50 protein-coding genes, 1 CRISPR repeat array and 1 riboswitch (1 of these 52 only partly in view) are annotated in these 56030 nt (G+C 68.8%); of the genes, 36 read left to right on the top strand and 14 right to left on the bottom strand.

The window, feature by feature from the left end:
* Positions 1–76, top strand: the end of a protein-coding gene (locus tag RTA_RS17705) for an AMP nucleosidase (protein ID WP_013902805.1). It extends 1439 nt beyond the left edge of the window; the window shows 76 of its 1515 coding nt (coding positions 1440–1515); the start codon falls outside the window, past its left edge; its stop codon occupies positions 74–76.
* Positions 77–93: 17 nt separating this feature from the next.
* Here RTA_RS17705 and RTA_RS21130 read toward each other — a convergent pair whose 3' ends face one another.
* Both RTA_RS21130 and asd read right to left on the bottom strand, forming a co-directional pair.
* Entirely contained in the window at positions 94–1227 is a 1134-nt protein-coding gene (locus tag RTA_RS21130; RefSeq protein WP_013902806.1) for a hypothetical protein, read from the bottom strand.
* 99 nt (positions 1228–1326) lie between these two features.
* Positions 1327–2190: an archaetidylserine decarboxylase gene (asd, locus tag RTA_RS17715; protein WP_013902807.1), complete on the bottom strand. Its 864-nt coding sequence runs from the start codon at positions 2188–2190 to the stop codon at positions 1327–1329.
* Between the two features lie 96 nt (positions 2191–2286).
* Between asd and RTA_RS17720 the strand changes: the two genes are divergently transcribed.
* The 12 genes from RTA_RS17720 to cas2 all read left to right on the top strand — a co-directional run bounded on the left by RTA_RS17720 (position 2287) and on the right by cas2 (position 13844).
* The gene (locus tag RTA_RS17720) at positions 2287–3228 is read left to right on the top strand and encodes an ATP-binding cassette domain-containing protein (RefSeq protein WP_013902808.1); all 942 of its coding nucleotides are present in this window, start codon (positions 2287–2289) and stop codon (positions 3226–3228) included.
* A gap of 1 nt (position 3229) precedes the next feature.
* Positions 3230–4027, top strand: coding sequence for an ABC transporter permease (locus RTA_RS17725; protein WP_013902809.1), 798 nt, complete (start codon positions 3230–3232; stop codon positions 4025–4027).
* Positions 4028–4111: 84 nt separating this feature from the next.
* Positions 4112–4582, top strand: coding sequence for a MarR family winged helix-turn-helix transcriptional regulator (locus tag RTA_RS17730; RefSeq protein WP_041675725.1), 471 nt, complete (start codon positions 4112–4114; stop codon positions 4580–4582).
* 56 nt (positions 4583–4638) lie between these two features.
* Positions 4639–5055 (top strand): organic hydroperoxide resistance protein, encoded by a 417-nt coding sequence (locus RTA_RS17735; RefSeq protein WP_013902811.1) that lies wholly within the window; start codon positions 4639–4641, stop codon positions 5053–5055.
* 23 nt (positions 5056–5078) lie between these two features.
* Positions 5079–6080, top strand: coding sequence for a serine/threonine protein kinase (locus tag RTA_RS17740; protein WP_013902812.1), 1002 nt, complete (start codon positions 5079–5081; stop codon positions 6078–6080).
* A gap of 45 nt (positions 6081–6125) precedes the next feature.
* Positions 6126–8414, top strand: coding sequence for a CRISPR-associated helicase/endonuclease Cas3 (locus RTA_RS17745; protein WP_013902813.1), 2289 nt, complete (start codon positions 6126–6128; stop codon positions 8412–8414).
* A 63-nt stretch (positions 8415–8477) separates the two neighbouring features.
* On the top strand, positions 8478–9152 hold the full coding sequence (gene cas5c, locus RTA_RS17750; RefSeq protein WP_013902814.1) for a type I-C CRISPR-associated protein Cas5c: 675 nt from the start codon (positions 8478–8480) through the stop codon (positions 9150–9152).
* A complete protein-coding gene (gene cas8c, locus RTA_RS17755) occupies positions 9149–10963 on the top strand; it encodes a type I-C CRISPR-associated protein Cas8c/Csd1 (protein ID WP_013902815.1) in 1815 nt (604 codons plus the stop codon). Before cas5c ends, cas8c begins: the two co-directional genes overlap by 4 nt.
* Entirely contained in the window at positions 10960–11841 is an 882-nt protein-coding gene (gene cas7c, locus RTA_RS17760; RefSeq protein ID WP_013902816.1) for a type I-C CRISPR-associated protein Cas7/Csd2, read from the top strand. Before cas8c ends, cas7c begins: the two co-directional genes overlap by 4 nt.
* Positions 11842–11863: 22 nt before the next feature.
* On the top strand, positions 11864–12493 hold the full coding sequence (gene cas4, locus RTA_RS17765; RefSeq protein ID WP_013902817.1) for a CRISPR-associated protein Cas4: 630 nt from the start codon (positions 11864–11866) through the stop codon (positions 12491–12493).
* A 10-nt stretch (positions 12494–12503) separates the two neighbouring features.
* Positions 12504–13544, top strand: coding sequence for a type I-C CRISPR-associated endonuclease Cas1c (gene cas1c, locus RTA_RS17770; RefSeq protein WP_013902818.1), 1041 nt, complete (start codon positions 12504–12506; stop codon positions 13542–13544).
* A 9-nt stretch (positions 13545–13553) separates the two neighbouring features.
* Positions 13554–13844: a CRISPR-associated endonuclease Cas2 gene (gene cas2, locus RTA_RS17775; RefSeq protein ID WP_013902819.1), complete on the top strand. Its 291-nt coding sequence runs from the start codon at positions 13554–13556 to the stop codon at positions 13842–13844.
* A 180-nt stretch (positions 13845–14024) separates the two neighbouring features.
* A CRISPR array of direct repeats spans positions 14025–18677; the repeat unit is 32 nt; unit sequence GTCGCGCCCCACGCGGGCGCGTGGGTTGAAAC.
* Positions 18678–19563: 886 nt separating this feature from the next.
* Here cas2 and RTA_RS17780 read toward each other — a convergent pair.
* Both RTA_RS17780 and RTA_RS17785 read right to left on the bottom strand, forming a co-directional pair.
* Positions 19564–19965 (bottom strand): hypothetical protein, encoded by a 402-nt coding sequence (locus tag RTA_RS17780; protein ID WP_013902820.1) that lies wholly within the window; start codon positions 19963–19965, stop codon positions 19564–19566.
* 71 nt (positions 19966–20036) lie between these two features.
* Positions 20037–20915: a fumarylacetoacetate hydrolase family protein gene (locus RTA_RS17785; RefSeq protein ID WP_013902821.1), complete on the bottom strand. Its 879-nt coding sequence runs from the start codon at positions 20913–20915 to the stop codon at positions 20037–20039.
* A gap of 93 nt (positions 20916–21008) precedes the next feature.
* On the opposite strand from RTA_RS17785, the gene RTA_RS17790 reads away from it, so the two are divergent.
* Genes RTA_RS17790 through RTA_RS17800 form a run of 3 tightly spaced genes read left to right on the top strand, consistent with a single transcriptional unit; the run spans position 21009 to position 23679 of the window.
* Positions 21009–21998, top strand: a complete 990-nt coding sequence (locus tag RTA_RS17790; RefSeq protein WP_013902822.1) for a tripartite tricarboxylate transporter substrate binding protein — start codon at positions 21009–21011, stop codon at positions 21996–21998.
* Positions 21999–22009: 11 nt separating this feature from the next.
* Entirely contained in the window at positions 22010–22978 is a 969-nt protein-coding gene (locus RTA_RS17795; RefSeq protein ID WP_013902823.1) for a tripartite tricarboxylate transporter substrate binding protein, read from the top strand.
* On the top strand, positions 22978–23679 hold the full coding sequence (locus tag RTA_RS17800; RefSeq protein WP_013902824.1) for a molybdate ABC transporter substrate-binding protein: 702 nt from the start codon (positions 22978–22980) through the stop codon (positions 23677–23679). The genes RTA_RS17795 and RTA_RS17800 overlap by 1 nt, the downstream gene beginning before the upstream one ends.
* A 16-nt stretch (positions 23680–23695) precedes the next feature.
* On the opposite strand, the gene htpG is transcribed toward RTA_RS17800, so the two are convergent.
* The 4 genes from htpG to RTA_RS17820 form a co-directional block, all read right to left on the bottom strand.
* A complete protein-coding gene (gene htpG, locus RTA_RS17805; protein ID WP_013902825.1) occupies positions 23696–25621 on the bottom strand; it encodes a molecular chaperone HtpG in 1926 nt (641 codons plus the stop codon).
* 115 nt (positions 25622–25736) lie between these two features.
* Positions 25737–26033 (bottom strand): DUF4148 domain-containing protein, encoded by a 297-nt coding sequence (locus RTA_RS17810; protein ID WP_041675726.1) that lies wholly within the window; start codon positions 26031–26033, stop codon positions 25737–25739.
* Positions 26034–26192: 159 nt separating this feature from the next.
* Positions 26193–27542, bottom strand: coding sequence for an ATP-binding protein (locus RTA_RS17815; RefSeq protein WP_013902827.1), 1350 nt, complete (start codon positions 27540–27542; stop codon positions 26193–26195).
* Entirely contained in the window at positions 27539–28225 is a 687-nt protein-coding gene (locus RTA_RS17820) for a response regulator (protein WP_013902828.1), read from the bottom strand. The genes RTA_RS17815 and RTA_RS17820 overlap by 4 nt, the downstream gene beginning before the upstream one ends.
* Positions 28226–28588: 363 nt before the next feature.
* Here RTA_RS17820 and RTA_RS17825 point away from each other — a divergent pair, with 363 nt between their 5' ends.
* From RTA_RS17825 to RTA_RS17850, 6 genes are all read left to right on the top strand, one after another.
* Positions 28589–29116 (top strand): Csu type fimbrial protein, encoded by a 528-nt coding sequence (locus RTA_RS17825; protein WP_013902829.1) that lies wholly within the window; start codon positions 28589–28591, stop codon positions 29114–29116.
* A 13-nt stretch (positions 29117–29129) separates the two neighbouring features.
* Positions 29130–29672, top strand: a complete 543-nt coding sequence (locus RTA_RS17830) for a hypothetical protein (protein WP_013902830.1) — start codon at positions 29130–29132, stop codon at positions 29670–29672.
* Positions 29673–29674: 2 nt separating this feature from the next.
* On the top strand, positions 29675–30409 hold the full coding sequence (locus RTA_RS17835; RefSeq protein WP_013902831.1) for a fimbrial biogenesis chaperone: 735 nt from the start codon (positions 29675–29677) through the stop codon (positions 30407–30409).
* A 68-nt stretch (positions 30410–30477) separates the two neighbouring features.
* Positions 30478–32817: a fimbria/pilus outer membrane usher protein gene (locus tag RTA_RS17840; protein ID WP_226986088.1), complete on the top strand. Its 2340-nt coding sequence runs from the start codon at positions 30478–30480 to the stop codon at positions 32815–32817.
* On the top strand, positions 32814–33734 hold the full coding sequence (locus RTA_RS17845; RefSeq protein ID WP_013902833.1) for a spore coat protein U domain-containing protein: 921 nt from the start codon (positions 32814–32816) through the stop codon (positions 33732–33734). The genes RTA_RS17840 and RTA_RS17845 overlap by 4 nt, the downstream gene beginning before the upstream one ends.
* Before the next feature lie 135 nt (positions 33735–33869).
* Positions 33870–34265 (top strand): hypothetical protein, encoded by a 396-nt coding sequence (locus RTA_RS17850; RefSeq protein WP_013902834.1) that lies wholly within the window; start codon positions 33870–33872, stop codon positions 34263–34265.
* 14 nt (positions 34266–34279) lie between these two features.
* Here the strand turns inward: RTA_RS17850 and RTA_RS17855 are convergent, their stop codons facing one another.
* Positions 34280–35065, bottom strand: a complete 786-nt coding sequence (locus RTA_RS17855) for a pseudouridine synthase (protein WP_013902835.1) — start codon at positions 35063–35065, stop codon at positions 34280–34282.
* Between the two features lie 11 nt (positions 35066–35076).
* Positions 35077–35877, bottom strand: a complete 801-nt coding sequence (locus RTA_RS17860) for a Crp/Fnr family transcriptional regulator (protein WP_081466316.1) — start codon at positions 35875–35877, stop codon at positions 35077–35079.
* A 115-nt stretch (positions 35878–35992) separates the two neighbouring features.
* Here RTA_RS17860 and RTA_RS17865 point away from each other — a divergent pair, with 115 nt between their 5' ends.
* From RTA_RS17865 to RTA_RS17905, 9 genes are all read left to right on the top strand, one after another.
* A complete protein-coding gene (locus tag RTA_RS17865; protein ID WP_013902837.1) occupies positions 35993–37939 on the top strand; it encodes an AMP-binding protein in 1947 nt (648 codons plus the stop codon).
* Positions 37940–37944: 5 nt separating this feature from the next.
* Positions 37945–38778, top strand: coding sequence for an ABC transporter ATP-binding protein (locus RTA_RS17870; protein WP_049871398.1), 834 nt, complete (start codon positions 37945–37947; stop codon positions 38776–38778).
* 13 nt (positions 38779–38791) lie between these two features.
* Positions 38792–39721 carry a branched-chain amino acid ABC transporter permease gene (locus RTA_RS17875; protein WP_013902839.1) on the top strand — a complete coding sequence of 310 codons (930 nt, stop codon included), beginning with the start codon at positions 38792–38794 and terminating at the stop codon, positions 39719–39721.
* Positions 39722–39732: 11 nt separating this feature from the next.
* Positions 39733–40809, top strand: coding sequence for a branched-chain amino acid ABC transporter permease (locus RTA_RS17880; RefSeq protein WP_013902840.1), 1077 nt, complete (start codon positions 39733–39735; stop codon positions 40807–40809).
* An 89-nt stretch (positions 40810–40898) separates the two neighbouring features.
* Positions 40899–42221, top strand: a complete 1323-nt coding sequence (locus RTA_RS17885) for an ABC transporter substrate-binding protein (RefSeq protein ID WP_013902841.1) — start codon at positions 40899–40901, stop codon at positions 42219–42221.
* Between the two features lie 49 nt (positions 42222–42270).
* The gene (locus tag RTA_RS17890) at positions 42271–43086 is read left to right on the top strand and encodes an ABC transporter ATP-binding protein (RefSeq protein ID WP_013902842.1); all 816 of its coding nucleotides are present in this window, start codon (positions 42271–42273) and stop codon (positions 43084–43086) included.
* Positions 43087–43105: 19 nt separating this feature from the next.
* Entirely contained in the window at positions 43106–44368 is a 1263-nt protein-coding gene (locus tag RTA_RS17895) for a phenylacetate--CoA ligase family protein (RefSeq protein WP_013902843.1), read from the top strand.
* A 168-nt stretch (positions 44369–44536) separates the two neighbouring features.
* Positions 44537–45532: a tripartite tricarboxylate transporter substrate-binding protein gene (locus RTA_RS17900; RefSeq protein WP_013902844.1), complete on the top strand. Its 996-nt coding sequence runs from the start codon at positions 44537–44539 to the stop codon at positions 45530–45532.
* Between the two features lie 81 nt (positions 45533–45613).
* A complete protein-coding gene (locus tag RTA_RS17905) occupies positions 45614–46624 on the top strand; it encodes a Bug family tripartite tricarboxylate transporter substrate binding protein (RefSeq protein WP_013902845.1) in 1011 nt (336 codons plus the stop codon).
* A 7-nt stretch (positions 46625–46631) separates the two neighbouring features.
* Here the strand turns inward: RTA_RS17905 and RTA_RS17910 are convergent, their stop codons facing one another.
* Positions 46632–46955 carry a DUF1840 domain-containing protein gene (locus tag RTA_RS17910; protein ID WP_041675727.1) on the bottom strand — a complete coding sequence of 108 codons (324 nt, stop codon included), beginning with the start codon at positions 46953–46955 and terminating at the stop codon, positions 46632–46634.
* Positions 46955–48220 carry a class I SAM-dependent methyltransferase gene (locus tag RTA_RS17915; RefSeq protein WP_041675728.1) on the bottom strand — a complete coding sequence of 422 codons (1266 nt, stop codon included), beginning with the start codon at positions 48218–48220 and terminating at the stop codon, positions 46955–46957. Before RTA_RS17915 ends, RTA_RS17910 begins: the two co-directional genes overlap by 1 nt.
* Positions 48221–48369: 149 nt before the next feature.
* On the opposite strand from RTA_RS17915, the gene RTA_RS17920 reads away from it, so the two are divergent.
* The 4 genes from RTA_RS17920 to RTA_RS17935 are packed head-to-tail and all read left to right on the top strand — an operon-like array spanning position 48370 to position 52644.
* Positions 48370–48846 carry a MarR family winged helix-turn-helix transcriptional regulator gene (locus RTA_RS17920; protein WP_041675730.1) on the top strand — a complete coding sequence of 159 codons (477 nt, stop codon included), beginning with the start codon at positions 48370–48372 and terminating at the stop codon, positions 48844–48846.
* A 20-nt stretch (positions 48847–48866) separates the two neighbouring features.
* Positions 48867–50477: an AMP-binding protein gene (locus RTA_RS17925; protein WP_013902849.1), complete on the top strand. Its 1611-nt coding sequence runs from the start codon at positions 48867–48869 to the stop codon at positions 50475–50477.
* A gap of 33 nt (positions 50478–50510) precedes the next feature.
* Positions 50511–51743 (top strand): type II secretion system inner membrane protein GspF, encoded by a 1233-nt coding sequence (gspF, locus tag RTA_RS17930; protein ID WP_041675731.1) that lies wholly within the window; start codon positions 50511–50513, stop codon positions 51741–51743.
* Between the two features lie 4 nt (positions 51744–51747).
* Positions 51748–52644: a 5'-nucleotidase gene (locus RTA_RS17935; RefSeq protein WP_013902851.1), complete on the top strand. Its 897-nt coding sequence runs from the start codon at positions 51748–51750 to the stop codon at positions 52642–52644.
* A gap of 191 nt (positions 52645–52835) precedes the next feature.
* On the opposite strand, the gene RTA_RS17940 is transcribed toward RTA_RS17935, so the two are convergent.
* The gene (locus RTA_RS17940; RefSeq protein ID WP_049871333.1) at positions 52836–53816 is read right to left on the bottom strand and encodes a DMT family transporter; all 981 of its coding nucleotides are present in this window, start codon (positions 53814–53816) and stop codon (positions 52836–52838) included.
* 36 nt (positions 53817–53852) lie between these two features.
* Positions 53853–54007: riboswitch (FMN riboswitch) on the top strand.
* 94 nt (positions 54008–54101) lie between these two features.
* Here RTA_RS17940 and ribB point away from each other — a divergent pair.
* Positions 54102–54767: a 3,4-dihydroxy-2-butanone-4-phosphate synthase gene (ribB, locus tag RTA_RS17945; RefSeq protein ID WP_013902853.1), complete on the top strand. Its 666-nt coding sequence runs from the start codon at positions 54102–54104 to the stop codon at positions 54765–54767.
* Positions 54768–54785: 18 nt separating this feature from the next.
* Here ribB and RTA_RS17950 read toward each other — a convergent pair whose 3' ends face one another.
* On the bottom strand, positions 54786–55751 hold the full coding sequence (locus RTA_RS17950) for a tripartite tricarboxylate transporter substrate binding protein (RefSeq protein WP_041675732.1): 966 nt from the start codon (positions 55749–55751) through the stop codon (positions 54786–54788).
* Positions 55752–56030 lie beyond the last annotated feature (279 nt).

Below are 56030 nucleotides of genomic sequence, written 5' to 3' on the forward strand. Positions count from 1 at the left end.
GATCCTGCGCGCCGGCGGCAGCCAGCGACTGCACAGCCGCAAGCTCAGAAGCTTCGACGAGGTGGCGTTCCAGTAGCAGCGGACGGCCGTAACCTACTGGCCGGCGTGGATGCCGGTGAGCTCCACCAATTCGTCGATGTGGAACCTGCCGGTTCCGGCATTGCCCGTGGTGCGGCTGTACGCTTCGAACTTCACGGGCCGGCGCAGCTCCGTGGAGAACCACAGGGTGGCACGGTACCGTGCGCGCGCGATGGCGTTGCCCTCCAACCGTTCGGCCCACCCCTCCAGGTCGATGCGGGACGCCCGGACAGGACCTGCTTTCGTTTGCACCGTGAACTCGCCCGCTGCCTGGGCCGTGAGGTCGTAACGCGTCCGCCGGCCATGGAAGGTATTGGTGAATTGCACCGGCCAGGCACCTCGCAGCATTTTGCCGCCGGGCATCCAGCCGCCGGGCGGCGTCACCGCATCGAGCTCACCCAGCAGCGGAGCCGACATGCTGACGATCTCGCCATTGCGCCGCTCCACGCGCACGCCGGAGTTGAACATCAGCTGTTCACCGTCCGCCCTGTCCACCCGCAGGATCACCGTTTCCGACCGCTGGGTGCTGCGGTCGGTCAGGCGGTAGTCGATGGCATTGCCGACGACAAGCTGCCGCGTCGCGCTGGCCGCGGGCGGGAGGGTGGCCGCAGCGGCGTTTGCGGCAGCGGCGGCGGGTTGCGCGCCGCTCGGCTTTGTGCCGTCGGCGTCCGAGCCTGCCGACGAGGACTGCACCCGCGAAGCAGTGCCGGGCAAGGCTGCGAGCACGGTTCCCTCGCGCTCGTCCTTCCGGTCGAGGATGGCGAACTCGCCAAACACCAGGCGCACCCAGCTGGGATAGGTATACGCCGCACCGGTGTTGTGGTCCACCAGGGCCCCGATGGCGCCGCCCACGAGGATGTTGCCCGCCAATGCCGCGTTGGCCCGCGAAACCAGGCGGGCACTGGCCTCCGGCTGGCCCGGGCTGGCGCACTTGATGTCCAGGTCCTTGCTGGACCGGCGCACGGGCGTTGACGACCCGGACCGCGCCATCACGACGCCATGGTCATTCGACAGCGTGCACTCCGCGTCGTCGATCACGACGCCCTTGGCCGTCTCGGTCTCTATGCGCAGCGCGTGGGTCGTGCCCTGCGTCACCGATGCGCAGCCTGCACACAGCAGCACTGCCAAGCCGCCTGCCAGTGATCTCATGTCCCCTCCTGTGTGGATGGAGACGATTATGGATGGGCTTGCCGCCGTGGCTACATGGCCGAGGCGGCTGTGGGATCACGCCAACAGCAGCCATGTTGCTCAGTGCGGGATTGCGCTCCCCGCGACGTCCGCCATCGCCTCCCCCAGCCGCACCGGCCGGGTGGGCGCCCAGTCCGGCGTGAAGGTGATCACGCCCTTGGGGAACAGCATGATCACGGTGGAGCCGAGCAGGAAGCGCCCCATCTCCTGGCCCTGGCGCAGCACGATGCGCTGGTCGTCGTAGCGCCACTGGCGCACGCCGCGGGTGCGCGGCGGGTTCACCACGCCGTGCCACACGGTGGCCACGCTGCCCACGATGGTGGCGCCCACCAGCACGTTGACGAAGGGGCCGTACGGGGTGTCAAACACGCAGACCACGCGCTCGTTGCGGGCGAACAGGCCGGGCACGTGGCGCGCCGTCAGCGGGTTGACCGAGAACAGCTCGCCGGGCACGTAGATCATGCGGCGCAGCCGGCCCTCGCAGGGCATGTGGATGCGGTGGTAGTCCTTGGGCGCCAGGTACAGCGTGGCGAAGTGGCCGTGGTCGAACAGGCGCGCCAGCGACTCGTCCCCGCCGACCAGGGCGGTGGTGGAGTAGCTGTGGCCCTTGGCCTGGAAGATCTGGTCGTGCTCGACCGGGCCGAACTGGCTGATGGCCGCGTCCACCGGGCAGACGAGGGGCGCGTCGGCGATCGGCCGCGCGCCCTCGCGCAGCGGCCGGGTGAAGAAATCGTTGAAGCTGGCGTAGCTCTCCACCCGCGGGTCGGCGGCCTCCTCCATGTTCACGCCGTAGTGCGCGATGAAGCGGCGGATCAGGGCGCGCGTCAGCGGCCCGCCGCGCAAGTCGGCGAGCCGGCCCGCCAGCTGCGTGAGCAGCCGCTTGGGCAGCAGGTACTGCTGCGAGATCGGAAGAGGAGGGAGCACGCGCGCCTTCTGCGGTGAGGACGAAACCGAAAATTCTACGGGCCCGTCCGCGTCCTACCGCGTAGGCGGCGCGCCTGCGACACAATAACCGCCCACATGCCCGACGCCGTCGCCATCGCCGAACCGCTGTTCCAGGTCCGCCAGCTCAGCAAGCACTTCGGCAGCACCCGGGTGGTGGACGATCTGTCCTTCCACATCGGCTCCGGCGAGTGCCTGGGGGTCATCGGCCCCAACGGCGCGGGCAAGACCACCACCATCCGCTTGTGCCTGGGCCTGACGGCGCCGGACCAGGGCAGCATCCGCGCGCTGGGCCTGGCCATGCCGCGCGACGCCATGGCCATCAAGAGCCAGCTGGGCGTGGTCAGCCAGTTCGACACCCTGGACCCGGACTTCACCTGCGCCGAGAACCTGATGGTCTACGGCCGCTACTTCGGCATGAAGACGGCGGTCATGCGCGAACGCATCCCGCGGCTGCTGGAATTCGCCGCGCTGTCGCACAAGGCCGATGCCAAGCCCGGCGAGCTGTCCGGCGGCATGCGGCGGCGCCTGTCGCTGGCGCGCGCCCTGATCAACGACCCGCGCCTGCTGCTGCTGGACGAGCCCACCACCGGGCTGGACCCGCAGGCGCGCCACCTGATGTGGGAGCGGCTGCAACTGCTGCTGCAGCAGGGCAAGTCCATCCTGCTGACCACGCATTTCATGGACGAGGCCGAACGCCTGTGCTCTCGCCTGCTGGTGCTGGACCACGGCCGCAAGATCGCCGAAGGCACGCCGCGTGAGCTGATCGCCCTGCACCTGGAGCCCGACGTGGTCGAGGCTTACGGCAATGGCGCGGTCCGGCTGGCCCAGTCGCCGGTGGCGCAGCTCGCCGCGCGCACCGAGGTCAGCGGCGAGACCGTGTTCTTCTACACGCAGGATGCGCGGGCGCTGCTGGACGCGCTGTCGGCGCATCCGGGGCTGCGCACCCTGCACCGCCCGGCCAACCTGGAGGACCTGTTCCTCAAGCTGACCGGCCGCCAGATCCGCGAGGGAGGCTGAGATGAACCCGTCACCCTGGCGCCCGCCCCAGCTGTCGCTGCGCTGGTGGCCCGTGTTCCAGCGCAACCTGCTGGTGTGGCGCAAGCTCGCGGTGCCCAGCCTGCTGGGCAACATCGCCGAGCCGCTGATGTGGCTGGTGGCCTTCGGCTACGGCATGGGCGCGCTGATCGGCCAGGTGCAGCTGGGCGGGCAGGCCGTGCCTTACATCCTGTTCCTGGCCAGCGGCTCCATCTGCATGAGCGCGATGAACGCGGCCTCGTTCGAGGCGCTGTACTCGGCCTTCTCGCGCATGCACGTGCAGAAGACCTGGGATGGCATCATGAACGCGCCAGTGACGCTGGACAACGTGGTGATGGCCGAGATGCTGTGGGCCGGCTTCAAGTCGGTGTTCACCGTCACGGCGATCATGGGCGTGATGCTGGCACTGGGCATCAGCCACAGCCCCAAGCTGGCGGTGGCCTGGCTGGTGCTGCTGGGGGCGGGCATCAGCTTCTCCTGCATCGCCCTGATCTTCAACGCCCTGGCCAAGGGCTACGACTTCTTCACCTACTACTTCACGCTGTTCCTCACGCCCATGATGTTCCTCTCGGGCGTGTTCTTCCCGCGCGATCAGCTGCCCGCCCCGGTGCGCGCCGTCTCGGAGTGGCTGCCGCTGACCAGCACCGTCGAGCTGGTGCGTCCCATGTTCCTGGACCGCTGGCCCGAGGCGCCGCTGCGCCACACGCTGGTGCTGCTGGCCTACGCCGTGGTCGGCTTCTGGGTCGCCCTGGCCCTCACCCGCAGGCGCTTTCGCGCCTGAGCATCTGCTGCGGCCGGCGCCATCCATCGCATCCGGCCGTCCATTCAATTGCACGCGATTGAATTTTGCGCTACATTCCCACTCATGACACGCTCCGCCACCGGGCTCGACACCGACCAGGCCCTGCTGCTGGACAACCAGCTGTGCTTCGCCCTGTACTCGGCCTCGCTGGCCATGACCAAGCTGTACAAGCCGCTGCTGGCCGAGCTGGGCCTGACCTACCCGCAGTACCTGGCCATGCTGGCCCTGTGGGAACGCGACGGCCTGACCGTGTCCGAACTGGGCGAGCGGCTGTCGCTGGACTCGGGCACGCTCACGCCCCTGCTCAAGCGGCTGGAGGCGGCCGGCCTGGTCGCCCGGCTGCGCGCGGTGGAGGACGAGCGCCGGGTCTACGTCACGCTCACGGCCGCCGGCCGCCGGCTCAAGGCGCGCGCCCGCAAAATCCCCGGCTGCATCCTGGCGGCCAGCCGGTGCTCGCTGCCCGAGCTGCGCCAGCTGGTCGGGCAGGTGCGCGGCCTGCGCGAGCAGCTGGCCGCGGCTTCGCCGCCCTCCTGATCCATCCGCGCTTCGACCCCGAAGCTTTCTCACCCTCAACCACAAGGAACCCCACCATGGCCCAGCTCGAAAAAGTCCTCTACACCGCCAAGGCCCACACCACGGGCGGGCGCGACGGCGCCGCGCGCACCGACGACGGCCGCCTGGACGTCAAGCTGTCCTCGCCCGGCACCTCGGGCACCGGCACCAACCCCGAGCAGCTGTTCGCCGCCGGCTATTCCGCCTGCTTCATCGGCGCGATGAAGGCGGTGGCGCCCAAGGTCGGCGTGACCGTGCCGCAGGACGCGTCCATCGATGCCGAGGTCGACCTGGGCCCGATCCCGAACGCGTACGGCATCGCCGCGCGCCTGAACGTGCGCCTGCCCGGCCTGGACCGCGCCCAGGCCCAGAAGCTGGTGGACGCCGCCCACCAGGTCTGCCCCTACTCCAACGCCACACGCGGCAACGTCGACGTCAAGATCAACCTGCTCTGACGACGCGCGGCGACAATCGCCGCATGGTCTCCCATCCCTACGAGGCGCTCACGCCCGACCGGGTCCAGGACGCGCTGGACCAGGTCGGCCTGCGCGGCGACGGCCGGCTGCTGGCGCTGAGCTCGTACGAGAACCGCGTCTACCTGGTCCACCTGGAAGAGGTGCACCAGGGCTGTGACGCGGTGGTCCTCAAGTTCTACCGGCCCGGGCGCTGGAGCGAGGACCAGATCCTGGAGGAGCATGCGCTCGCACGGGAGCTGGCCGCCGCCGAGGTGCCCATGGTGGCGCCGCTGGCGCTGGGCGGCGCGACGCTGCACCGCTTCGGCGGTTTCGATTTCAGCGTCAGCCCGCGCCGGGGCGGGCGGGCGCCCGAGCTGGACGATGCCGAGGTGCTCGAGTGGATCGGCCGGTTCCTGGCGCGTATCCACAGCGTTGGTGCGGCTCGGCCGTTCGATGTGCGGCCGGCGCTGGATGCGCAGACCTTCGCCATCGAGCCGCGCGACTGGCTGCTGGCGCACCGTGCCATCCCGCTGGATGTGGAGGCAGCGTGGCGCGACGCCTGCGAAGCCGCCATCGCCAAGATAGCCGAGCGCCTGGCCGCGGGTCCCGGCGGCTTCGCGTTCCAGCGCCTGCGGCTGCATGGCGACTGCCACCCCGGCAACATCCTGTGGACGCCCGACGCGGGCCCGCATTTCGTGGACCTGGACGACGCCCGCACCGGCCCGGCCGTGCAGGACCTGTGGATGCTGCTGTCGGGCGAGCGGGCGCAGCGCCAGCGCCAGCTGGGCGCGCTGCTGGACGGCTATGAGCAGTTCCGCGACTTCGACCGGCGCGAGCTGGCGCTGATCGAGCCCCTGCGCACCCTGCGCCTGATCCATTACAGCGCCTGGCTGGCGCGCCGCTGGGACGATCCCGCCTTTCCGCGCGCCTTTCCCTGGTTCGGCAGCAGCGACTACTGGAAGGGGCAGGTGCAGATGCTCGAAGAGCAGCTGGAGGCGATGGACGAGCCGGTGCTGATCGTGTGATTTCTGACAGTGGGCAACTTACGGCGGATAAGCTAGATTGGTCCGATGCCGCCCGATCACACCGACCACGCTTCTCCTGCCGGCAACTCTTCGGATTTCTTTGCGCACTCCTCGCCGGATGGTGACCGGTCGCGCTGGCAACCATTGGTCGAACACCTGCGAAGCGCAGGCGATCTTGCTGCGCAGCGCGCGACGATTTTTGGTGCGGAAGCAGCGGCGCGGGTGCAAGGTGAACTGCATGACCTGGGCAAGTACACGGATGCGTTCCAACGCCGGCTCGCTGGCGATGCCCGCAGCGTTGACCATTCCACCTGGGGAGCCAAAGTCGCTGTCGAGCGCTATAAGGCGGCCGGGCAGCTGCTGGCCTACGGTATCGCGGGGCACCACGCCGGCCTCGCCAACGGGCAAGGAGAAGGCGAGCGCACGGCACTGGCGACCCGATTGCTCGACAGTGAGTTGGAGCCGTTGCACCCTGTGTGGGAGCAGGAAATCCGCCTGCCGGCGGAGCTGGCGCTGCCTCGGCTGAAAGCCCATCCTCAACGTAAACAATTCCAGCATGCGTTCTTCACTCGCATGCTTTTCTCGTGTCTGGTTGACGCAGATTTCATCGACACCGAAAGGTATTACCTTGAACTCAGCGGCAAAGTGCCTGCACGGACCGGCGCCTATCCTTCATTAGAGACCCTGCGGGCTCAACTGAACGCCTATCTACAAGGCCTGCCTCGGGAAGGCGATGTCAATCCGGTCAGGACTCGCATTTTGGACCATGTCCGGTCCATGAGCGAATGCACTCCAGGCCTGTTCTCGCTGACGGTGCCCACGGGCGGTGGCAAGACGCTGGCTTCTCTCGCCTTCGCGCTGGACCATGCCATTCGCCACGGCTTGCGAAGGGTGATCTTCGTCATCCCCTTTACTAGTGTGGTGGAACAGAACGCCGCCGTATTTCGCCGCGCCCTCGGGACTTTGGGTGATATAGCCGTCCTCGAACATCACAGCGCATTCGTGGAGCAGCCCCCGCCGCGGGAGGACCCCGAGAAGTACCAGTCCTTCAAAAAGCTGCGGCTAGCCATGGAAAACTGGGACGCGCCGATTGTGGTGACTACCGCAGTGCAGTTCTTCGAGAGCTTGTTCGCCGCCCGGCCGTCACAGTGCCGAAAGCTGCACAACACCGCGGGCAGCGTGGTGGTCATCGACGAAGCGCAGACGATGCCGCTCAAGCTGCTGCGCCCCTGTGTGGCAGCCATTGACGAACTGGCGCGCAACTACCGTTCCAGCGTGGTGCTCTGCACCGCCACGCAGCCAGCGCTGGAAGCGCCTCGCTTCGAGGGCGGGCTCGATAACAACGAGGTACGCGAACTCGCGCCCGACCCGCCTAGACTCTATAAGGAACTGGAGCGTGTGCGCGTGCGCCACGTCGGGACACTGGACGACGCAGCATTGGCTGGCCATCTGCGCACGCGGGACCAGGTGCTGTGCATTGTCAACAACCGCCGTCATGCCCGGGCCATGTATCAGGCCATCATCGATCTTCCCGGCGCCAGACACCTGTCGACGCTGATGTGCGCAAAACACCGCAGTCAAGTGCTCGAAGAGATCCGGGGATTGCTTGAGGCTCGCCAGCCGTGCCGCCTCGTTGCGACGTCTTTGATCGAGGCGGGTGTGGACGTCGACTTTTCCACGGTGCTGCGCGCTGAGGCCGGCCTCGACTCCATTGCGCAGGCCGCAGGCCGCTGCAACCGCGAGGGGCGACGTTCATCGGAAACCAGCGAGGTGCTGGTGTTTGCAACGGCCAACGAGGACTGGGCGCCACCGGCGGAACTCAAGCAGTACGCCCAGGCGGCCCGCGAAGTGCTGCGCCGGCATGAACAGGACCCGCTGGGGCCGCAAGCCATTGCTGAGTACTTCCGACTGCTGTACTGGCAGCAAGGCAGCGACGCACTGGACGCTCACAACCTCATGGGCCTGCTGCGCGAAAGCCGCCTGGACAGCCTGCCGATGGAGACGCTGGCGACCAAGTTCCAGATGATCGACAACGTGCAGATGCCGGTAATCGTGCCCTACAACGACGAGGCGCGCGAAGCACTGGCCGCACTGCGGTTTGCTGAGCCGAAGGGCGGTATCGGCGGGCTCGCGCGAAAGCTGCAGCCTTACCTCGTCCAGCTACCCCGACAAGGGTTCCACGCGCTCAGAGACGCTGGCGCCGTTCAGCCCGTGGCCGCTCAGAAGTGGGGGGAGCAGTTCATGGAACTGGTGCACGAGGATTTGTATGACTTGAGGTTCGGATTAGATTGGAGAAATCCCAGTTTTGTGCAGGCGGATCGGCTGCATTGGTAAGCCCTTCAGGAAGTGATAAAAGGTCTCCCGAGCAACCGGTGAACCTCTAACACAGGGATCGAGATGGCATTTGGAATCAAGCTATATGTTTGGGGAGACCGCGCATGCTTCACCCGTCCAGAGATGAAGGTAGAACGCGTTTCCTATGACGTGATCACTCCGTCGGCGGCGCGCGGCATCCTTGATGCCATCCACTGGAAGCCGGCCATCCGGTGGCACGTGAATCGCATTCACGTCCTCAAGCCCATTCGGTTCGAGTCGATCCGGCGAAACGAAGTGGGCGGAAAGCTGTCGGCTGCCAGCGTGGCAAAGGCGATGAGCGCCGGGTCCACCGCAGGGCTGCCTAACTATGTGGACGAAGACCGGCAGCAACGTGCCGCCACCATCCTGCGCGATGTGGCCTACGTCATCGAGGCGCATTTCGAGCTGACAGCCAAGGCAGGACCAGACGACTCCGTCGGCAAGCACCTGGACATCTTCAACCGTCGAGCACGCAAGGGGCAGTGCTTCCAGATGCCTTGCTTGGGAGTTCGGGAGTTCCCGGGGCATTTCAAGCTGTTGGAGGAAGGCGAAGCCCTGCCTTCGTCACATGGCAGCCTCAAGGGCTCGCGCGACCTGGGCTGGATGCTGCACGACATCGACTTCGAGTACGGCGCAACCCCGCGCTTCTTCCGCGCCACCATGAATGATGGCGTCATTGACGTGCCGGCGTGGAGCAGCGAGGAGGTCAAGGCATGATCCTGCAGGCCCTTCACGGCTATTACCAACGCCTGCTGGAGCGCGGGGAGCCAGGGCTCTCGCCTTTCGGCTACAGCCCGGAAAAAATCAGCTATGCCATCCTGCTGGCGCCAGATGGCCGGCTGGTTGACGTGAGCAGCATCCGGGACCATTCAGGCAAGAAGCCAGTGCCTCGCCTGCTGAATGTCCCGCAGCCAGAGAAACGGACAGTGGGCATCAAGCCCAACTTCCTATGGGACAAGACGAGCTACGTGCTGGGGGTCAGCGCGACCAGCAAACGGGCCGACAAGGAGCACGAGGCCTTCAAGGCGTTGCACCTGCAAATCCTGGCCGGAACGGACGACCCAGCACTCAAGGCACTGCTGGCTTTTTTGTCCATCTGGAATCCTGAGCGTTTCAAGGCACCTCCCTTCAACGAAGAGATGCGCGATGCCAACCTGGTGTTCCGCCTCGACGGCGAGGCCATGTACCTGCACGAGCGCCCTGCCGCACAGCTCGCGCGGGCACGATTGCTGGCCGGGGCTGGTAACGAAGGCTCTGCCACTGGTGAGTGCCTTGTTACCGGTGAGCACCTGCCCTTGGCTCGCCTGCATCCTCCTATCAAGGGCGTGAACGGTGCACAGAGCTCCGGGGCATCCATCGTCTCCTTCAATCTCGAATCCTTCGGGTCCTACGGCAAAAGCCAGGGCGAGAACGCCCCGATTTCCGAGCAGGCGGCATTTGCCTACACCACAGTCCTGAACCACCTGCTACGGCGTGGCGAGCACAACCGGCAGCGGATACAGGTCGGAGACGCCACCGTGGTGTTCTGGGCCGAAGCTGCTGATGCCGACGAAGCCGCAACGGCCGAGTCACTGCTTGGCGACATGCTCAACGCGCCGCCTGACGACAGCCAAGAGGCAGGGCGGGTGCGTGAGGCACTGGAGAAAGCAAGCAAGGGCAGGCCGCTGCGCGACATCGACCCGAAGCTCCATGACGAAACGCGCATGTATGTGCTGGGTCTGGCGCCCAACGCCTCTCGCATTTCCATCCGCTTCTGGCAGACCGGCACGTTGGGCGATCTCGCGCAGCGTCTGGCCCAGCATGAGGCAGACATGCGCATCGAGCCAGTTCCCTGGAAAACTGCGCCTGCCGCGCGCCGCCTGGTCCTGGCCACGGTCCCCAACCGCGAAGGGGCCATGCCGAAGATGGACGACGCCTTCAATAACCTGGCCGGCGAACTGATGCGGGCCATCCTGAGCGGCGGCCTCTATCCGCAAAGCCTGCTAGCCAACACCCTCATGCGCATTCGTTCCGACGGCAACCTGTCGGGAATGCGCGCAGCCTTGTGCAAGGGCATCCTGGCGCGCCAGCGGCGCCTGGGCATCAACACCAACGACGAGGAGGTCCCCGTGAGTCTCGACAAACAATCCCTCAACCCAGCCTACAGGCTCGGCCGCTTGTTCGCCGTGCTGGAAAACGTGCAACGCAGTGCACTGGGCAACCAGGTCAACGCCACCATCCGCGACCGCTATTACGGCGCGGCATCTGCGACCCCGGCATCCGTGTTTCCGATGCTGCTGCGCAACACGCAAAACCATCTTGGCAAGCTGCGCAAGGACAAGGTGGGTTGGGCCGTGACGCTCGAACGGGACATTCGGGAGATCGTAGAGGGTCTGGGCGAGCGGTTTCCGCGCAGCCTGCGGATCGAAGACCAGGGCCGTTTCGCCATCGGTTACTACCACCAGTCGCAAGCCCGTTTCAACAAGGGCGACGACGCAAACGACAGCACACCCGAAACCGACGTCGCAGACCAAGGGGCCCTTGCATGACCGCCATCGCACACCGCTACGAGTTCGTCTACCTGTTCGACATCACCAATGGCAACCCCAACGGCGACCCTGACGCCGGCAACATGCCGCGACTGGACCCGGAAACCAACCGCGGGTTGGTCACGGATGTGTGCCTTAAGCGGAAGATTCGCAACTTCGTCAGCCTGGACAAGGCAGACGCCCCAGGCTACGCCATCTATATGCAAGAGAAGGCGGTACTCAACAACCAGCATCGCAAGGCATACGACGCCATTTCGTTGAAGCCAGAAGACAAGAAGCTGCCAAAGGAGGAAGAGAAGGCACGCGCCATCACCAACTGGATGTGCGCGAACTTCTTCGACGTGCGCACGTTTGGGGCCGTCATGACCACCGGCGTCAACGCCGGCCAGGTGCGCGGGCCGGTGCAAATGGCCTTCGCCACGTCAATCGACCCGGTCGTGCCGCTTGAAATCTCGATAACGCGCATGGCCGTGACAACCGAGAAGGAGGCCGAAGCCCAGAGCGGAGACAACCGCACCATGGGCCGCAAGCACATCATCCCGTACGGTTTGTACCGGGCGCACGGATTCGTCTCGGCCAAGCTGGCTGAGCGGACGGGTTTTTCCGAGAAAGACCTGAACCTCTTCTGGCAAGCGCTGATCAACATGTTCGAGCATGACCGTTCGGCTGCTCGCAGCGAAATGGCAGCGCGCAAGCTGATCGTGTTTGAGCACGAAAGCGCCATGGGCAATGCGCCGGCACACTTGTTGTTTGATGCCGTGAAAATTGCCCCCGCGGTCGCCGAAGCCGAAGCCGCTCCGCGCACTTTCAGGGATTACACGGTCACACTGGATAAGGCGGCCATTCCCGCTGGCGTCTCAGTACGCGAGCTTCTGTAAGGCGCATCGGAGCTCGTGCGCGATGGACGATGACGACTTCGTTCCCATCTCCGCCCTGCAGCACTACCTGTATTGCCCACGGCAGTGCGCGCTGATCCATGTTGAGCAGGTCTGGGCCGAAAGCGTCCATACGGCGCAAGGGCGGGTACTCCATGAGCGCGCGGACAGGCCCCGGTCAGCGAAACGCCGTGGCGTGCGTACCGTGACCGCCATGCCCCTGGCTCACGCGGAACTCAGGATCCGGGGCATTGCCGACGTGGTGGAGTTTCATGCCACCGCCCAAGGCGAGCGGGCGGTACCCGTGGAATACAAGCGTGGCCGGCCCAAGACGCACCGGGCTGACGAGGTGCAGCTGTGCGCTCAAGCTCTGTGCCTGGAAGCGATGCTGGGGCACACCATCCCGCTTGGAGACTTGTTTTATGGGGAAACCCATCGTCGGGTTGAAGTCGCCTTCGACGATGAACTCCGCCAACTCACTTACGGCACGGTCACGGCTGTGCGGGAGATGATCGCCGCTCGACTCACGCCGAAGGCCGTGTACCAGGCCCGCAAGTGCGATGCGTGCTCCCTCATTGACTTGTGCCAGCCACGCGTCGTGGGCAGGCATCGCTGTGTGAGCACCTGGCTCGCGCAGCAATTGCACGAAGCGTAGAGGAGACGCGATGCGGCGTCAGCTCAACACTCTGTATGTGACAACAGATGGTGCCTGGCTGCGCAAGGACGGCGAAAACATCGTCATGGACGTCGAGGGGGAAACGCGCGCCCGACTGCCAATGCACATGCTCCAGGGCCTGGTCTGCTACGGCCGAGTAATGGCGTCCCCTGCATTGCTGGGCCACTGCGCCGAGCACGGCATCACGGTGAGCTTTCTCACGCCCAACGGCCGATTCTTGGCCCGCATGGAAGGCCCGGTCTCGGGCAACGTGCTGCTGCGGCGCCAGCAGTACCGCTGTACGGATGACCCCGTACAGTGCGCCGCTGTCGTGCAGCATTTGCTGGCGGGCAAGTTTTTCAACCAGCGTGCGGTGATCGGCCGTGCGCTGCGCGATCACAGTGAAAAGCTTGCGCCTGAGGATGATGCGGCCCTGACCCATGCATACCAGCGGCTCTCTCGCATCGGCGACAAGGTACTGGGCGAGCTTTCTTTGGATGTGTTGCGGGGATTGGAAGGCGAAGCAGCACAGGCCTACTTTGGAGTGTTCGATCATCTGATTCGCGTTGACAACCCCGTGCTGCGCTTCAAGGGGCGAAGCCGGCGACCTCCGCTTGATGCGGTGAATGCCCTGTTGTCGTTCCTGTACACGCTGGTAACGCACGACTGCCGCTCTGCGTTGGAAACTGCAGGCCTGGACCCTGCGGTCGGCTTTTTGCATCGCGACCGCCCCGGCCGGCCCAGCCTCGCACTCGACCTGCTGGAGGAGTTTCGGCCATTGATGGCTGATCGGCTGGCTCTGTCCTTGATCAATCGCCGTCAACTAAGCGAGCGTGACTTTAAGGTGATGGACAGTGGCGCCGTTTTGCTCAAGGAAGATTCCCGCAAGAACGTTCTTGTCGCGTACCAGGAACGGAAACGGGAAGAGCTGCGGCATGCATTTATTGAGGAGAAAGTGGAGATCGGGCTGATTCCCTTCATTCAGGCCCAACTCCTCGCCCGCCATCTGCGCGGCGACCTGGATGCCTATCCGCCCTTTCTCTGGAAGTAGGAGGCCCTCATGATGGTACTGGTGAGCTACGACGTGCGAACGCTGGATCAAGCAGGGGCTCGCAGGTTGCGCCGCATCGCGAAAGTCTGCCAAGATTTTGGCCAGCGAGTGCAGCTCTCGGTATTTGAGATCGAGATCGACAGCGCCAAGTGGGTTGCCGTGCAGAACGAATTGTGCTCCTTGATAGATCCGGCCACGGACAGCCTGCGCTTCTACTACCTGGGTAAGAACTGGCAGCACAAGATAGAGCACGTTGGCGCCAAGCCAGCGCTGGACTTGAACGCTCCGCTCATTCTGTAGGTTCGCGCGAACCTTGATCGTTTGCGTGTCGTCTTTGGGGTTCGCGTTCCCCTAAGCTCTTGATAAGTCCAGAATTTTTCAACCAAGCGTGAGTTAACGCTTTGTTTTCAGGCGTGGCTGCACCCGCTTCGCAGAAACGCGCAGAAAACTGGATGTAAATCATGAGGGTATAAAGGCGCCGTCGCGCCCCACGCGGGCGCGTGGGTTGAAACCTCTGAGGTCACACGCCAAAATCGGCGCAATTGAATTGTCGCGCCCCACGCGGGCGCGTGGGTTGAAACCCGCACGAAAGCGGCGCAGCAAGAGCTTGCTACGGAGTCGCGCCCCACGCGGGCGCGTGGGTTGAAACACGCTGTTCCAGTTGCGCCTGACTTTCGGCAACCCGTCGCGCCCCACGCGGGCGCGTGGGTTGAAACCACATAGACAGGCGCTGAGGCGTTATTCAGGACAGTGTCGCGCCCCACGCGGGCGCGTGGGTTGAAACTGGAGCGCGGCGTCGCCCTGCCCGTGCCCACGGACGTCGCGCCCCACGCGGGCGCGTGGGTTGAAACTTGTACCCCCCGGGCACCAGCACGCCGATCGGGGTCGCGCCCCACGCGGGCGCGTGGGTTGAAACGTGGATGGGAACGCCCACAGGCTGCAGGCCTGGCGTCGCGCCCCACGCGGGCGCGTGGGTTGAAACTCGTCCTGGTAGTTGCGGTCCAGTTCCGCGTCGTCGTCGCGCCCCACGCGGGCGCGTGGGTTGAAACCTTGATCAGGTACTTGTCGCACCAGCTCTTGGTGGTCGCGCCCCACGCGGGCGCGTGGGTTGAAACCACTCCTGCCGCGCCAGGAACGCGGAACGCGGCTCGTCGCGCCCCACGCGGGCGCGTGGGTTGAAACCTGAATCCACACGAGCAACCGGCTTCCCGGTCACGTCGCGCCCCACGCGGGCGCGTGGGTTGAAACTCTGCCGTGTAGGGGCGCAGCTCGCACACCCCCGGTCGCGCCCCACGCGGGCGCGTGGGTTGAAACAGTCCTTGCTACGACGTTGGGGTTGATGAGATTGGGTCGCGCCCCACGCGGGCGCGTGGGTTGAAACTCCAGCTCGTCGCGGACGTCGTCAGCCAGGCCCCCGGTCGCGCCCCACGCGGGCGCGTGGGTTGAAACAGTTCACGTGGTGCCGGCCAGTCGGGCAGCGCACTGTCGCGCCCCACGCGGGCGCGTGGGTTGAAACAAGCGGTGGCCCGCTGCCCGGCGTGTCGCGCTCTCGTCGCGCCCCACGCGGGCGCGTGGGTTGAAACGTTGTAAAGCTGGATCATGGCATAGGCCACGCCGCGTCGCGCCCCACGCGGGCGCGTGGGTTGAAACCACAGCTCCGAAAGGCGCGAGCTCGAACCGCTTGTCGCGCCCCACGCGGGCGCGTGGGTTGAAACATGTCGGCGTTCGGGTCGATCCAGTCCCAGCGGCGCGTCGCGCCCCACGCGGGCGCGTGGGTTGAAACTCTACCTGCACACGGCGGACGATAATTTTCTTAGTCGCGCCCCACGCGGGCGCGTGGGTTGAAACGAAGCCCTGGAGCCGCCACAGTAGGCGAAGCCCGCGTCGCGCCCCACGCGGGCGCGTGGGTTGAAACAACGACCTGGGCTAACCCATGCTGGACGCGGCGCAGGGTCGCGCCCCACGCGGGCGCGTGGGTTGAAACCCGGCGCCGACACACCGTGCCCGTCTGAGGGGCTTGTCGCGCCCCACGCGGGCGCGTGGGTTGAAACCGCAGCAGCCCCACCATGGGCGCCATGGAGAGCCTGCCGTCGCGCCCCACGCGGGCGCGTGGGTTGAAACGAATTCATGCAGAGGGATGATGGCGCGGCCCGTGGGGTCGCGCCCCACGCGGGCGCGTGGGTTGAAACTGCCGTGTCATTTTCAAGGCGTAAATCCACTCTCGGTCGCGCCCCACGCGGGCGCGTGGGTTGAAACGCAAAACAACTCAGGCGTCACAACTCAACACCGGTTGTCGCGCCCCACGCGGGCGCGTGGGTTGAAACGCTGAGAGGCTCGGTTACGGATCAAGAATTGACCTTGTCGCGCCCCACGCGGGCGCGTGGGTTGAAACCTGCGGTGTCAGGTCTTCGATGGGCAGGGGCGTGCTGTCGCGCCCCACGCGGGCGCGTGGGTTGAAACACGGACAGCGCCGGGATGCCCGCTTGCCACAGCGTCGTCGCGCCCCACGCGGGCGCGTGGGTTGAAACGCTTGCGCCTTGCTAGCAGCCGCTAGCGGCTTGCGTCGCGCCCCACGCGGGCGCGTGGGTTGAAACGACGTAGCCGCTGTCGTCCCAACGGCCGCTGAAGAGTCGCGCCCCACGCGGGCGCGTGGGTTGAAACCCGCCGTAGTACGCGATGGCTTCTGACTTGGTCAGTCGCGCCCCACGCGGGCGCGTGGGTTGAAACTGCGCGGCGAACGAATCGGGCGCCATGCACTCGAGTCGCGCCCCACGCGGGCGCGTGGGTTGAAACCTTCACTCCTACAACCGAGTTATCCACCGCCCATGTCGCGCCCCACGCGGGCGCGTGGGTTGAAACAGCTCCAGTGCACATGGCTCAGACCCTCCGCACTTGTCGCGCCCCACGCGGGCGCGTGGGTTGAAACGCGCAGGCGCTGCTCGGCCTCGCGGCGAGCCTCGGGTCGCGCCCCACGCGGGCGCGTGGGTTGAAACCTCCTGAGCGACGTGCGCCGCTGGGGGCCGTGGGACGTCGCGCCCCACGCGGGCGCGTGGGTTGAAACTCGACGAGGACGTGCTCGTTGCCGCTCACAGCGAGTCGCGCCCCACGCGGGCGCGTGGGTTGAAACCTCCTGAGCGACGTGCGCCGCTGGGGGCCGTGGGGTCGCGCCCCACGCGGGCGCGTGGGTTGAAACTTGACGCCCACTCCCCGCAGCACCACCGGCTTGCGTCGCGCCCCACGCGGGCGCGTGGGTTGAAACGCCATGCCATCCCCCGCCCCCAGCTCGGCGCCCGCCGTCGCGCCCCACGCGGGCGCGTGGGTTGAAACAAGCGTGAATTCGCGTTGCAGTTGCTGGCGGACGCGTCGCGCCCCACGCGGGCGCGTGGGTTGAAACCGACGGCGTTCTAGCGGTTCTTATTTTTGTGGCGCGTCGCGCCCCACGCGGGCGCGTGGGTTGAAACACCGGCAACGTGCGCGTGCCGGACGTCACGCCTGGCGTCGCGCCCCACGCGGGCGCGTGGGTTGAAACGTCAGCGTAGGCAACGACAAGGTTAGGCATGTGGGGTCGCGCCCCACGCGGGCGCGTGGGTTGAAACCGCCGGCTGCGCCCTGGCCAGCTGCGCGGCCTGCGTCGCGCCCCACGCGGGCGCGTGGGTTGAAACTGATCCATGCTGGTCAACAGCGAGCGCAGCGCGCTTGTCGCGCCCCACGCGGGCGCGTGGGTTGAAACGGCGGCGGTGCCTTCGGCGCGAAAGCGCTGTTGCGTCGCGCCCCACGCGGGCGCGTGGGTTGAAACGACACCGGCGAGCTGGCCATGCTGTGGGACGTGCGTCGCGCCCCACGCGGGCGCGTGGGTTGAAACCCTGCGGGGGCGTCAGGAACATGGAACCGGTGAGGTCGCGCCCCACGCGGGCGCGTGGGTTGAAACCACTCGAGGCCGTCGCTTCCGACACTTCTTCAACGTCGCGCCCCACGCGGGCGCGTGGGTTGAAACCGTTCCGGTCCGGCGCAAGCCCGGCCACCTGGTGTCGCGCCCCACGCGGGCGCGTGGGTTGAAACACGCTGCGCTATCCGGCCGACCGCGCCGCGATGGCGTCGCGCCCCACGCGGGCGCGTGGATTGAAACCCGTACGTACGGGAGCGGGAGCCGGGACGGGGGTGGTCGCGCCCCACGCGGGCGCGTGGGTTGAAACGCGGGCCAGAACGGCCAGACCTACGCGGCCGGCGCGTCGCGCCCCACGCGGGCGCATGGGTTGAAACTCGATGTCGTAGCCGGCCTTTTCCTTTGCCGCCCAGGTCGCGCCCCACGCGGGCGCGTGGGTTGAAACTTTGCCGATGTATTCCCCTCCAGCCGATCCTTGCGGTCGCGCCCCACGCGGGCGCGTGGGTTGAAACATAAAGCCCGACAATGATCGGCAAGTGTTTTTCTAGTCGCGCCCCACGCGGGCGCGTGGGTTGAAACAACAGCGCGAAGACGCTGCCCCAGGTGATCGACGGTCGCGCCCCACGCGGGCGCGTGGGTTGAAACACGTCCGCCTGCAGCGCAAGGATCTTGAACTCGGGTCGCGCCCCACGCGGGCGCGTGGGTTGAAACTCGGCCAGGGTGACTTTGCTGTGGTTGCGCGCCACGTCGCGCCCCACGCGGGCGCGTGGGTTGAAACGAGCGCACCGGGGGCGAGCTGCTCACGGCCAACGAGGTCGCGCCCCACGCGGGCGCGTGGGTTGAAACGGGGGCATGTGGTCGAGCTGCAGCACCAGCAGGCAGGAGTCGCGCCCCACGCGGGCGCGTGGGTTGAAACACCGAGCCCGAGCCGGCCAGGGACCAGCTCACGACGTCGCGCCCCACGCGGGCGCGTGGGTTGAAACATGGAGCTATGCACGCCCCCCCAGCCCGACCGAGGGTCGCGCCCCACGCGGGCGCGTGGGTTGAAACCACTTCAAGACGTCTAGCAATGATTTTCTTTCCAGTCGCGCCCCACGCGGGCGCGTGGGTTGAAACATCACCGGCTCGGGCAGCGCGCCCGCAAGCTCGGTGTCGCGCCCCACGCGGGCACGTGGGTTGAAACATTTGCCCCACCCCAGGGGGTGGAAACGGGTTGCGTCGCGCCCCACGCGGGCGCGTGGGTTGAAACGATAACGCGCCGATGCAGCGCGGCCTGCTGGACGTGTCGCGCCCCACGCGGCGCGTGGGTTGAAACGTCTACCTGGTGGCCGGCGGCACCGGCCACGCGGGCGCGTGGGTTGAAACTTCTTCCTTGGCCCTGGTGGCACGCTCGGCCGCCTTGTCGCTCCCCACACGGGCGCGTGGGTTGAAACATGCCGTGCAGCACCACGCTGCGCGGGCTCTTGAGGTCGCGCCCCACGCGGGCGCGTGGGTTGAAACACCTTCGGCGGGTGGCAGCCCACATAGGCGTCGCGTCGCGCCTCACGCGGGGCGCGTGGGTTGAAACGTAGTGGGCGCGGAGGCGCAGCGGATCCTGGGGGTCGCGCCTCACACGGGCGCGTGGGTTGAAATCACGTAGCGGGCATGGTCCGGGAACGGCGGCAGATCGCGCCCCATGCGGGCGCATAGGTGAACATCAACTCCAAGGAGACCTTAGTACGGTACGTTGGTCGCGCTCACGCAGGTGCGTGGTTGAAACGATTATCGAAATGTCTGGCAGCAGGAGTACCAAGCCGTCGTGCCCTAAGCGGGCTCATGGACTGAAACGGCGATGACTGGAACTGGGCGGCATAGGGTCGAGGCTCGCGGGGCTTCTAGGTTGAATGCCGTTGCCGAGTTCGTGGCCAGCGAAACCGGTGATGGCGTCCGTACGGGGGCGCGGGTTGAAATTGGGACATGAACCGAATTCACCAGCGCCGGGTATAGCGTCGCGCCTACGCGGTGCTTGGATGGAAACAGCGCTTGCGGCACTACGGACGGCAAGATGTGTAGAGGCGTGCCTCACGCGGACGCGTGGGTTAAACCATCTGCGCAGAGTCGTTCATCAGCCTACTGTCACGCACACAACGGAAGAGCTCAGGGCGCGATCTGGTCCGCCGCCGAAGCCGGCGGTCGGGCACCGGCCTGCGGCACCACCGGCGCTGTGGACGGCCGGTTGGGGTCGTACAGCACGGTGCCGGTGCCCACGCCCACGCCGGCGCGGACCGGGCCGCCGCCCACGGGGACGCTGGCGCCCACGCCCGCGCCGCCGATCACCTGGCCGCGCTGGTTGACGCCCACACCCACCCCCACCGGACCCACGCCCGTGCCGACGCCGGCCGACACGCCACCGGAACCGACGCCCACACCCAGGGACACCGGCCCCACGGGGATGCCGATGCCGAAGCCGACCGACGAGCAGGCCCCCAGCCCCAGCAAGGCCGCCAGCACGCACGCACTGCGGGCCGCACGGCCGGCCCCAACCCTGTGCTTGTTCATGCGGTGATTCTGCGCCAGCGGCGCGGCGCCGCCGTGTCGGATGCCAAGCCGGCCCTGCGCAGGGTGATGCCTTAGCGCACCGGGTTCTCCAGCGCGCCGATGCCGTCGATCTCCACCCGCACCACGTCGCCGGGCTGCAGGTACTTGGGCGGCTTGAAGCCTATGCCCACGCCCACCGGCGTGCCGGTGGCGATCACGTCGCCCGGGTACAGGGTGATGCCGGCCGACAAGGTCTCGATCAGGCGCGGGATGCCGAAGATCAGGTCGCGCGTGCTGGCGTTCTGCCGCTCCTGGCCGTTGACCCAGCAGCGCACCCGCGTGTCCTGGCCGTCCAGCTCGTCGGCGCTGACCAGCCAGGGGCCCATGGGGCAGAAGGTGTCGAAGCTCTTGCCCATCAGCCATTGCTGGTGCCGGCTCTGCCAGTCGCGCGCCGTGATGTCGTTGACGATGGTGTAGCCCCACACGTGGGCCATCGCATCCTGCGACCGGATGCCGCGGCCGCCGCGGCCGATCACCACCGCCAGCTCGGCCTCGTAGTCGATGGCGGTGGAGATCTCGCGCGGCACCACGATGGGCTCGTTCGGGCCGATCACGCTCTCGGGCACCTTGCTGAACAGGATGGGATGCTCCGGGATGTCGCCGCCCGACTTGGCGCTGCTGTCGAAGCCGCTGCCGGCGAACTCCTTGGCATGGGCGTGGTAGTTCTTGCCCACGCAGAAGATGTTGCGGCGCGGCCGCGGCAGCGGCGCCGTCAGCTGCAGCTGGGCCAGCGGCAGGGACGCGCCCCTTGGCGGCAGCGGCTCGCCGCGCGCGAGCAGCTCGACCAGGGGCAGCGCCCCCAGGCCGCGCTGCGCGGCGGGCAGGGACGAGAACGGCTCGACCGATCGCGCGTCCGCGCTCAGCAGGCCGACGCCCGGTTCGTTGTGGTGGCGGAAGGCAACGATCTTCATGCGCGGGGCCTCATGGGGAAAACGCTGTGGGAACGGGAGCGGATCAGTAGCATGCTAACAAACACGTCGCAGCCCCACACGGAGACAAACCCCATGCCGCATCCCCCTTCCCGCCGTCTGCTGCTCGCGCACCTGGCCGCCGCCGCGCTGCTCGGCAGTGCCGGCACCGCGCTGGCGCAGTCCGCCTACCCCGCCAGGCCCGTCACCATGATCGTGCCCTTCCCGCCGGGCGGGCTGGCCGACATCGTGGCCCGGCCGGTGGCCGAGGCCATGGGGCGCGAGCTGGGCCAGCCGGTGGTCATCGAGAACAAGGCCGGCGCCGGCGGCGGCATCGGCATGGCCCAGGCCGCCAAGGCGCCGGCCGACGGCTACACCGTGCTGCTGTCGCTCTCGTCCTTCACCGTGATCCCCGAGGCCGACGCGCTGCTGGGCCGGCCGCCGATGTACTCGCTGGCCGCCCTGCGCCCGGTGGCCCGCTTCACCGCCGACCCCACCGTGCTGGCGGTGCGCGCCGATGCGCCCTGGAAGACGGCGAAGGACTTCGTGGAGGACGCGAAGAAGCGCCCCGGCGCCATCAACTACGGCTCGTCCGGCAACTACGGCACCATGCACGTGCCCATGGAGATCCTGGCCCAGAACACCGGCATCAGGATGACGCACGTGCCCTTCACCGGCGCGGGCCCTGCGGTGGTGGCGCTGCTGGGCGGGCAGATCGACGCCGTGTCCTCCGGCCCCGCCACCGTGCTGCAGCACGTCAAGAGCGGCAAGCTGCGCGTGCTGGGGCACTGGGGCAGCGGCAAGCTGAAATCCATGCCCGAGGTGCCTGCCCTCAAGGACGCCGGCTACGGCGCCGAGTACGCCCAGTGGTCCGGCCTGTTCGTGCCGGCCGGCACGCCCGAGCCGGTGGTGCAGCGGCTGCGCGCCGCCGCCAGGGCCGCGGCCGCCGACCCCAAGGTCAAGGAAGTGATCGCCAACGCCGGCAGCCCCATCCTGTACCAGGACACGCCGGAGTTCGAGCGCTACGTGCAGGCCGATGCCCGGCGCATGGCCGACGTGGTCAAGAAGATCGGCAAGGTCGAGTGAGGGAGAGCACCATGCTGCGCAGGCACCTCGTACTCGCCCTGGCCGGCCTTGCAGCCGCCGCATCCACCCCGGCCGCGGCCCAGACCTACCCGGTGCGGCCGGTGAGGATCATCGTGCCCTTCGCCACCGGCGGTCCGGCCGACAACTACGCACGCTTCCTGGCGCAGCGGCTGGCCGAGCCGCTGGGCCAGCCCTTCGTGGTAGAGAACCGGCCCGGGGCGGGCGCGGTGATCGGCACCGACGCGGTGGCCAAGGCGCCGGCCGACGGCTACACGCTGCTGCTGATGTCCAACGCGCACACGGTCAACGAGACGCTGGTGGCGAACAAGCCCTACCAGCTGACGCGCGACTTCGTGGGCGTGGCCCCGATCAACTACTCGGACCTGGTGCTGGTGGCCCATCCCTCGCTCAAGGCGGGCGGCATCCGCGAGCTGGTGGCCGACGCCAAGGCCCGTCCCGGCAAGCTGAACTACGCCTCCTCCGGCACCGGAACGCCCTACCACATGGCCGGCGAGCTGTTCAAGAGCATGTCCGGCACCTTCCTCGTGCACATCCCCTACAAGGGCAGCTCGGGCGCGCGCACGGACCTGCTGGGTGGCCAGGTCGACATGATGTTCGATGCGGTGACCACCATGGTGGAGCAGGTCAAGGCCGGCAAGGTCAAGGCCCTGGCCACCACCGGCAAGCAGCGCTCCGAGGTGCTGCCGGACGTGCCGACCGTGCACGAATCCGGCGTGCCGGAGTACGAGGCCACCATCTGGCTGGGCCTGCTGGCGCCCAAGGGTACGCCGCGCGCGGTGGTCGAGCGTCTGAACGAGGCGGTGGGCAGGATCGCCCGCGATCCCCAGGTGCGGCAGCAATGGGGCCGCCAGGGCGCGACGCCGCTGGTCATGGATGCGGCGGCCTTCGACCGCTACATCCAGGACGACATCGCCAAATGGGCCCGGGTGATCCGGGCCGCCAATATCAAAGCCGACTGATGGCGGCGCTCAACATCCTCAGCGGCGGCGCGGCCCAGGCCCTGGTGGGCCGCATGCAGCCGGCCTTCACCGCGCAGGCCGGCATGGACATCGCCGGCACCTTCGGCGCGGTGGGCGCCATGCGCGACAAGCTCACGGCGGGCGAGCCCTGCGACGTGGTCATCCTGACCGAGGCCCTGGTGCACGAGCTGGCGCAGCAGGGCTGGGTCGACGGCGGCAGCGCCCGGCCGCTGGGCGTGGTGCGCACCGGCGTCGCGGTGCGCAGCGGCGAACCGCATCCCGAGGTGGCCCGCGCCGATGCACTGGCGGCGGCGCTGCGCCAGGCGTCCGGCATCTACCTGCCCGACCCGCTGAAGGCGACCGCCGGCATCCACTTCATGAAGGTGCTGCGCGCCCTGGGCCTGGACCAGTCGCTGGCGCAGCGGCTGCGCGCCTTCCCCAACGGCAACACCGCGATGCGCGAGATGGCGCAGGCGGATGCGGCCGGCGCGATCGGCTGCACGCAGGTCACCGAGATCCTGTTCACGCCCGGCGTCGAGCTGGTGGGCCTGCTGCCCCCGGAGTTCGAGCTGGCGACGGTCTACACCGCCGCCGTCTGCAGCCGGGCCGCCGCTGCCGACCAAGCCCGGGCGCTGGTGGAGCTGCTGGCCGGGCCGCAGGCCCGGGCGGCGCGGGCCGAGGTCGGGATCGAAGCAGCCTGAGCCGGCCGCCCGGCGGTCAGGCCAGCAGCGCGTTCACCCGCTTGACGTAGGCCGCCGGGTCCTCCGGCAGGCCGCCCTCGGCCAGCAGCGCCTGGTCGAACAGGATCTGCGCCAGATCGTGGAAATGGACCGAGCCGTCCAGCTTCCTGACCAGCGCGTGCTCGGGATTGACCTCCAGCACCGGCTTGACCTCCGGCGCCTTCTGGCCGGCCTGCTTGAGCATGCGCGCCAGCTGCAGGCTCATGCCGCCGCCTTCCACCACCAGGCAGGCCGGCGAGTCGACCAGGCGGGTGGTGACGCGCACGTCCTCGGCGCGGTCCTTCAGGGCCTCCTTGAGCCTGGCCAGCACCGGCTTGAAGGCCTCGGCGGCTTCCTCCGCGGCCTTCTTCTCGGCCTCGTCCTGCAGCTTGCCCAGGTCGACCGCGCCCTTGGCCACCGACTGCAGCGGCGTGCCGTCGAAGTCGGTCAGGTAGTTCAGCGCCCACTCGTCGACCCGGTCGGCCATGAGCAGCACCTCGATGCCCTTCTTGCGGAACACCTCCAGCTGGGGGCTGTTCCTGGCGGCGGCCAGCGTGTCGGCGGTGATGTAGTAGATGGCGTCCTGGCCGTCCTTCATGCGGGCCTTGTAGTCCGCCAGCGAGACGGTGGGCGCGTCGGACTGCGTGGACGCAAAGCGCAGCAGCTTGGCCAGGCGTTCGCGGTTGGCGAAATCCTCGCCCAGGCCCTCCTTGAGCACGGCGCCGAACTCGGCCCAGAACTTGCCATACTTGGCCTTGTCCTCGGCGGAAGCGGAATCCTCCTTCTCCAGCCGGGCCAACTCCTCCAGCATGGACAGCACGCGCTTGGTGGAGCCTTCGCGGATGGCGCGCACGTCGCGGCTTTCCTGCAGCAGCTCGCGGCTGACGTTCAGCGGCAGGTCGGCCGAATCGATCACGCCCTTGACGAAGCGCAGGTACACCGGCATCAGCGCCTCGGCGTCGTCCATGATGAAGACGCGCTTGACGTACAGCTTGACGCCAGCCTTCTTCTCGCGGTTCCAGAGGTCGAACGGCGCGCTCGCCGGGATGTACAGCAGCTGCGTGTACTCGGTCGCGCCTTCCACCCGGTTGTGCGACCAGGCCAGCGGCGCCTCGTGGTCGTGGCTGATCTGCTTGTAGAACTCGGTGTACTGCTCGGCCGTGATGTCCTTCTTGGACCGGCTCCACAGGGCGCTGGCCTGGTTGACGGTCTCCCACTCGGAGGTAGGCACCATCTCGCCGCCCTTGTTGTCCTCACCTTCCTTCCACTCTTCCTTGCGCATCAGGATGGGCAGGGAGATGTGGTCGGAGTACTTGGCGATGATGGACTTGAGCTTCCAGGTGGACAGGTACTCGGTGGCGTCCTCGCGCAGGTGCAGGATCACGCTGGTGCCGCGCTCGGGCCGCGTGAGGGCCTCGACCTCGAAGTCCCCGGTGCCGGCGCTGGTCCAGCGCACGCCCTCCTCGGGCTGGAGGCCGGCCCGGCGCGACTCCACCGTGATGCTGTCGGCCACGATGAAACCGGAGTAGAAGCCCACGCCGAACTGGCCGATGAGCTGACCCTGCTCGGCCGCGTTGGCTCTCTGGTCACCCGACAGGCGGTTCATGAATTCGCGCGTGCCGCTCTTGGCGATGGTGCCCAGGTTGGCTATGGCCTCCTGCTGCGACAGCCCGATGCCGTTGTCGGTGATGGTGAGGGTGCGGGCCTGCTTGTCGAAGCTGACGCGCACCTCCAGGTTGGGCTGGTCCTCGTAGAGCGCATTGTCCGCCAGCGCTTCGAAGCGCAGCTTGTCGCAGGCGTCCGAGGCGTTGGAGACCAGCTCGCGCAGGAAGATCTCCTTGTTGGAGTACAGCGAATGGGTGACCAGGTGCAGCAGCTGGGCCACTTCGGCCTGGAAGGACAGGGTCTGTTTGTTCTGGCTCATAACTCGTTGGCGGGTGGGAACGAGCGGCCACGTGGGGACGGCGGGCGGTTTTTCAAGCCCCACGCACAAAAACGCCCACAAGGGGCGTTCCATGCGGGTGCGCGGCCAGGGCCGCTTACATGAGGCCGACTTCGCCCGAGCTGATCTCGCCCGTGCGCACCGCCTCGGCGGCCTGCGCCCGCACGCTGGCGGCATCGAGGCCGGACTGGCGCGGGGCCAGCACACCGGCTCCGGCATGCTCCTGCGTGGTGCCGCCGGAAGGCAGGCCGGCCGCTTCGGCCTGGACCTCGGCACGGGTGCGGCTGCCTTCGAACTGCAGGACGTGCTGGGAACCTTCGGCTTCGTCGGCGCGGGCGCCCGTGGAAGCAGCGGCGGCCAGGGCAAGCACGGCGAGGAGGGTCTTGGTGTTCATGGTGGATCCTTCAAAAGGGTGGGTGAGAAACGGGACAACCGGCGTTCGGTTGTCGCTGTGCGATTCAGCCATCGCGTCAACCGTGTCCTCACTGTAGGTTTGCGCCGTTAGCCGGCCCTTAGCGTTGTCTTAGCTGGCGCTTAGCCGGCCGGCCGCGGCTCAGGCCTGCTCGACGCGCGCGATCAGGCCGCTGCGGTCCTCGCGGTTGCGCAGGGTGATGCGCAAGCCGCAGCGCTGCGCCGCCGCCTGGGCGATGGCCAGCCCCAGCCCGCTGCCGCGCGCGCCGTTGCCCGGCACCCGGAAGAAGCGGTCGAACACGCGATGCAGCTGGTCGGGCGGGATGCCCGGCCCGGTGTCCACCACCTCCACCACCGCGCGGCCGGCCTCGCACGACAGCCGCACATCCACCACGCCGCCCACGGGCGCGTAGCGCAACGCGTTCTCGATCAGGTTGTCCAGCACGCTGCGCAGGTCCCCCTGGCCGCAGCGCAGCACCATGGGCGGCAGCGACTGTTCCGGCGCCACCAGGCCGAGGTCGATGCCGCGCTGGTCCGCCAATGCGATCAGCGCGTTGATGCTCTCGTGCAGCTGCGCCTGCAGGTCCACGGCGGCCGGCGCCTCCTGGGCCGACACGTCCTGCTGGCGCGACAGCTTGAGCATCTGGTCGACCAGGCGCTGGGCCCGCGCCACGCCCGCTTCCAGCTGGGCGAAGCTTTGCGCGCAGACACCCGGCGGCAGGTCGCAGCGCACGTTTTCCAGTTGCAGCGCCACGGCCGTGATCGGCGTGCGCAGCTCGTGGGCCGCGTCCTGCACGAAACGGCGCTGCGCGGTGAAGGCGTCGCGCAGCCGCGTGAGCAGGCCATTGAAGGAGTGCACCAGGGGCGCGATCTCGCAGGGCACGCGCGCCAGCGGCAGCTCGGCGATGTTGTTCTCGTTCTGTTCCGCGGCGGCGCGGCCGATGGCCTGGACCTCGCGCGAAATGGCGCCGGCGACGCCCCACAGGATGAGGATGGCCAGCGGCAGCAGGATCATCACCGGCGCGACGGCGGCGCCGGCCTTCTCGGCAGCCAGCTTGCGGCGGAATTCACCGCTTTGCAGCACCTGCACGCGCTGGCCGGCCCTGCCGGGCGCGCTGGCGTAGGCACGCCAGCCGGTGCCGTCGACGCGCAGGTCGGCAAATCCCGGCGAGGCCGCCAGGCCCGCCGCCAGCGACGGCCAGGAGCTGGACTCCAGGCGGCCTTGCGCGTCCCAGACCTGGACGACGTAGGCGCCCCACTCGTCGAGGCGCTCGCGCGAGGGCACCGGCGGCGCGACGTGCTCCTCAGTCTGCACGATGGAGTCGCCCAGCTGCTGCATCTGGTCGTCCATGAAGGTGCTGACCATGCGGCTGTAGCTCCAGTAGGAGAACAGCGCCGAGGCGGCGCCCACGATCAGGAACAGCGGCACCAGCCACAGCAGCAGCGTGTGCCGGATCGAGCACATGGCCCCGGAACGGAAGATCCGCATCATCCGCCCTGGCTCCCCGGCGTCGGCGCGGCGGCTGCGATGCGCCAGCCCAGCCCGCGCACGTTGCGGATGGTGTCCGGCCCCAGCTTGCGGCGCATGCCGTGGATCAGGACGTCGACCGCGTTGCTGCTCACCTCCTCGCCCCAGCCGTAGATGCGCGACTCCAGCTGGTCGCGCGAGAGGATGGCGCCGGGACGCTCCAGCAGGGCGTGCAGCAGCGCGAACTCGCGCGCCGACAGCTGCGAGCGTTCGCCCGCCACCAGCACCTCGCGCGTGGTCAGGTCCATCTGCACGCCGGCACCGCCGATGATGGAGTGGGCGCTGCCGTCGCGCCGGCGGATCACGGCCCGCATGCGCGCCAGCAGCTCGCGGAATTCGTAGGGCTTGATCAGGTAATCGTCGGCGCCCACGTCCAGCCCCAGGATGCGGTCGTCCACGCCGTCGCGGGCGGTGAGCACCAGCACCGGCGTGCGGTCGCCCTCGGCGCGCGCCTTGCGCAGCACCTCGATGCCGTCGCGGCGGGGCAGCCCCAGGTCCAGCAGTACGCAGGCGTAGCCGCCGTCGGACAAGGCGCTTTGCGCCAGCAGGCCTTCCTTGACCCAGTCGACCGACCAGCCATTGGATTCCAGGGCCCGCTGCAGGCTGGGGCCGATCATTTCGTCGTCTTCGACAAGCAGGACACGCATGGCGGGTGGGCCGCGGTTGGAGTGCGGGGTCAGGTAGGAGCCCAGAGCTTAGGCGGTCACTCTTAGCCGGACGTTATCGGCGCCATCCCGCGCCAAGGAGCCACGTCCGGCGCGCCAGTGTTGCCAGCGCTGCAGGTCACCAGCCCAAGGATGAGCACACGACTGGAAGGTCCAAACAAAACCAAGTCGTCGCCAAGCAGACCAATTTACGTGATTTTCTTCACATCAACTAAGCCGCAGGCTTAAGGTCCCTAAGCAAACCCCCTAGACAACTGCTCCTGTCGTGCTAGGATTTGTTTCACCTTGTTACCCATTGAGAGCCGTGATCGGCTTGTCCCAACGGCTCAGATGAAGGAATCCACCATGAAATCCAGTCACAAGATCGCCCTTGTCGCCTCCGTCCTGCTCGGCCTGGGCGCTTCTGCCAGCATGGGGGTCCAGGCCGCCACCGCGACCGGCAACTTCAATGTCGTCGTCAATCTGACGCCCAAGTGCGAGATCAACAGCACTTCCGCGGCCACTGGCGCCAGCATCACGGACCTGACGTTCAGCTACACGGCGTTCCAGGCGCTCGCCGCCACCGCCGACACCAGCTTCACGGTGCGCTGCACGGGCAACCTGCCTTACAGCCTGGCGCTGGACGGCCCCGCAGCCGCGGGGGTGTACAGCTACACCGACACGGATACGGGGCTGGATTACACGCTGCGGTTCCGCACCTCCGCCGCCGGCGTGGGCGACGGCACGGCCAAGACGCACCACATCGACGGTTCCATGTCCGGCAACCAGGCAGGCACCTGCGCCACGGCCACTGCCACGGCGGCCGCCGGCTCCACCACCGTGTGCTCGAACACCGGCGGCAACCGCCAGCGCACGGTGACGCTGACGTACTGAGACGGCCTCAGCCATGCTGGGCAGGTCCGTTGCGGCCATCATCCTGGGGCTGGCCGCCTCGGCAGCCGCGGCCGGTTCGGCAGGGGCGCAGTTCGGCGTGATGATCACCTTGAGCCGCCCCGGCGCAGGCAGCAACGTCTGCGTGAGCGGCACTGCGGCATCGGGCGGCGGCACATCGGTCCAGGTGCGCTGCGACGGCAACGTCTTCGTGGACATCTCACCGGTGCAGCCGGCGCGCACTCCGGAGTTCATGCCCGCATTCCGCCCGGCGCGCGACACCCTGCTTCCCGACTACTGCCGCACGGAACAGGCGGGCGTGTCGCGGCAACTGGCCCCCAGCATCAATTGCCGGCTCGACGACCAGGCGTTCAGCGTCGGCGAAGCCGAGCAGGACGGATGGCGATTCGGCGACCAGTTGTTCGCCACCAACGACGAGGGTGTCGACCAGCACCTGGCACGGATGCGCCGGCGCGACGACCGTGGGACGCTTACCGCACTTCGCATCATCGGCGCCGAGCAAGGCCGTCGTGCTGTTGAGCTACTGGTATCCTTCTGAGGATGAAGTCTCGCCGGGGCGCGCGCCACACTGCCGCCTTCCTCCTGCTGCTGGCCTTGGGGTGGCCGCTGACCAGCGCCGTCGCGGGCGTGTTCTCGGTCACGCCGGTGCGCCTGTACATGACGCCCCGCGACCGGGCGATCGCGGTCACGCTGACCAACGAGGGCGACACCGACGTCGTGCTGCAGGCGGACATCCACAGCTGGGCCCAGAAGCCGGACGGCGCCGACGAGCTGACCTTGACGGAAGACCTGATCCTGGCGCCCCCCATCATCAAGCTGGCCCCCCGTGCGCGGCAGGTGGTGCGGCTGGCCCTGCTCAAGCCGGCCGACCCCGGCCGGCAGCTCACCTACCGGCTGGTGGTGCGGGAGGTGCCAGAGGCCCTGCCGCAGCAGCCGGGCGTGCAGCTGCCGATCGCGCTGGCCCTGAGCATGCCGGTCTTCATCACGCCGCCGGCGGCCAAGCGCCAGGTGGAATGCACGACCAGCCGGGCGGAGTCCTCCAGCGTGAGCTTGCGCTGCACCAACGCCGGCAATGCCTATGCCCAGATCCGCGAGGCCCGGGTCCAGCGTGCGGAGCAGGTGCTGGCGCGCTTCGAGGGCGGCAGCTACCTGCTGCCGGGCGCCAGCAAGGCCATCAGCCTCAAGGGCGAGCAGCCCCTCGCGCCGGGGGCGGCGCAGCTGACGGTGACATTCGACGACGGACAGAGCATCACCCAGGGCATCACCCTGCCCTAGAGGCAAGGATCGTGGCGCGCAGCAGTATTGGGGGCGCATGGCGGCGCCACGTTGTCCTGGCGGCAGGCTTGGCCGTCGGCATCGGCACGGCTTTCGCCCAGGCGGTCGCGCCGGCTCCCCCGGCTGCCGCCACGGCCCCGCGGACGGAACGGCTGCTGCCGCTGGAAGTGTTCATCAACAGCACCAAGGGCGGCGTCTGGACGCTTCTGGAACGCGGCGGACTGCTGTACGCACCGGAGGACGCCTTCGAGGAGTGGCGGCTGATCCGCAGCCCCAGTGCACAGAACGTCCAGTTCCAGGGCCAGACCTGGTACCCGCTTTCCGGCATTCCCGGATTCGAGGCCCGGCTCAATTTCGCCACCCAGTCGGTGGACCTGGTGTTCGCGCCCGCGGCATTCAATGCCGTGCGGCTGACGCGCGAGGCGGCGCTGCGTCCGCCCCTGTCGCCCTCCATTCCCGCGGCCTTCCTGAATTACGACCTGAGCTACACGGCCAGCCGGGACAAGGGCAGCAACCCCGATGTCCGCGACCTGGGCGCCCTGACGGAGCTGGGGTTCTCGGGCGACTGGGGACTGCTGACCAGCAGCTATGTCGGCCGCAACCTGGAGAGCGCCGATGCCCAGGTGAGCGCGTCCTGGCGCCGGCTGGAAACCACCTACACCCGCAACTTCCTGGACACCAACACCACGCTGCGGCTGGGCGACAGCATCACGCGCCCGGGCCTGACGGCGCGGGCGGTGTACTTCGGCGGCTTGCAGGTGGCCAAGAACTTCGCCCTCCAGCCAGGGTTCATCAGCTACCCCATCCCGGTGGTCACCGGTGTCTCGGCGGCGCCTAGCACGGTCGAGCTCTACATCAACGATGCCCTGCGCCAGACCTCCAACGTGCCGCCGGGGCCCTTCAGCATCGACAACTTCCCGGCCCTGACCGGGGCGGGCGAGGCCCGCATCGTGGTGCGCGACATCCTGGGCCGCGAAACCGTGGTGACACAGCCGTTGTTCAGCAGCGCCAGCCTGCTGGAGCAGGGACTGACCGACTGGAGCTTCGAGCTGGGTTCCGTACGCCAGGGCCTGGGTACCGACAACGCCTCGTACGGCCCGGGGTTCGTGTCCGGCCTGTGGCGCCAGGGCCTGAACAAGTCCTTGACCGCCGAACTGAACGGCGAGTGGTCGAGCCGGCTGCAACGCCTGAGCGTGGGCGCCAGCTATGAACTGCCGTTCCAGATGCTGGGGCAGACGGCCGTCGGCGCCAGCCGCAGCGACACCGCCGGCAGCGGCCTGAGCTGGGCGGCGGCCGTGGAGCGCGCCGGATTGCGGCACGGCCTGTCCTTCAGCGCCAGCGGCGCGAGCCGCGGCTGGCGCCAGCTGGGCATCGACTCGACGCAGCCGCTGCCCCGGCTCCAGACCACCGCCAGCTACAGCTACAGCAGCAACGACTTCGGCGCCTTCAGCCTGAGCTTCGGCAGCTTTTCCACCTACGACCGGGGCACCTTGCGCACCGTCGGCCTCAACTACACGGTGCGGCTGGCGCAGCGATCGGCGCTCACATTCAACGCCACCCAGCTCAGCGGCGCCTCCTCGGGCAGTTCCGTGGGCATCTCGCTGCTGGTGCCGCTGGACAGCCGGGTGGTGGTGGCCGCAGGCGCGAACGTGCGGGGAGGAACGACCGAGTACTACCTGAATGCGAGCCGCACCCTTGCCGCCGAGACGGGCTGGGGCTGGCGCACCGCGGCGGGCTCGCGGGGAGAAGGCCGGTTCGCGGAGGGCGGGGCTTACTACCAGGGCACCAAGGGACTGTTCTCGGCCGACGTCAGCGATGCCGCCACCCAGCAGACCGTGCGGCTGGGCCTGCTCGGCGGCGCCGTCTTCGCCGATGGCCACCTGTTCGCATCGCGCCGCGTCCAGGACAGCTTCGCCATCGTCGAGGTCCCCGGCCATGCCGATGTCGGGGTCGGCTTCCAGAGCAGCACGCTGACCCGCACCGGTGCCGATGGCGTGGCGCTCCTGCCCCGGCTGCTGCCCTTCCAGCGCAACAGCGTCCGCCTGGACCCGTCCGAGCTGCCGATCAGCGCCGAGCTCGATTCGATCGAGCAGGAAGCCGTTCCCGCGCTGCGCGGCGCGGTGAAGATCACCTTCCCCGTGCGCTCGGGCCGCGGCGCCCTGATCCGCATCGTGCTGGACGATGGCGCCCCCGCGCCGGCCGGGGCCCAGCTCGAGCTGGTGGGCGACCGCAAGGAATTCTTCGTCGCGCGGCGGGGCGAAGCCTTCGTCACCGGCCTGCAGCCCACCAACCAGCTGCGGTTGCGATGGAACGGCAACAGCTGCACCTTCACGGTCACGCTCCCGCCCGGGGAGCTGGAGGACATCGCCCGGGTCGGGCCGACCCTTTGCACAGGAGTGCCGAGATGAACAGATGCCAGTTCTGGAGCCGCGTCGCTGCGTCCCTGCTCCTCTTCGCGGGCGCTCCCGCGCAAGCCGCCATCAGCTGCAGTCTCAGCTCGAGCGGCTTCACCACGGTCTACAGCGAGAACATCACCGCGGCCAACTCCACGGTCGGCACGGTCACCCTGACCTGCACGCGCAGCAACCTGGCAGACGATCCGACGGTTTTCAACTACTCCTTGCGCGCAGATGACGGGCAGCAGGCCAGCAACGGCATCAACCGGGCGCGCCTGAACAACAGCAACGGCAACGGCAGCAGCAACTTCATCGGCTACGACCTGTGGCGCGATCCCGCGTGCAGCACCATGCCCTGGGGAGGAGGCTTGCTCGCGGCGGGCTCGGCCTTCAACGGCACCGTCAACTTCGGCACCGCGGCGACTGCGACGGCCAGCCACACCCAGACGTTCCATGCCTGCGTGCCGCCGCGGCAGAACGTCAGGGCCGGCACGTTCACGGACGTCGTCAACCTGTTGGCGTGCAACCAGGGCACCAGCCTCTTCGCCTGCCTTTCCGCACCGGCGCCGGTCGTCGGCATCCTCACGGCCACCATCATCAACTCGGACTTGTGCCAGTTCACCGCCCCCCCGGGGGACGTGGTCTTCCACTACGCCTCGTTCCAGGCCGGCCCAGCCACGGCGAGCGCGACCTACACCGTGCGCTGCACGAGCGGCGTGCGCTACACGGCCTCGCTCGATGCCACCACCGGCACTCTGCAGGGGCTGAACTACGGCCTGGCGCTGAGCAACACGGGGCAGGTGGAGGGCACCGGCCTGCCGCAGACCTTTACGATCAACGGCAGCATCCCGGCGGGCCAGGCCGGCACCTGCACCAACGCGACCTGCCCTCCGGCCAGCCAGGCACGCACCCTGACCATCACCTACTGACCGCCTGCCTGCGCACGCAGGTAGGCACGCGCCCTAAGGCCCGTGCGGGCAAGCGCCTAAGCGCGCCTAGTCATTTCCCTGGGCGCGGCACGAGCCCGGGTGGTCTGATGGACCTCAACTTCCCGAGGTGCCGCCATGACCCACGCCACTGGACGCCCGACCGCCCGCGCGCAGGCCCTGCTGCCTTCGCTGGCGCTGGCCGCCGCGGCGTTCCTGGCCAGCGCGGCGGCGCTGGCCGAAGCGCCCCGCGCAGCCTTCGGCGTGACCATCCACCTGCGCACCTTCAGCGAAACGCCGGTCTCCGACCACCGGTGCACGCACCGCGGCGGCACGGGGGCGGACACGGTCCGTCTGAGCTGCCCCGCCACCGTCGACGTGCAGGCGATCGCCAACACGGCCGCGGGCTGGAAGATGCAGCAGCAGCCTTTGCAGGGGGCCGGCGCCTACAAAGGCAACCGCTACGAATTCACCGCCGCCGCGGACCCGATGCCGAGAACCTCGGCCCCCATGGAGCTGCTGATCACCTGGTGAGGTGAGGCTCTCCCTCAGAAGGCCTCGTTTCCCCCCAGGTACCGCCACTGCCCCACCGGCAGCTGGCCCAGCACCACCCGGCCGATGCGCACGCGCTTGAGGCCCACCACCTTCAGCCCCACCAGCTCGCACATGCGGCGGATCTGGCGCTTCTTGCCCTCGGTCAGCACGAAGCGCAGCTGCTCCGGGTTCTGCCAGTCCACGCGCGCCGGCTTGAGCGGCTGGCCATCCAGGCTGAGGCCATGCCGCAGGCGCTGCAGCTGCTCGCGGGGGAACGCGCGCTGCACGTCGGCGGTGAGCTCGCCCTGCGGCAGGGCATAGCTCACGCGCACCAGGTACTCCTTCTCCACGCCCGAGTCCTCGGCGATCAGCTGGCGGGCGACGCGGCCGTCCTGCGTCAGCACCAGCAGGCCGGTGGAGTCGATGTCCAGCCGTCCCGCCGGCGCCAGCCCGCGCAGCTGGCCGGGCGAGAAACGCTGGCGCGACGCATCGCCGCGCCAGTGGGTGCGCGCCTGCACCAGGGCCGCCGCGGGCTGGTAGCCGTCCTCGGCTTGGCCGCTCACATAGCCGACCGGCTTGTGCAGCAGGATGGTGACGCGCTGCTCCTGCTGGCCGCGCGCGCGCGGGTCGACCTCGATGCGCGCGCCGGGCGCCACCTGCAAGCCCATGGCCGCGACCTGCCCGTCCACCCGCACCCAGCCGCGCGCGATCCACTCGTCGGCCTCGCGGCGCGAGCACAGGCCCAGTTCGGCCAGGCGTTTGTTCAGGCGGGTGGTGGCGGAGGCCGGCGGGTCGGACATCGGAGGGAGGACTATGCCTTTGCCAGCACGATAGCCGACTCGAGCTCCGGCCCGGCGGCGGTCTGGTCCGAGGTGGCGGCCCCCAGGCCCGCCCGCGGCCGGCCGCTGGAGCGCAGCCCGTCCAGGTCCAGCACCCGCACGCCGCCGTACTCCACCTTGATCGCGCCCTGCGCCGCCAGCGCCGCCAGGGCCTCGTTGACCCGCTGGCGGGACAGGCCCACCAGGTAGGCCAGCTCCTGCTGCGTGATGCGCAGCACCTGGCCCACGCCCGGGTACAGGACCGGGTTGAACAGCGCGGCCAGGCTGCGCGCCACCCGCAGGTCGGGGTCGTTCATGCGGTCGATCTCGCGCGCCCCGATGAACTGCGCCAGCCGCTCGTTGAGCTGGTTCATCACGAAGCGGTTGAAGGCGATGGAGTGGTCCAGCAGCCAGTGGAAGGTATCGACCGGCAGGCCGGCCACCACGCTCTTGCGCAGCGCCTGGATGTTGTAGCGGTAGGCCTCGCGCTTGAGGGCCGTGCCCTCGCCGAACCAGCCGCCGGGCGGCACGCCGGCGAAGGTCATGGTCTGGCCCTGGGCGTTGTCGCTGCTCATCTTGAGCAGGCCTTCCACCACGCCGAACCAGTAGGTCACCGGCCGGCCGAGGCGGCACACCAGGTCGCCCGGCAGCGCGTCGCCCACCGTGATGTGGCTGGCGGCCAGCGCGTACTCGTCGGGCCGCAGCTGCTGCAGCCACGGGATGCCCGCCAGCTCCGCCGGCGTCGGCGCGCGGCGCCGCTGGTGCAGGGACGGCTCGGTACGCGGGGCGGTCATCCTCGGGAAAGTACGTTCAGGGAATTCCCGAAGATTGTCGGCGCAAAGACAAGTTGACGTCAAAGCAGCGCCTAGCATCCGCCCCATTACACATCCGGCCTCACGGCCCAGGCCCATGGAGACAAGTTTCCCGCGACTCTTGCTCGAGCACGCCGCCCGCCGGCCCCATGCGGCGGCGATGCGCGAGAAGGAATACGGCATCTGGCAGGCGCACAGCTGGTCGCAACTGGCGCAGCTGGTCGAGCGCCTGGCCTGCGGCCTGCACCAGGCCGGCCTGGCGCGCGGCGAGCACATGGTGGTGGTGGGCGCCAACCGCCCGCGCCTGTACGCGACCCTGCTGGCGGCGCAGTCGCTGGGCGCCATCCCGGTGCCGCTCTACCAGGACGCCGCGGCCGCCGAGTGCGTCTTCCCCATCAACAACGCCGAGGTGCGCTTCGCCTTCGCCGAGGACCAGGAGCAGGTCGACAAGCTGCTGGAGATCCGGCCCCAGTGCCCGCGGCTGCAGGCGATCTGGTTCGACGACCCGCGCGGCCTGCGCAACTACGGCGAGCCGGGCCTGGCCTCGCTGGACAGCCTGGCCGAGGCCGGCGCGGCCTTTGCCCAGGCCCACCCGGGGTTCTTCCGGGCCGAGGTCGACAAGGCCGCGCCCGACGACGTGGCCGCCATGTTCTTCACCTCCGGCACCACGGGCAACGCCAAGGGCGTTGTCCACAGCCACCGCACCCTGCTGGACCGCGCCCGCGCCGGTGCGCAGTTCGACCGCCTGACCGAGCGCGAGGAGGTGCTGGCCTACCTGCCGCCGGCCTGGATCGGGCAGAACATCTTCAGCTACGCGCAGTGGCTGGCCTGCGGCTACGTGGTCAACTGCCCCGAGTCGTCCGGCACGGTGATGATCGACCTCAAGGAGATCGGCCCGACCTACTACTTCGCGCCGCCGCGCGTGTTCGAGGGCCTGCTCACCTCGGTGATGATCCGCATGGAGGACGCCGGCGCGGTCAAGCGCGGCCTGTTCCAGGCCTTCATGAAGCTGGCCCGCCGTGTCGGCCCGGCGCTGATGGACCGCCAGCCAGTGGGCCTGGCCGACCGCCTGGCCTGGAAGCTGGGCGACCTGCTGGTGTACGGGCCGCTGCGCAACAACCTGGGGTTCTCGCGCGTGCGGGTGGCCTACACCGCCGGCGAGGCCATCGGCCCCGACCTGTTCTCCTTCTACCGCTCCATCGGGATCAACCTCAAGCAGCTGTACGGATCCACCGAGACGGCCGTGTTCGTCTGCCTGCAGCCGGACGACCAGGTCAGGGCCGACACCGTGGGCGTGCCCATCAGCGGCGTGGAGATCCAGGTGGCCGACAACGGCGAGATCCTGGTGCGCTCGCCCGGGCTGCTCAAGGGCTACTACAAGAACCCGCAGGCCACGGCCGAGGTGCTCACGGCCGAAGGCTGGTACCGCACCAGCGACGCCGGCTTCATCGACGCCCAGGGGCACCTGAAGATCATCGACCGGGTCAAGGACGTCGGGCGCCTGAAGGGCGGCGCAAGCGACGGTGCGATGTTCGCGCCCAAGTACGTGGAGAACAAGCTCAAGTTCTTCCCGCACATCAAGGAGGCCGTGGCCTACGGCGACGGCCGCGAGAAGGTGTGCGTGATGGTCAACATCGATTTCGAGGCCGTGGGCAACTGGGCCGAGCGGCGCAACCTGCCGTACGCCGGCTACACCGACCTGGCGCAGAAGCCCGAGGTGTACCAGCTGGTGAAGGACTGCGTGGAGAAGGTCAACGCCGACCTGGCGCAGGATGCGAAGCTGGCCGGCTCGCAGATCAGCCGCTTCCTGGTGCTGCACAAGGAGCTGGACGCCGACGACAGTGAGCTCACCCGCACCAACAAGGTCCGCCGCGGCTACATCGCCGAGAAGTACCAGGTGCTGGTCGATGCGCTGTACGGCGGCAGGGCCGAGCAGTACGTGGAGACGCAGGTGAAGTTCGAGGACGGCCGCACCGGCAAGGTGAGCGCCACGCTGAAGATCATGGATGCGAAGACCTTTGCGCCGGTGAGGGCCGCGGCATGAACACCATGACAGATGCCGCCGTGATCGCGCAGCAGGCGCCCCAGGCGTCGCCGGGGAACGGCCGCAAGTTCGGCAACGTGATTTTGGACGTCAAGAACATCTCGCTGTCCTTCGGCGGGGTCAAGGCGCTGACCGACATCTCGTTCGACGTGCGCGAGCACGAGATCCGGGCCATCATCGGCCCCAACGGCGCCGGCAAGAGCTCCCTGCTCAACTGCATCAACGGCGTCTACCAGCCCCAGCAGGGCACCATCACCTTCCGCGGCAAGAGCTTCAGGCACATGAAGAGCCGCCAGGTTGCCGAGATGGGCGTGGCCCGCACCTTCCAGAACCTGGCCCTGTTCAAGGGCATGAGCGTGCTGGACAACATCATGACCGGCCGCAACCTGCGCATCAAAAGCAACCTGCTGCTGCAGGCGTTGCGCATCGGCCCGGCCGAGAAGGAGGAGATGCGGCACCGCGAGTTCGTGGAGCGCATCATCGACTTCCTGGAGATCCAGGCCTTCCGCAAGACCCCGGTGGGCCAGCTGCCCTACGGCCTGCAAAAGCGCGTCGACCTGGGCCGCGCGCTCGCCATGGAGCCGCAGGTGCTGCTGCTGGACGAACCCATGGCGGGCATGAACGTGGAGGAGAAGCAGGACATGTGCCGCTTCGTGCTGGACGTCAACGACGAGTTCGGCACCACCGTGGTCCTGATCGAGCACGACATGGGCGTGGTGATGGACATCAGCGACCGCGTGGTGGTGCTGGACTACGGCAGGAAGATCGGCGACGGCACGCCGGACGAGGTGCGCGCCAGCCCCGAGGTGATCAAGGCCTACCTCGGCACCTCCCACTGAAGAAGAGGACGCGATGGCCTTTTTCCTGGAAACCCTGTTCGGCGGCCTGATGGCCGGCATGCTCTATGCGCTGGTGGCCCTGGGCTTCGTGCTGATCTTCAAGGCCTCGGGGGTGTTCAACTTCGCCCAGGGCGCGATGGTGCTGTTCGCCGCGCTGGCGATGGCGCGCTTTTCCGAATGGATCCCGGCCTGGACCGGCATCGAGAGCCGCTGGTTCGCCAACCTGGCCGCCTTCCTGATCGCCGGCGCCATCATGTTCGTGGTGGCCTGGGTGATCGAGCGGCTGGTGCTGCGCCACCTGGTCAACCAGGAAGGCGCGACGCTGCTGATGGCCACGCTGGGCATCACCTACTTCCTGGAAGGCGTCGGCCAGACGCTGTTCGGCAGCAGCATCTACAAGATCGACATCGGCATGCCCAAGGACCCGGTGATCGTGCTGGAGGGCGCGTTCCAGGGCGGCATCCTGATCAACAAGGAAGACCTGTACGCGGCCATCATCGCCGCCGCCCTGGTGGCGCTGCTGAGCGTGTTCTTCCAGAAGACCGGCACCGGCCGCGCGCTGCGCGCGGTGGCCGACGACCACCAGGCGGCGCAGTCCATCGGCATCTCGCTGGGCCGCATCTGGGTCATCGTCTGGTGCGTGGCCGGCGTGGTGGCCCTGGTGGCCGGGATGATCTGGGGCAGCAAGCTGGGCGTGCAGTTCTCGCTGGCCACGGTGGCGCTGCGCGCCCTGCCGGTGGTCATCCTGGGCGGGCTGACCTCGGTGCCCGGCGCCATCATCGGCGGGCTGATCATCGGCGTGGGCGAGAAGCTGTCCGAGGTGTACATCGGCCCGCTGGTGGGCGGCGGCATCGAGATCTGGTTCGCCTACGTGCTGGCCCTGGGTTTCCTGCTGGTGCGGCCGCAGGGGCTGTTCGGCGAGAAGATCATTGACCGGGTATGAGGAACTGACCCATGCTTTACCGCGAAAACGGCCAGTTCAAGACCAGCTACCGCGCCGACCAGCAGATCTTCCCGATCCGGCAGGACCGGCTGTTCATGGTCCTGCTGCTGGTGGTCGCCTTCGTGGTGGTGCCGGGCCTGGCCAGCGACTACCTGTTCCGGGCCATCCTCATCCCCTTCCTGATCATGTCGCTGGCGGCGCTGGGGGTAAACATCCTGGTGGGCTACTGCGGCCAGATCTCGCTGGGCTCGGGCGCCTTCATGGCGGTGGGCGCCTACGGCGCGTTCAACTTCTTCGTGCGCGTGCCGGGCATGCCGCTGATCCCCGCCCTGATCCTGGGCGGCCTGTGCGCCACCGCCTTCGGCATCCTGTTCGGCCTGCCCAGCCTGCGGGTCAAGGGCCTGTACCTGGCCGTGGCCACGCTGGCCGCCCAGTTCTTCTCGGACTGGATGTTCCTGCGCATCAAATGGCTGACCAACGATTCGCCTTCGGGCTCGGTGGGCGTGTCGGGCCTGCAGGTGTTCGGCCTGCCGATCGAGAGCGCCGTCAGCCGGTACTGGTTCTGCCTGGCCATCCTGGTGGTGATCGCCCTCCTGGCCAAGAACCTGGTGCGCAGCGCCATCGGCCGCGAGTGGATGGCCATCCGCGACATGGACGTGGCGGCGGCGGTGATCGGCATCCGTCCCATGTACGCCAAGCTCAGCGCCTTCGCCGTCAGCTCCTTCATCGTGGGCGTGGCCGGCGCGCTGTGGGCCTTCGTCTACCTGGGCACCTGGGAGCCGGCGGCGTTCTCGGTGGACCTGTCGTTCCGGCTGCTGTTCATGGTCATCATCGGCGGTCTGGGCTCCATCATGGGCGCCTTCTTCGGCGCGGCCTTCATCGTGGTGCTGCCCATCGCCCTGAGCCAGCTGCTGCCCGCCGTGGCCGGCCTGTTCGGCGTGTCCATCTCCACCGCCACCCTGTCGCACGCCGAGCTGATGATCTTCGGCGCCCTGATCGTGTGGTTCCTGGTGGTGGAGCCGCACGGCCTGGCGCGCCTGTGGTCCACGGCCAAGCAGAAGCTGCGGCTGTGGCCGTTCCCGCACTGAACCGCCGGACAAACCCCGATGCGCACCGCACCCGATTGGCTTTCACTGCTGCTTCCTCACCGTTCGCTTCACCTCAGAAGGAGACATCCATGAAGCTTCGTTCCCTCCTCATGGCCGGCCTGGCGGCCGGGGCCGCGCTCACCGCACCGGCGGCGTTCGCCCAGGCCAAGGAGCAGTTCTTCCCGCTGCTGTCCTACCGCACCGGCCCGTACGCGCCCAACGGCACGCCCTGGGCCAACGGCAAGCAGGATTACATCAAGCTGATCAACGCGCGTGACGGCGGCATCAATGGCGTCAAGCTCACCTTCGAGGAATGCGAGACCGGCTACGCCACCGACCGCGGCGTGGAGTGCTACGAGCGCCTCAAGGGCCGTCCGGGCGTCACCATCTTCGACCCGCAGGCCACCGGCATCACCTTCGCCTTGACCGAGAAGGTGGCCACCGACAAGATCCCGCTGATCACGCTGGGCTACGGCCTGTCGGTGTCGCAGGACGGCACGGCCTTCAAGTGGAACTTCCCGCTCATGGGCAGCTACTGGACCGGCGCCGACATCCTGGTGCAGCACATCGGCAAGAAGGAAGGCGGGCTGGACAAGCTCAAGGGCAAGAAGATCGCCCTGGTCTACCACGACTCCCCCTTCGGCAAGGAGCCCATCCCGCTGCTGCAGGAGCGCGCCCGCATGCACGGCTTCGACCTGAGCCTGATCCCCGTCACCGCGCCCGGCGTCGAGCAGAAGGCCGCCTGGCTGCAGGTGCGCCAGCAGCGCCCGGACTACGTGATGCTGTGGGGCTGGGGCGTGATGAACTCCACCGCCCTGAAGGAGGCGCAGGCCACCGGTTACCCGCGCGAGAAGATGTACGGCGTGTGGTGGGCCGGCGCCGAGCCGGACGTCAAGGACGTGGGCGACGGTGCCAAGGGCTACAACGCGCTGGCGCTCAACACCTCGGGCACCCAGCCCAAGGTGATCCAGGACATCCTCAAGCAGGTGCACGACAAGGGCCAGGGCACCGGGCCCAAGGACGAGGTCGGCTCGGTGCTGTACACCCGTGGCCTGATCATCCAGATGCTCAGCGTCGAGGCGGTGCGCCGGGCGCAGGAGCGCTTCGGCAAGGGCAAGGTCATGACCGGCGAACAGGTGCGCTGGGGCATGGAGAACCTGAACCTGGACCAGAAGCGGCTGGACGCGCTGGGCTTCGCCGGCGTGCTGCGCCCGATCAGCACCTCGTGCCAGGACCACATGGGCTCCACCTGGGCGCGCATCCACACCTGGGACGGCAGCAAGTGGAACTTCAGCAGCGACTGGTACCAGGCCGACGAGCAGATCCTCAAGCCCATGGTCAAGGCCGGGGCCGAGAAGTACCTGGCCGACAAGAAGCTGCAGCGCCGGCCTGCCAGCGACTGCGAGTCCTGATGTGACTCTTCCTCCCTCCCCCTTTGGGGGGAGGGCAAAACCGAAGACCATGCAAAACATCCTCATCAACGTCAACGGCATCGAGGTCATCTACAACCACGTGATCCTGGTGCTCAAGGGCGTGTCGCTGCAGGTGCCCGAGGGCGGCATCGTGGCGCTGCTGGGCGGCAATGGGGCCGGCAAGACCACCACGCTGCGCGCCGTCTCCAACCTGCTGCGGGGCGAGCGCGGCGAGGTCACCAAGGGCTCGATCGAGCTGCGCGGCGAGCGCATCGAGAACCTGTCGCCGGCCGACCTGGTGCGCCGCGGCGTGGTGCAGGTGATGGAAGGCCGGCACTGCTTCGCCCACCTGACCATCGAGGAGAACCTGCTGACCGGCGGCTACACCCGCGGCAGCAAGGCCGAAGTGGCGGCCAGCCTGGAGAAGGTCTATGCCTACTTCCCGCGGCTGAAGACCCGGCGTGGCTCCCAGGCGGCCTACACCTCCGGCGGCGAGCAGCAGATGTGCGCCATCGGCCGCGCGCTGATGGCCAACCCCAGCATGGTGCTGCTGGACGAGCCGTCCATGGGCCTGGCACCGCAGATCGTGCAGGAGGTGTTCGAGATCGTGCGCGACCTGAACCAGCGTGAAAAGGTGACTTTCCTGCTGGCCGAGCAGAACACCCACATGGCGCTGAAGTACGCCGACTACGGCTACATCATGGAGAGCGGCCGCATCGTGATGGACGGGCCGGCCGCCGACCTGGCCAGCAACGAGGACGTCAAGGAGTTCTACCTGGGCATGGGCCGAAGTGGCGACGGACTCGAGCGCAAGAGCTTCCGCGACGTCAAGAGCTACAAGCGGCGCAAGCGGTGGCTGGCCTGAGGACCACAGGGAGGGGGCGATGAGCAGCAGCAAGCATTACGACGCGCTGGAGACGCGCTCGCCGGCCGAGCGCGAGGCGCAGCTGATGGCGGCGCTGCCGCGGCAGGTGGCCCATGCCCAGCGCCACGCGCCGGCCATGGCGCAGATCCTGGCCGGCGTGGACGCGGCCGCCGTCGACTCGCGCCAGGCGCTGGCCCGGCTGCCGGTGACGCGCAAGCACGAGCTGCTGGAGCGGCAGAAGGCCGGCCGCGCGGCCGACCCGTTCGGCGGCTTCGCCGCGCAGGTGCGCGGGCCGGCCATGCTGCGCATCTTCGCCTCGCCCGGGCCGATCTACGAGCCGGACGGCGCGGCGCGCGACTACTGGCGCACGGCCCGCGCCATGCACGCCGCGGGCTTTTGTGCCGGCGACCTGGTGCACAACGCCTTCAGCTACCACATGACGCCCGGCGCCTTCATCATGGAAGCCGGCGCGCACGCCCTGGGCTGCACCGTGTTCCCGGCCGGCACCGGCCAGACCGAGCAGCAGCTGCAGGCGATCGCCGAACTGCGGCCGCGCGCTTATGCGGGCACGCCCAGCTTCCTGCGCATCCTGCTGGAAAAGGCGGCCGAGACCGGCGCCGACGCGGGCAGCCTGCGCGTGGCGCTGACCGGCGGCGAAGCGCTGCCGCCCAGCCTGCGCGACTGGTTCGCCGAACGCGGTCTGCAGGTGTTCCAGAGCTACGCCACCGCCGACCTGGGCCTGATCGCCTACGAGACCGAGGCGCGCCAGGGCCTGGTGCTGGACGAGGGCGTGATCGTCGAGATCGTGCGGCCCGGCACCGGCGAGCCGGTGCCCGAGGGCGAGGTCGGCGAGGTGGTGGTGACCACGCTCAACCCCGATTACCCGTTGATCCGCTTCGGCACGGGCGACTTGTCGGCCGTGCTGCCCGGTGCCTGCCCCAGCGGCCGCACCAACATCCGCATCCGCGGCTGGCTCGGCCGAGCCGACCAGACCACCAAGATCCGCGGCATGTTCGTGCACCCGGCCCAGGTGGCCGACATCGCCCGCCGCTTCCCCGAGGTGCTCAAGGCGCGCCTGGTGGTCAGCGGCGAGATGGCCAACGACACCATGACGCTGAAGGTCGAGGCCGTGGGCCCGCAGCCCGTGCTGCAAGGGCTGCAGGCGCGCCTGGGCGAGGCCATCCGCGACGTCACCAAGCTGCGCGGCGAGGTCCTGCTGCTGCAGCCCGGCAGCCTGCCCAATGACGGCAAGGTCATCGAGGATGCGCGCAGCTACAAGTAGGCGCGAACTATTTGAGGCCCGGGCTCCCGCATTTGCCGCGTCCTGCAACCGATTTACCTACATGGCTGCTGAAGAGTTACGCCGGCCCGTGGGGCTAAGTAGTTCCCGCCATACGGGGGAATGGGCGGCCCCCTACCATTCGCGGGTTTTTATCCAAAGGAGGCTTCCATGAAGCAAGTTTTCAAGGCCGTTCTGCCGGCCGCCCTGCTGGCCGCGGCCGCCGCCGGCGCCCAGGCCCAGGATTTCCCCGGCAGCAAGCCCATCACCCTGGTCGTGCCCTTCGCCGCCGGCGGCCCCACCGACCGCGTGGCGCGCGACCTGGCCGAAGCCATGCGCAAGGCCATGGGCGGCAATGCCAGCATCGTGGTCGAGAACGCGGCCGGCGGCCCTGGCGGCCTGATCGGCGCCAACAAGGTGGCCAAGGCCAACCCCGACGGCCACACGCTGCTGGTCCACCACATCGCCATGGGCGTGTTCCCGTCACTGGTGCGCAACCTGCCGTTCAAGGTGGAGACCGACTTCGAGTACCTGGGCATGATCAACGACGTGCCCATGACGCTTATCGGCAAGCCGCAGCTGCCGGCCAACAACTACAAGGAACTGATCAGCTGGCTCCAGGCCAACAAGGGCAAGGTCAACCTGGCCAACGCCGGCATCGCCTCGGCGTCGCACCTGTGCGGCATGCTGTGGCAGTCGGCCGTGGGCGTGGACATGACCACCGTGCCTTACAAGGGTACGGCGCCGGCCATGACCGACCTGATGGGCGGCCAGGTCGACCTGCTGTGCGACCAGACCACCAACACCACCAGCCAGATCGAGGGCAAGAAGGTCAAGGCCTACGCCGTCACCACGGCCAAGCGCCTGACGACGCCGGCCCTGAAGGACCTGCCCACGCTGGACGAGGCGGGCCAGAAGAACTTCCAGGTCACCATCTGGCACGGCATGTACGCGCCCAAGGGCACGCCGGCTGCCGTGCAGAAGAAGCTCAATGACGCCCTCAAGGTCGCGCTCAAGGACCCCGAGTTCCTCAAGAAGCAGGAAGGCCTGGGCGCCGTGGTCGTGAGCGACAAGCGCAGCGACCCGGCCGAGCACAAGAAGTTCGTGCAGGCCGAGATCGCCAAGTGGAGCCCGGTCATCAAGGCCGCCGGCGTCTACGCCGACTGATCGCCGCAGGCACGCTTGCGACAAGCCGCCTGCGGGCGGCTTTTTTTCATCACAATGACCGCTGACCCAAGGAGACATGCCATGACCTTTTCGACCTCCCTGTCCCGCCGCCGCGCGGCGGCGCTGCTGGCGGCCGCGGGCGCCGCCGTGCTGGCGCCCGCCGCCTGGGCGCAGACCGCCTGGCCCAGCAAGCCGGTGCGCATCGTCGTGCCCTTCGCCGCCGGCGGCACCACCGACATCCTGGCGCGCGCCATCGCGCCCGAGCTGTCCAAGGCCTTCGGCCAGCCCTTCATCGTGGACAACCGCGCCGGCGCCGGCGGCAATGTGGGCGCCGACATCGTGGCCAAGTCGCCGGCGGACGGCTACACCCTGCTGATGGGCACGGTGGGCACGCACGGCATCAACCGCGCGCTGTACGAGAAGATGCCCTTCGACCCGATCAAGGACTTCGCGCCCATCACCCTGGTGGCCGGCGTGCCCAACGTGATGGTGATGAACGCGGACAAGGCGCGCAGCATGGGCATCAACAACGTGCAGGACTTCATCCGCCACGCCAAGGCCAACCCCGGCAAGCTGAACATGGCCTCCAGCGGCAACGGCACGTCCATCCACCTGGCCGGCGAGCTGTTCAAGACCATGAGCGGCACCTACATGGTCCACTTCCCGTACCGCGGCTCCGCCCCGGCGCTGCTGGACATGGTGGCCGGCAACATGGACGTGATGTTCGACAACCTGCCCTCCTCCATGGCGCAGATCAAGGCCGGCAAGCTCAAGGCCCTGGCCGTGACCAGCTCGCAGCGCTCGTCCGCGCTGCCCGACGTGCCCACGGTGGAGGAGGCCGGTGGCCTCAAGGGCTTCGACGCCAGCTCCTGGTTCGGCCTGCTGGCGCCGGCCGGCACCCCGGCCGACATCGTCGGCCGCATCCAGCAGGAGGTGGCCAGGTCGCTGGACACGCCGGCCATCAAGGAGAAGCTGCAGGCCCAGGGCGCCATCCCCAGCGGCAACACGCCGGCCGAGTTCGCGCGCCTGATCGACGCCGAGCACAAGAAATGGGCGGGGGTGGTGAAGGCCTCGGGCGCGAAGGTGGACTAAAGGCGCCTCAGACGCCCCAGACGATGTCCTTGCCGGCCTTGTGGCAGCGGCGCAGCATCTCGATGAAGGGCACGGCGCGCTGGCGCAGGCTGATGGCCTCGAAACGCGGCGGCACCTCGCCCTTGGCCTGCGCCTCCTCGATGGCCGCCTTCTGGTCGGCCTCTTCTTTCGCGACGGCGTGCTCCAGCGCGCTGATGGCGCCGGGCATCTCCGGCGGCTGCAGGATGCCCTGGGGCGCCGGGTCCTTGCCGATGATCTGCAGGATCTGCCGGCCGTTGGGCTCCAGCATGATGAGGTCGCCCGCGGCCTTGGATTTGAATTTGTAGAGCATCAGCTGGGGTACATGTACTCGCGAGTGAAGGGGTAGGTGGACTGGGCGCCGCGCAGCGCGCCGGTGCTCATGTTGCCGTCGGGACGGGCGGCGAGGATCTGGTGCAGCGAGATCCATCCGCGTTCGAAGGACATGGCGCAGCCGGCCAGGTACAGCCGGTAGGCCCGCAGCACCTTGCCCGCTTCGGCGGCGCGGCCGGTGCGCTCGAGCACCCGCGCCGCGTCCGGCAGGTGCGACTCCAGGGCGTCCGACCAGGCCCACAGCGTGCGGGCGTAATGCGGCCGCAGGTTCTCGGTGTCCAGCATCTCCAGCCCGGCGCCCGCCAGGTCGCGCAGCACCTGGCTGGTGTGCAGCAGCTCGCCGCCCGGGAAGATGTACTTGCCGATGAAGTCGCCCATGCCCGCGCCCAGCTGGCCGGGGTGGACGCTGGCGGCCGTGATGCCGTGGTTCATCGCCAGCCCGCCGGGTTTGAGCAGCCGCTGGATCTTGGCGAAGTACAGGGGCATGTTGGCCTGGCCCACGTGCTCGAACATGCCGACCGAGGCGATCTTGTCGAAGCCCTGCGATTCGTTCAGCTCGCGGTAGTCCATGAGATGGATGCGCACGCGCCCGCGCAGGCCCTTCTCCTCGATCAGCCGGTGGACGTGGGCGTGCTGGTTCTTCGACAACGTGATGCCGGTGGCCTGCACGCCGTAGTGCTCGGCGGCCCACAGCAGCAGCCCGCCCCAGCCGGCGCCTATGTCCAGGAAGCGCTCGCCCGCGCGCAGCATCAGCTTGCGGCAGATGTGGTCCAGCTTGGCCTCCTGCGCCTGCGCCAGCGACATCCCCGGCTCGCGGTAGTAGGCGCAGGAGTAGACGCGGCGCGGGTCCAGCCACAGCGCGTAGAAGTCGTCCGAGACGTCGTAATGGAACTGGATTTGCCGGGCGTCGCGCTGCGGCGAGTGCGCGGCCAGCGACTTGGCGCGGCGCATCATCTGCGTCCACCAGCCGGTGTCGCTGGCGACCGGGCTGCCGGGCAGCAGGTGGGCGGCCGCCAGCATGATGTCGCGCATGGACCCTTCGATGCCGACGCGGTTCTCGACGTAATCCTCGGCCAGCTGGCCGATCTGTCCGGCCGACAGCGTGGCCAGCGCGGGCCAGTCGGAGAACCTCAGGATCACGGCCGCATTGGCGGGGCCGGCGCGCCGGCCGCCCGGCAGTTGCAGCGCGACCGTCACCGGGGAGCCGGCCAGCTGGGCCTCGATCCTGCGGATGATTGCGTCCATTCGTAAATTCTGGGCGGCCGCGGCCTCAGCCGTCAATGCGCCGGGATGTAGGACGGCATCGCATTCGCCGTCGCGCAGGGCTCGGCCGCTCGATTGACGCCGATTGATTGAGGCTTAAACTATTTAGGGAGCAAATTTCAAGGACGCCCATGGACATGGAAGCCCGCGCGCACAGCGAGCACCCCGAGGCCCTGCGCCTCTGGCTGCGCCTGCTGACCTGCACGCAGATCGTGGAGAAGCAGGTGCGCACCCGTCTGCGCGAGCGCTTCGGCATCACGCTGCCGCGGTTCGACCTGATGGCCCAGCTGGAACGCGCGCCCGAAGGCCTGAAGATGAACGAGCTGTCGCGCCGCATGATGGTCACCGGCGGCAACGTGACCGGCATCACCGACCAGCTGGTGGCCGAAGGGCTGGTCGACCGGCAGGACGTGGAAGGCGACCGCCGTGCCTGGCGCGTGCGCCTGACGCCCAAGGGCCGCAAGCTGTTCCACGAGATGGCCGCCCAGCACGAGCAATGGATCGTGGAGGCCTTCGCCAGCCTCAACGACAAGGACCTCGCCACGCTGCACCGGCTGCTAGGCAAGGTCAAGGACACCGCCCGCGAACACGGCCCCGCCGTGGTCTGAACCTTCCCCCAGGAGCCCGCATGTCCGCCCAGACCGACCACTTCGTCCACGACCGCCTGCCGCCGCGCTCCCAGTGGCCGCAGCTGCGCTACGACCTGCCCGAGCTGCGCCTGCCCGATCGGCTCAACCTGGCGGAGGAGCTGCTGGACAAGGCGGCGGCCAAGGGCTGGGCCGACCGGCCCCTGCTGCGCTCGCCGCGCGTCACGCTCACCTATGCGCAGGCGCGCGAGCGCGTGGACCGCATCGCGCGGGTGCTCACCGAGGACCTGGGCCTGGTGCCCGGCAACCGCGTGCTGCTGCGGGGCGGCAACTCCGTCGGCATGGCGCTGTCCTGGCTGGCCGTGGTCAAGGCCGGGCTGGTCGCGGTCGCCACCATGCCCCTGCTGCGCGCGCGCGAGCTGGGCGACATCATCGACAAGGCCCAGCCCGCGGCCGCCCTGTGCGACGCCCGGCTGCTGGACGAGCTCGAGCAGGCGCGCCAGGGCCGGCCCGGCCTGCGGCAGGTGGTGAGGTTCAATGCGCCGGACGACCCGCAGGACCTGGGCGCGCTGTGCGCCGCCAAGCCCGGCGACCTGCCGCCCTGCCCCACGGCGGCCGACGACATCGCGCTGATGGCCTTCACCTCGGGCACCACGGGCAAGCCCAAGGCCGCGGTGCACACGCACCGCGACGTGCTGGCGGCCTGCGAGGCCTGGCCGCGGCATGTGCTGCGGGCCACGCCCGACGACGTGGTGGTCGGCTCGCCGCCGCTGGCCTTCACTTTCGGCCTGGGCGGGCTGCTGGTGTTCCCGATGTGGGCCGGCGCCTCGGTGTACTTCGCCGACACGCCCTACACGCCCGAAAGCCTGGTGCGCACCCTCCACGAGGCCGGCGCCACCATCTGCTACACCGCGCCCACCTTCTACCGCCAGATGGCCCCATGGGCGCGCGAGCTGGGCGTCGGCCGCCTGCGCATCTGCGTCAGCGCCGGCGAGGGCCTGCCGGATGCCACGCGCCAGCTGTGGAAGCAGGCCAGCGGCATCGAGATGCTGGACGGCATAGGCGCCACCGAGATGTTCCACATCTTCATCTCCTCGGCCGGCGAGCAGGTGCGCCGCGGCGCCATCGGCCAGGTCGTGCCCGGCTACCAGGCGAAGGTCGTGGACGACCAGGGCAAGGAGGTGCCGCGCGGCACCGTGGGCAAGCTGGCGGTGATCGGCCCCACCGGCTGCCGCTACCTGGACGACCCCCGCCAGGCCAACTACGTGAAGGACGGCTGGAACCACCCGGGCGACGCCTTCGTGCAGGACCCCGACGGCTACTTCTTCTACCAGGCGCGCACCGACGACATGATCATCACGGCTGGCTACAACGTCGGGGGGCCGGAGGTCGAGGATGCGCTGCTGCGCCACCCGGCGGTGGCCGAGTGCGGCGTCGTGGGCAAGCCCGACGAGGAGCGCGGCATGATCGTCAAGGCCTTCTGCGTGCTCAAGCCCGGGCACGTGGGCGACGAGGCCATGGTCCGGGCGCTGCAGGAGCACGTGAAGTCCACCATCGCTCCCTACAAGTACCCGCGCGAGATCGAGTTCGTCGCCGGCCTGCCGCGCACCGAGACCGGCAAGCTGCAGCGCTTCCGGCTGCGCCAGGCCTGAGGGTGCCCGCCGCGCGGCCGCGATAATCGGCCCATGCCTGCGTATTCATTCGAAGCCCTGGACGCCCAGGGCGCCACGCGCAAGGGCGTGATGGAGGCGGACACCGCCAAGGCGGCGCGCGGCCTGCTGCGCGCCCAGGCGCTGGTGCCGCTGCAGGTGGTGCCCGTGGTCACCGGCGCGGCGGCCAACGAGCGGCGCTTCGCCTGGGGGTCCGGCTGGCTGACCCGGCCGGTGTTCACGCCCACCAGCCTGGCCATCTGGACGCGCCAGCTGGCCGGGCTGATCGCCTCCGGGCTGCCGCTGGAGCGGGCGCTCACGGCCTTGACCGAGGAGGCCGACAACGAGCGCGAGCACCTGCTGCTGGCGGCGCTGCGCGCCGAGGTCAACGCCGGCTCGCCGTTCGCCAAGGCGCTGGCGCAGTTCCCGCGCGACTTCTCCGACATCTACGTGGCCGTCATCGGCGCCGGCGAGCAGAGCGGCCACCTGGGCCAGGTGCTGGAGCGCCTGGCCGACGACCTGGAGGACCGGCAGGCGCTCAAGGCCAAGCTGGTCGGCGCGGCCCTGTACCCCGCCATCGTCACCGTGGTGGCCATCGCCATCGTGCTGTTCCTGGTCACCTACGTGGTGCCGCAGGTGGCCAACGTGTTCGCCGGCACCAAGCGCGCCCTGCCCTTCCTCACGGCCGCCATGCTGGGCCTGAGCGCCGCCGTGCGCGAGTGGGGCTGGCTGGGCGCGCTGCTGCTGGCCGGCGGCACGGTGGGCCTGCGGCTGGGCCTGCGCAACGAGGGTTTCCGCGAGCGCTTCGACGCCGGCTGGCTGCGCCTGCCCCTGGTGGGCCGGCTGGCGCGAGGCTACAACGCCGCCCGCTTCGCCAGCACCCTGGCCATGCTGGCCGGCGCCGGCGTGCCCATCCTCAAGGCCCTGCAGGCCGCCGGCGAGACCTTGAGCAACCGCTCCATGCGCGCCGACGCCATGGATGCCCTGGTGCTGGTGCGCGAGGGCGCGCCGCTGGCCTCGGCCCTGGCGCAGAAGAAGCGCTTCCCCGGGCTGCTGAGCATGTTCGCGCGCCTGGGCGAGCAGACCGGCCAGCTGCCGGTGATGCTGCAGCGCGCCGCCAACCAGCTGGGCACCGAGGTGCAGCGCCGCGCCATGCAGCTGGCCACCATCCTGGAGCCGCTGCTGATCGTGGCCATGGGCCTGGTGGTGATGCTGATCGTGCTGGCCGTGCTGCTGCCCATCATCCAGCTCAACCAATGGGTGAGGTGACGGCATGGCGGCGACGCTCGACGACAAGCTGGTGGTGGCGATCTCCTCGCGCGCCCTGTTCAACTTGGAGGAGGAGAACCGCATCTTCGAAAGCGGCGACGCCGCGGCCTACATGGCGCTGCAGCTGCAGCGGCTGGAGCTACCCGCCGCGCCGGGCATCGCCTTCTCGCTGATCAAGAAGCTGCTGGCCTTCAACGACACCTCCGACCAGCGGGTGCAGGTGGTGATCCTCTCGCGCAACGACCCGGTCTCGGGCATGCGCATCTTCCATTCGGGCGCTGCCAACCAGATCAAGCTCGAGCGCGGCGTGTTCACGCAAGGCCGCCCGCCGTTCCGTTACCTGCGGCCCTTGCGCGCGCACCTGTTCCTGTCGGCCAATGCCGAGGACGTGCGCGAGGCGCTCAACGCCGGCTTCCCGGCCGCGCGCGTGCTGACCGAATCGGCGCAGGCCGGCAACAACTACCCCGACGAGGTGCGCATCGCGTTCGACGGCGACGCCGTGCTGTTCTCCGACGAGGCCGAGCGCATCTTCCAGGACGAAGGCCTCGATGCCTTCCAGCAGCACGAGATCGCCAAGGCCGCGCAGCCGCTGCCCGAGGGCCCGTTCAAGCCCCTGCTCGCTGCGCTTCACCGGTTGCAGCGGGCCGGCACGCCCGCCATGAAGATCCGAACGGCGCTGGTGACGGCGCGCAGCGCGCCAGCCCACGAGCGGGCGCTGCGCACGCTCATGGCCTGGAACATCCAGGTGGACGAAGCCATGTTCCTCGGCGGCCTGCCCAAGGGCGAATTCCTGCGCGAATTCGAGCCGGACTTCTTCTTCGACGACCAGACGCGGCACGTCGACCATGCGGCGCGGCACGTGCCGTCGGGGCATGTGGCTGGCGGGATCGTCAACCTGTAGGCGCACGCTCGATTCGCTCTGGCACCTGGGCGGGATCCGGGAGCGGGGTGCCCTGCTCCCGAATCCGGCAAACGCGTAGGCGCGCCTGCGTTGGAGCGCCTTTGCTCGTAGCGGGTTGGCGACGGCGGGCAGCCGCCGGCGTCAACCCGCGGAGCGAGCGCAGAACAGCATCACCAAAGACGATGCCTGCCTCATCGCCCCGCCCGCCCCCCACCCGGCCCGCGCGTCTCGCGCCGCGCGATCCACAGCGTGGAGGCGCAGATCACCGCGCCGCCCGCCAGGGTCCAGCGGCTGGGCCAGTCGCCGAACACCAGCCAGCCCAGGGCCGAGGCCCAGACCAGGTCCAGGAACTTCACCGACTGGGTGGCCGAGATGTCGGCGATGCTGAACGAGCGCGTCAGGCAGTAGTGGCCGGCGCTGCCCAGCATGCCGCACAGCAGGAACACGGCCCACTGCAGCGCGCTCGGCCACTGCCAACCCGACACCAGCGCCAGGGGCAGGCTGCACACGGCGACGGTGATGGACTGCCAGACCACGATCACGGTCGGCCGTTCGTAGCGGGTCAGCGCCTTGGTGATCAGGAAGGACGCGGCGAAGATGGGCGAGGACGCCAGCATCAGCAGCGACCAGCCTCCGCCGCCCGCGCCCGACAGCTGGGGCGCCACCACGATCAGCACGCCGCCGAAGCCGATCAGCGCGGCCAGCCAGCGCTCCCAGCGCATGGGCTCCCGGAACACCAGCCAGGCGCCCAGCATGATGAAGATCGGCGTCGTGAAGCCGATCGCCGTGGTGTCGGCCAGGGTGATGTGCGGGATGGCCAGGAACCACAGGGCCAGGCCGAAGGTGTGGACGGCGCCGCGGGTGAACTGGCCGCCGATGTTGCGCGGCCGCCAGCTCGCCAGGCCGCCGCGCAGCACTAGCGGCGCCAGCACCACCAGGCCCATCAGGTAGCGCAGGAACTGGGTCTGGAACGGGCTGAGCTGCAGCGCCATGCCGCGCATCAGGGTGTTAAGCATCACGAACAGCGCTCCGGCCAGCAGGGACCACATCAGGCCGCGGACCGTGGCATCGAGCCGGCCGACGCGGCGCTGGGTGATGGCGGCGCGCCGCAGCAGGGCATGGCGGCGGGGCCGGTGGGCGCGTATTGCTGCAGCGCCGGGCTGTGTCTCCATGGCGGCAACTATAGAACCCCCCGCGGGCTAAAGTCGCGAGGTCTTCAGGGCGGGGTGGAATTCCCCACCGGCGGTAGGCGGCGAAAGCCGCGAGCCCGCGAGCGCCCCGCGGTCCGCCCGGGCCACGGGGGTCAGCAGACTCAGTCAAATGCTGAGGCCGACGGTCACAGTCCGGATGAAAGAAGATTCGCGGCGCCGCAGGGTGCCGCGATGTGCCGCCGCATGGCTTGCCGCGCGGCGGCGTCTTGCCTTGGAGCGTTTTTGTTCAACCGACAGGAGCGTTTCATGACCCCCACCCTTTCCCCCGCCATTCCCCAGGCCGGCGACATCACGCTGTCCTCCCTCCCCGAGATCCTGGCCCAGGTGGCCGCCGGCCGGCCCGTGCTGGTGCTGGACGACGCCGGCCGCGAGGACGAGGCCGACCTGGTCTGCGCGGCCGACCGCATCACGCCCGGCGTGATGGCGATGATGATCCGCGAGGGCAGCGGCATCGTCTGCCTGTGCATCCGGCCTGGCAAGGCCGGCGAGCTCAAGCTCAGGCCCATGGTCGAGGTGAACCGCTCGCGGCACGCGACCGCCTTCACCCAGTCCATCGAGGCGGCGCACGGCGTGAGCACCGGCGTGTCGGCCGCCGACCGGGTGCAGACCATCCAGTGCGCGCTGCGCTCCACCCTGGAGCGCAGCGAGATCGTCAGCCCCGGCCATGTGTTCCCCCTGGTCGCGCGCCCGGGCGGCGTGCTGGAGCGCGAGGGCCATACCGAGGCGGCCGTGGACCTGGCCGTGCTGGCGGGCTGCGCGCCGGCCGGCGTGCTGTGCGAGCTGATGAACCCGGACGGCAGCATGGCCCGCGGCGCGCAGGTCCAGGCCTTCGCCCGCGCCCATGGCCTGCTGTGCACCACGGTGGAGGCGATCGCCGAATGGCGCCGCCGGCACCCGGCGGCCATGTGCTGAGGCGGAAGACCGCCGGGCTTACTGCCGTGGCACCTTGGCGCGCACTATCACCTCCGACCAGCGCCTGATCTCGGAGGCCAGCAGGTCACCCAGCTGCTCGGGCGTGCCGCCCGCGGGGCGGACGTTGAGTTCCGCCAGCTGCCTGCGCAGCCCGGGGCCGGCCAGGGCCTGGTTCGCCTCGCGGTTCAGGCGCGCGATCACCTGCGGCGGCGTGCGCGCCGGCGCGGCCAGCGCGTTCCAGGAGGCGGCGTCGAAACCGCGCACGCCGCTTTCCGCGACGGTGGGCACGTCGGCCAGGCCCGCCGCACGCTGCGAGCCCATCACCGCCAGCGGCACCACGGTCCTGGACGCGATCTGCCCCATCATGGGCCCCAGGATCTCGACCGCCGCGTCCACCTGGCCGCCGCGCAGCGCGGTGAGCACGGCGGGCGAGCCGTTGAACGGAACCACCTGGAAGTCCACGCCCGCCGAGGTCTTGAGCAGTTCGGCCGCCAGGTGCTGCGTGCTGCCGATGTTGATGGAGGCCACGTTCAGCCTGCCCGGGTTCGCCCTGGCGTAGGCCAGCAGGTCCTTCATGGATGGGAACCGGCCGCCCGCGGCCGCGAGCACCGCGATGTCGAAGAAGCCCAGCGTCACGATGGGCGCGAAGTCCTTCCGCGGATCGAAGGGCAGCGACCTGAACAGGCCCGCGCTCACGGCCGTGCCATTGCTCATCAGCAGCAGGGTGTGGCCGTCCGGCTCGGCCCGGGCCACCGTCTCGCCGGCCACGATGCCCCCGGCCCCGGGCTTGTTCTCGACCACCACCCCCTGGCGCAGGCCCTCGCCCAGCGCCTTGGCGACCGCCCGCGCGGTGAGGTCGGCGATGCCGCCCGCGCCGAACGGCACCACGATGCGCAGGGGCCTGGAGGGAAAGGCCTGCGCGGCCGCGAGGCCGGGGAAGGCCGCGGCGGCGGCGGCGGCGAGCAGATCACGCCGGTGGGTCATGGTGGTCCTGCCTTTTCCGTTCTCATTCTGGCGCGTGCCCACAAAGTGCGGCTGACCAGCTTGCGACGCCACTCCTGGCTCAGTCCTCATCAAATCTTAGCCGTGGCTGGACCTGGCATGGGCTTGCACCATGACACGGCGACGGACCAGGTTCGGTCGTCACATCGGTGTCGCGGGGTATCGTTAGCGTCACGGCGGCTGCTAACGCCCGGCTAATTTGACTGCCCGATAAACACAGCACACTGCCCGGCCCGTGCACTGCAGGCAGTGCCTGGTCCG

The organism is Ramlibacter tataouinensis TTB310, assembly GCF_000215705.1.
In the GTDB taxonomy this organism is placed as follows: domain Bacteria; phylum Pseudomonadota; class Gammaproteobacteria; order Burkholderiales; family Burkholderiaceae_C; genus Ramlibacter; species Ramlibacter tataouinensis.

Excerpts from the sequence above, each read along its gene's own strand:
- RTA_RS21130 (WP_013902806.1), bottom strand. The coding sequence starts at position 1,227 with ATGAGATCACTGGCAGGCGGCTTGGCAGTGCTGCTGTGTGCAGGCTGC.
- RTA_RS17720 (WP_013902808.1), top strand. The coding sequence starts at position 2,287 with ATGCCCGACGCCGTCGCCATCGCCGAACCGCTGTTCCAGGTCCGCCAG.
- RTA_RS17725 (WP_013902809.1), top strand. The coding sequence starts at position 3,230 with ATGAACCCGTCACCCTGGCGCCCGCCCCAGCTGTCGCTGCGCTGGTGG.
- RTA_RS17730 (WP_041675725.1), top strand. The coding sequence starts at position 4,112 with ATGACACGCTCCGCCACCGGGCTCGACACCGACCAGGCCCTGCTGCTG.
- RTA_RS17735 (WP_013902811.1), top strand. The coding sequence starts at position 4,639 with ATGGCCCAGCTCGAAAAAGTCCTCTACACCGCCAAGGCCCACACCACG.
- RTA_RS17740 (WP_013902812.1), top strand. The coding sequence starts at position 5,079 with ATGGTCTCCCATCCCTACGAGGCGCTCACGCCCGACCGGGTCCAGGAC.
- RTA_RS17745 (WP_013902813.1), top strand. The coding sequence starts at position 6,126 with ATGCCGCCCGATCACACCGACCACGCTTCTCCTGCCGGCAACTCTTCG.
- cas5c (WP_013902814.1), top strand. The coding sequence starts at position 8,478 with ATGGCATTTGGAATCAAGCTATATGTTTGGGGAGACCGCGCATGCTTC.
- cas8c (WP_013902815.1), top strand. The coding sequence starts at position 9,149 with ATGATCCTGCAGGCCCTTCACGGCTATTACCAACGCCTGCTGGAGCGC.
- cas7c (WP_013902816.1), top strand. The coding sequence starts at position 10,960 with ATGACCGCCATCGCACACCGCTACGAGTTCGTCTACCTGTTCGACATC.
- cas4 (WP_013902817.1), top strand. The coding sequence starts at position 11,864 with ATGGACGATGACGACTTCGTTCCCATCTCCGCCCTGCAGCACTACCTG.
- cas1c (WP_013902818.1), top strand. The coding sequence starts at position 12,504 with ATGCGGCGTCAGCTCAACACTCTGTATGTGACAACAGATGGTGCCTGG.
- cas2 (WP_013902819.1), top strand. The coding sequence starts at position 13,554 with ATGATGGTACTGGTGAGCTACGACGTGCGAACGCTGGATCAAGCAGGG.
- RTA_RS17780 (WP_013902820.1), bottom strand. The coding sequence starts at position 19,965 with ATGAACAAGCACAGGGTTGGGGCCGGCCGTGCGGCCCGCAGTGCGTGC.
- RTA_RS17785 (WP_013902821.1), bottom strand. The coding sequence starts at position 20,915 with ATGAAGATCGTTGCCTTCCGCCACCACAACGAACCGGGCGTCGGCCTG.
- RTA_RS17790 (WP_013902822.1), top strand. The coding sequence starts at position 21,009 with ATGCCGCATCCCCCTTCCCGCCGTCTGCTGCTCGCGCACCTGGCCGCC.
- RTA_RS17795 (WP_013902823.1), top strand. The coding sequence starts at position 22,010 with ATGCTGCGCAGGCACCTCGTACTCGCCCTGGCCGGCCTTGCAGCCGCC.
- RTA_RS17800 (WP_013902824.1), top strand. The coding sequence starts at position 22,978 with ATGGCGGCGCTCAACATCCTCAGCGGCGGCGCGGCCCAGGCCCTGGTG.
- htpG (WP_013902825.1), bottom strand. The coding sequence starts at position 25,621 with ATGAGCCAGAACAAACAGACCCTGTCCTTCCAGGCCGAAGTGGCCCAG.
- RTA_RS17810 (WP_041675726.1), bottom strand. The coding sequence starts at position 26,033 with ATGAACACCAAGACCCTCCTCGCCGTGCTTGCCCTGGCCGCCGCTGCT.
- RTA_RS17815 (WP_013902827.1), bottom strand. The coding sequence starts at position 27,542 with ATGATGCGGATCTTCCGTTCCGGGGCCATGTGCTCGATCCGGCACACG.
- RTA_RS17820 (WP_013902828.1), bottom strand. The coding sequence starts at position 28,225 with ATGCGTGTCCTGCTTGTCGAAGACGACGAAATGATCGGCCCCAGCCTG.
- RTA_RS17825 (WP_013902829.1), top strand. The coding sequence starts at position 28,589 with ATGAAATCCAGTCACAAGATCGCCCTTGTCGCCTCCGTCCTGCTCGGC.
- RTA_RS17830 (WP_013902830.1), top strand. The coding sequence starts at position 29,130 with ATGCTGGGCAGGTCCGTTGCGGCCATCATCCTGGGGCTGGCCGCCTCG.
- RTA_RS17835 (WP_013902831.1), top strand. The coding sequence starts at position 29,675 with ATGAAGTCTCGCCGGGGCGCGCGCCACACTGCCGCCTTCCTCCTGCTG.
- RTA_RS17845 (WP_013902833.1), top strand. The coding sequence starts at position 32,814 with ATGAACAGATGCCAGTTCTGGAGCCGCGTCGCTGCGTCCCTGCTCCTC.
- RTA_RS17850 (WP_013902834.1), top strand. The coding sequence starts at position 33,870 with ATGACCCACGCCACTGGACGCCCGACCGCCCGCGCGCAGGCCCTGCTG.
- RTA_RS17855 (WP_013902835.1), bottom strand. The coding sequence starts at position 35,065 with ATGTCCGACCCGCCGGCCTCCGCCACCACCCGCCTGAACAAACGCCTG.
- RTA_RS17860 (WP_081466316.1), bottom strand. The coding sequence starts at position 35,877 with ATGACCGCCCCGCGTACCGAGCCGTCCCTGCACCAGCGGCGCCGCGCG.
- RTA_RS17865 (WP_013902837.1), top strand. The coding sequence starts at position 35,993 with ATGGAGACAAGTTTCCCGCGACTCTTGCTCGAGCACGCCGCCCGCCGG.
- RTA_RS17870 (WP_049871398.1), top strand. The coding sequence starts at position 37,945 with ATGACAGATGCCGCCGTGATCGCGCAGCAGGCGCCCCAGGCGTCGCCG.
- RTA_RS17875 (WP_013902839.1), top strand. The coding sequence starts at position 38,792 with ATGGCCTTTTTCCTGGAAACCCTGTTCGGCGGCCTGATGGCCGGCATG.
- RTA_RS17880 (WP_013902840.1), top strand. The coding sequence starts at position 39,733 with ATGCTTTACCGCGAAAACGGCCAGTTCAAGACCAGCTACCGCGCCGAC.
- RTA_RS17885 (WP_013902841.1), top strand. The coding sequence starts at position 40,899 with ATGAAGCTTCGTTCCCTCCTCATGGCCGGCCTGGCGGCCGGGGCCGCG.
- RTA_RS17890 (WP_013902842.1), top strand. The coding sequence starts at position 42,271 with ATGCAAAACATCCTCATCAACGTCAACGGCATCGAGGTCATCTACAAC.
- RTA_RS17895 (WP_013902843.1), top strand. The coding sequence starts at position 43,106 with ATGAGCAGCAGCAAGCATTACGACGCGCTGGAGACGCGCTCGCCGGCC.
- RTA_RS17900 (WP_013902844.1), top strand. The coding sequence starts at position 44,537 with ATGAAGCAAGTTTTCAAGGCCGTTCTGCCGGCCGCCCTGCTGGCCGCG.
- RTA_RS17905 (WP_013902845.1), top strand. The coding sequence starts at position 45,614 with ATGACCTTTTCGACCTCCCTGTCCCGCCGCCGCGCGGCGGCGCTGCTG.
- RTA_RS17910 (WP_041675727.1), bottom strand. The coding sequence starts at position 46,955 with ATGCTCTACAAATTCAAATCCAAGGCCGCGGGCGACCTCATCATGCTG.
- RTA_RS17915 (WP_041675728.1), bottom strand. The coding sequence starts at position 48,220 with ATGGACGCAATCATCCGCAGGATCGAGGCCCAGCTGGCCGGCTCCCCG.
- RTA_RS17920 (WP_041675730.1), top strand. The coding sequence starts at position 48,370 with ATGGACATGGAAGCCCGCGCGCACAGCGAGCACCCCGAGGCCCTGCGC.
- RTA_RS17925 (WP_013902849.1), top strand. The coding sequence starts at position 48,867 with ATGTCCGCCCAGACCGACCACTTCGTCCACGACCGCCTGCCGCCGCGC.
- gspF (WP_041675731.1), top strand. The coding sequence starts at position 50,511 with ATGCCTGCGTATTCATTCGAAGCCCTGGACGCCCAGGGCGCCACGCGC.
- RTA_RS17935 (WP_013902851.1), top strand. The coding sequence starts at position 51,748 with ATGGCGGCGACGCTCGACGACAAGCTGGTGGTGGCGATCTCCTCGCGC.
- RTA_RS17940 (WP_049871333.1), bottom strand. The coding sequence starts at position 53,816 with ATGGAGACACAGCCCGGCGCTGCAGCAATACGCGCCCACCGGCCCCGC.
- ribB (WP_013902853.1), top strand. The coding sequence starts at position 54,102 with ATGACCCCCACCCTTTCCCCCGCCATTCCCCAGGCCGGCGACATCACG.
- RTA_RS17950 (WP_041675732.1), bottom strand. The coding sequence starts at position 55,751 with ATGACCCACCGGCGTGATCTGCTCGCCGCCGCCGCCGCCGCGGCCTTC.